Source organism: Streptomyces sp. NPDC050806, from assembly GCF_055586425.1.
Genome location: NZ_JBVJIF010000001.1, coordinates 868,919 through 924,543 on the forward strand (window position 1 = coordinate 868,919; position 55,625 = coordinate 924,543).

Genomic DNA, 55,625 nt, shown 5'->3' on the forward strand with positions numbered 1-55,625 from the left:
TCCGAGGTCTGAATCCCGCCGGATTCCCGTCGCGGGGGCGATCAGGATGAAGTCATGGACACAAACGAATTCGCAGGGAAGACAGCGCTCGTGACCGGCGGAAGCCGGGGTATCGGCGCGGCGGTGGCCGTACGGCTGGCGGCCGGTGGGGCGGATGTCGCCTTCACCTATCAGCAGGATGAAAAGAGCGCGGCTCTGGTGACGAAGCAGATCGTGGACCTGGGCCGTCGGGCACTCGCCATCCGCGCCGACAGCGCGGACGCGAAGGCCGCCGCCGGGGCTGTGGAACGGACCGTCGCCGAGTGGGGCCGGCTGGACATCGTCGTGAACAACGTGGGGGCCTTCCTCGTCGGTCCTCTGGAGGATTTGGGCGAGGAGGAGTTCGACCATGCGGTCGCGGTGAATGTCCGTGCGCCGTACCTCGCCGCCCGGGCGGCGGCCCGACACATGCGGGACGGCGGACGCATCGTCAGCATCGGCAGCAACATAGCCGAGCGAGCGGTCTTCCCCGGCTTCACCCTGTACGCGCTGACCAAGACGGCACTGACCGGCATGACCAAGGGGCTCGCCCGTGACCTGGGGCCCCGCGGCATCACGGTCAACCTCGTACACCCCGGACCGACCGACACCGCGGCCAACCCCGCGGACGGCCCCAATGCCGAGTCCATCCGGGGCTTCACCGCTCTCGGCCGCTATGCGGCACCTTCCGAGATCGCGGACGTGGTGGCACACCTCGCCGGCCCGGCTGCGGGCTTTGTCACGGGTGCCACGCTAGCCGCGGACGGCGGCTTCGCGGCCTGACAGGCCGAGGACATAATTGCGTTGTGGCGCCTGAAGGACGCCCATAAGGTCACCCGCATGTCTCTACGTCTCCGTATGCGTCAAGCACTGCCGGAAGCGATGCGTGCCCGCGACAAGGCAGCGGTGAGCGCCCTGCGCGCAACGCTCGCCGCGCTGGACAACGCTGAAGCGGTGCCGGTGGACGAAGCGGAGCTTCGCGGCGTGGCCCTGGAGCATTCGCCGGCGGGGGCCGGTGCCACGGAGGGAGTACGGCGCGAGTTGAGCGAGCGCGGCGTGGCGGATGTCGTACGCGCCGAGGCCACCGAACGCCTGGACGTCGCAGCACAGTTGACCGCCCCAGCGCACGCCGACCGAGCCCAGCGGCTCCGCGCGGAGGCCGCTGTGCTGCTCGGTTTCCTGGACGACCCCGGGACTCTGTAGGACAGAACGCCGTGGACAGAGGGAGGCGGACCGTGGGCGGTTCCCCGCGGTCCCGATCCGGGTGTCAGCGAGATCTCAGCCCTCCACCAGGGTGACTCGATCTCGCTGACACCTGCGCCCCGGTGCCGGGAACCGGCGCTCCGGCCTCCTGGGAACGTGGCACTCTTCGGTTCCCGAGGGTGTCACCGGCGCAGCCGTGAACGCCCGGTCCTCCTGCGCGGATCGTGGCTCGTGCCTTCGACGGCCCACTGGCCCGGCGCGCCTGCGGGCGTGCCCGCCCCGGCGTCGGCCGTCGCGGTCTCCATCTCCGGCTGCCGCGCGCGCACTCCCGTGGGCCGCGGCGGGGTGAACCTCACGGGCAGGGAGAGCAGGCGGCGGGAGACCCAAGCCGACTGCCACTGCAGCTCCTCCTCGGCGACGAGCAGCTCCAGGTCCTTCAGCCGTGTCAGCAGAATGTCGATGCCTGCCTCGGCGATGGCCCGTCCGATGTCCCGGCCGGGGCACTCGTGGGGGCCGGTGGAGAACGACAGGTGTCCCTCGTTGTGCGGGACAGGTCCGGACTGCCGGGCAGCGGGGTCGGCGTTGGCCGCTTCGATGCCCAGAATAATCATGTCGCCGGCCTTGATCTGCTGGCCTCCGATGACCATGTCTCCGGCAGCCCAGCGGGTGGGCAGCAGCCCGATCGGCGGGTCGTCCCAGAGTACGCGGTTCAGGGCCTCGGGCAGTGTCATCTGGCCGCTGGTCAGGTCCCGGCTGAACTGGCGCTGCGTCAGGATCCCCAGCAGCGTGTTGGCGATCAGGGCGACCGTCGGGGTGTAGCCGGCGACGAAGACCAGGCGCAGGTGCTCCACGACCTCCTGCTCGCTGAGGTGCGCCTCGTGGTCCAGGAGACGGGTGACGAAGTCGCGGCCGCCGACGGCGTTGGACACCGTCTCGCCGGCCTGCCGTCGCCGGACGAGTTCCTGCATGGCGCGGGTCACGAAGGCGTTTCCCTCCGCGGCACGCTCGCTGCCGCTGGTCAGGTCGCGCACGGCCGTCACCAGGGCAGGGCTCTCCTCCTCGGGCATGCCGTACATCCAGGCCAACACCAAGGCGGGCAGCTGCGCTGCGTACTCCGAGACCAGGTCGGCCGTGCCGCGGGAGGCGACGCAGTCGATGAGCCGGTTGGCGTACCGGCCGATGTAGCGGCGCAGACTGTGCCGGTTGAAATCCAGGCCTTCCACCACGGCGCTGCGCAGCCGCGCGTGGGGCACGCCGTCCTCGAACGCCACGACGGGCTGGTAGGCGGTCATCGGAGCCAGGGGGTGGTCTGCCGGGATCCGGCCCTCCTGGAAGACCCGGCCTCGGCGGGAGTCACAGACCACCCGCGAGTTGCTCTGCATCACATCGCGTGTGGCGTTGTAGCCCAGAATCAGGTAGGCGGGGATGTCGCCGGGGGCGAGCACGGGGGCTACATCGCCGTACTGCTGCCGCAGCCGTTCCAGTACCGGTCCCAGGGGCTCGGCGTCGGGGCCGTAGATGCGCTGCCAGGGGCCGGGAGCCCTTTGTGCGTGCGCGGGGCAGCCGGGAGGCGGGGCCGGTGCGGATGAGGCACGGGGGTCTGGATAGGTGGACATGCTGCCTCCCAGCGGCGTTGCGACAGATCCCCTGCTGTTCAGCCCGCCGGTTCGCGCCGTGACTTCGCGACCCCGGGTGGAGGGCTTGCATCACGCCCTGTGCGAGGATGCACAGGGCGTGATGATCAGCAGTGATCAGCAGCCTACCTGCTCAACTTCCCGTGGAGTGCCCGGGATCGAGGGGGACGGCCTCTCGGGCACGGCCCTCTCAACGGAGGGTGGCTGTGGCTACGGCTTACGCGGATGGACGGTCATGGGCACGCGGTCCGGTCGGGCCACGGCCGAGACCACCTGCTGAGGGGTGTGTCCGCTCTGCGGAACCATGCGCCACGAGCGCAGTACTTCCGCGAGGGCGATGGTCGCCTCGGCGAGGGCGAACTGGTCGCCGATGCATTTGCGGTTCCCACCCCCGAAAGGCATGAATGACCGCTTGATCTCGGGGTTGTCCACCCATCGGTCGGGATTGAAGGCGTCGGCGTCGTCCCCGAAGACGGCGGGATCCCGGTGGATGGCGTACATGCTGAATGCCACCTCCGTCTCCGCGGGCAGCGTTACTTCCCCGAGAGTCACCGGCTCGGTGCTGCGGCGCATCAGGAACGTGACGCCGTGCAGGCGGATCACCTCGTCCAGTACCCGCCGCAGCGCGGTCAGCCGGGGAACGTCGGCGATGGTCACCGGCCGGTCCGTACCGACGACCTCCAGAATTTCCTCCACCACCTGTTGGTCGGCCTCGGGATGGTGGGCCAGGTAGTGCCAGGCCCAAGCCAGGGTCGAGGCGGTGGTTTCCGCACCGGCGAACAACAAGGTGGCTACCTCGTCGCGGACCTGGACGTCGTCGAGGTCCTTCTCCTGGAGGAGCTGTGCGAGGAGATCGTCGTGCTCCTTGTCGTGACCGGCTGCCCGTGCGGTGGTGATGACCTGGTCGATGACCCCGCTCAGGTGCTGGGAAGCGCGGTCGAAGACGCGGTTGTAGCGCACCGGCAGCCGGTCCAGGAGCTTGGGGGAAGCGGCGCGCCTGAGGAGCATGTCCAGCAGAACGGGCAACTCGGTGCGGATCGTTTCCACGGCCGGCGCCCCGATGTCGCTGGAGAACAGACTCATCGCGATCGAGTCGATCGAGTAGGCGGCGGCCTCCTCGTAGATGTCCACTCTCTGCCCCGGCTGCCAGGACTCCGAGAGACGCCGGGCATTACGACTCATGATCTCGGAGTAGCCGTCGATGCGTTCCCTACTGAACATGGGCTGGATCAGGCGGCGGTTGCGGCGGTGCAGTTCCCCGTCCGCGGTGGAGAGTCCTTCGCCGGCCAGTCGCTTCAGCCGCTGGAAGAATCTTCCCTTCTGGAACTTGCGGCCTTCGCGGACCAGGACGTCATGCAGCCGCTCGTGCGTGGTGACCACGTATACGGGCATCCAGCCCAATTGGATGCGTACCAGGCCGCGGTCATCGGCGTGTTCCCGAAGGGACAGCAGGAACCCGAACGGGTCCCGGTAGAGCGCCAGAGCGTGCCCGAGAAGGGGCGTGGCACCTGGCGCCCGGGGTATCGGGCTGGTTCCGACAGACGGAGCGGCAAGTGCCACTGGTGTGTCCTTTGCTGTATGCGGCGCTGAGCACCGGAGCCTGGGCGAGCTTGTTGATCAAGTCTGCCCACCGCGTGCCACGATCACGCACATACGGAATGTGATGTTCTACGTGATCTCGCCGCATGAACGCCGAGCCTGGTCGGGCACGGCAGCAATGTGCCCGACCAGGCGCGTCTGCCCCCCCGGCTACAGGTACGGCCGGGTGATCAGCTCGATTGCGTGTCCTGCTGGGTCTTTGAAATAGACGCCGCGGCCGCCGTGTCCGTTGTTGATTTCGCCCGGGCGTCGCATCTGCGGGTCGGCCCAGTGCTCGACGCCGTGGTCACACAGCCGCTGGTATGCCCGGTCGAACAGGTCGTCATCGACCAGGAACGCGTAGTGCTGCATCTGGATCTCGACCGGCGGCTCGGCGAACTGGAGCAGTACGCCGTCGGTGAGCTGGATGTTGGTGAAGAGGCCCCAGGACGGCGCTTCCGGCACTTCCAGCAACTCGCGGAAGAAGCGGGCGGACTCGTTGCGGTCCCTGGCGGCGATGATGGTGTGGTTGAAAGTGGCTGTCACTCAGTTGTCCTCACTGTGGTTCGGCATTGACGCGGACTCGTCTGGTGCAGGAGCACTGGGAGGTCCGCGTGCCGAACTGAGGGGGTGCCTGTGCACCCGCTGTGCGATCAGCCGTCCACCGGGTGGCCGATCCGTGAGTGGCTTGACGCCGGTCCGGTGTTCACGTCGGTAACGGTAATTGTTCGGAGTTTCCGTGACAACGTCTTATTCACGGACCGAGGGAGCAGCTGCCGGCGTCGAGGGCGAGGGTTTCGCGCAAGGACCGGAGGGTGCGGTCGTGGCGGAGGCGGGCCGTGGCTGCTGTGTCGGGGGTGTGCCCGGAATCGTCGCTGAGGAGCGTCCAGGGCAGCTTCTTGGCGAGCGCGCGGGCGACCAGGGCCGCACTGTCCTGGTAGCTGGTGACTTCGTCGTTCTCTCCGTGCAGGATGGTGATGCGCTGCCGCGGTGTCGTCGTCGTGAGGTGCGCCGGGTCGAAGACACGCTCTGCGGGGGTCGCGGCCGTGAGGGAGTAACGCTCGGCGAACCATGCGGTGTAGTGCGGGGAGGCCTCGCCCGCACGTGCCGCTTGCCGGACGATGTCGGTCATGGGCGCGGCCGCGACGGCGCCGGCGAGCGATGGTTCGAGTACGCACCCCAGAAGGGCGAGCGATCCGCCGAAACTGCCACCGAGCAGGGCCGTGCGGTGTGGTGGGACACCGCGTTCTCGTGTCAGGGCGAGGCAGGAAGCCAGATCGGCTGCGAAGCTCTCGGACCAGCGAAGCCATGGTGCTCGCAGGTGCTCGGCGCCGTAGCCGGTGGAACCTGTGTAGTTGAGGGCGATGACGAGGGCGCCCTCGTGCAGGAGATGCCGGTAGAGGCCGTCCCAGCGCAGTTCGTCGCGCTCCAGGGACTCCGGTCCGCCGTGCAGGCTGATGACGGCTGAGGTGGGGCGTGCGGTGGGTCGTGCGGGCGGGCTGTGGATGAGCGCGGGGACGGTACCCGGCGAGGTGTGGGTGCCCAGCCAGGTATGGGTGATGGGTGGCAGGTCCGGATCGGGTGGGACGGCGCCGGGGGACTGTTGGGCGTCGCCGTCGGGGCCTATCCACCAGGTTCGGGTGCCACCCGTGGTCGACAGGCCGTGAAGGCCGATGCCGTGCGGCGCGGTGGTACGCATCTGCAGCCGGCCGGAGCCCGGAGTGGGGACTTCGGTGACGGCATTGCGGGTGAGGTCCAGGCGGTGGGCTCGATCGGTTCCCTGACGGGTGGTGATGAAGAGGGCGTGGTCGGGGTTGTCGAGGAAGAAGCGCGCGTCGGACACCGGTCCGTGGCCGAGGTCCCGGATGCTGCCCGAGATGAGGTCCCAGACGGCGAGGCCGGCTGTTTCGGGGACGTTGATGGCGATCAGGGCCTGGTGCGTGCAGCCGTCGAGCCAGGTGGCGCGGTGGGGGGTGCTGCCGGTTGCGGGGCTGGTTTCGGGGACCGTACCGCCTTCGGCAACGGTGGTGGCTTCGCATGCAGTGGTGGCCAACGGCTCGGCGTGGAGCAGTGGCGGCCACGGGCCCCGGTCCTCGCGCAGCACGACCACGTTGGCGGCATCGGCCCAGTGCACCGCCTCGCCGGGGTTCCGGGGGCGGTGGACGCGTACGGCTGCTCCGTCGGCTGCCCGGATCAGTAGTACGGTCTCGTCCGCATCCTGCACGGTGAGGAGGTAGCAGGTGGCGCCGGTCTCGGTTCGTGCGGCCAGGACATCGGTGAGCGTCCAGGAGGATGCGCTGTCCGGCAGGGCCACCTGCCAGTCGTTCTTCGTCCCGTCGAGGTGGTGTTCTGCCACGGTGAGGGAGGTCGGGTCGAGGTGGAAGCAGGCGAATACCTCGTCCGCTTGCGAGTAGAGCGCCGCGTCGCCGTCGAGAGCGATGCCTACCGTGCTTACTTCGAGGGCGGGGTGTCGATCGGGCGGCCCGTCCCTTGAGGGCCGCTTGACCTGGACCACTCCGTCGTCCTGTAGCAGGCCGAGGACCGGACCGTTGCGCCAGGTGAGGAGGGTGTGCGCGCGTTCGGTGAAGAGAAGCTCGGGCAGCGGCGTCGGGGGCGTCCCCGTCTCGGAGGAGGCGGTTGATGAGCCCGACAGGGGTGATGAGCCCCGCCGGGACGACGAAGACTCAGGCCGGGACATCGACGGCCGTCCCGGTGGCGACGTCAGAGGTGGAGTGCTTCTTCACCGAGCGGTAGAAGGCGGGCACCAGGACGGCGTTGGCGACGGTCAGTGCCGTGGCGATGAGAACGGTGTGCGAGCTGCCCAGCGAGTGGTAGAGCCAGCCGCCGAGGGCACCACCGAGGGAGTCGCCTGCGAGGAACGCGCTCTGCACGAGACCGAAGAACACTCCGGCGAGGGCGGTGGGGAAGGCGTTCAGCTGGAGCAGTTCCTGCGACACGGTGGCCCCGAGGAGAAACGCGCCGCGCAGCGCCAGTGCCAGGGCGGCGATCCACGGGCTGGTGGCCAGGGCGAGACACAGTGTGGTCAGGGCACAGCAGGCTTCGGCGCCGAGGAAGAGGGCCAGAGGGTTGCGCCGGCGGAGGTAGCGCCCGGCGAGCGAGGCGGCCAGCAGACGGACCAGGCTCGCGACGGCGAGGACCGTACCGACCCACGCGAGAGGGACGCCCCGGTCGGCCAGCAGCAGTGGAAGGTACGGAGTCAACAGGCTGACGTAGAAGCCCATGAGCAGCCCGAGGCCGGTGACGCCGATGGCCATGCCGCGGTGGTGGGTGAACAGGTCCGTGAGTCGTGGACGCGAGGCGCTCTTGCCGTCGGGACCTGCGGAACCGTCGGCCGCCGTGTGCGGGGAGGGTTTCGTAGGGGGGATGAAGAGCAGCGTTGCCAGTACGCAGCCGGCGGCGAGGAGCAGTACGGCGACGTAGCCGCGGTCGCCGGTGCCGATGAAGGCTGCGAGTGCTCCGGCCGACCCGGTCCCGATCGCCATGCCCGCCTGGTTCATGAATTCGCGGCGGGAGACGATGCCGGTCCGCTGGTCCTCGTCGGTGTTGTAGAGAATCCAGACACGCAGTGCGATGAAGACCGAGCAGGCGCCGAAGCCGGCAACGACTCCGGAGAGCACGGCCACGAGCGGGCTGGCGTGCACCACGCGCAGGGCCATGCCCGTCGCGTAGAGCACTCCGCCCGCTGCCATGAGCAGCCGCGGGCCCGAGCGGTCGGCCAGCCGGCCGATGGCGACCGACGTCGTACCCGCGATGGCCATGGCGGTGTAGGACAGTCCGAACTGGACGAGATCGTCGTGGCGTTCGAAGTACAGGGGGTGGACTGTCTTGGACAGCCACATTCCGGTGAAGAAGAGGAAGGTGAAGGCGGCGAGACGGCGGGCTCCCCGTACGCGCGTGGTGGGGAGCGCAGCTGAAGTCGGTTTCATCGTCAGGGGTATGCCTTGCTCACGCCATGGCTTCGACGACCAGGTCGAGGTTGGTGCGTGCGTCGGGATGGTCGGGAGTCAGCCGGAGGACGTGTTCGAGTGCGTCGCGTGCCTCGGCCCAGTTCCCCAGGAGGGTGTGCTGTTCCGCCACCAACGTCAAGAGGCCGCCGCGTTGTTCGGGAGTGAGATCGTGAGTGGGCCGGCCAGTGGCAACGGCCAGCACCTCCGCGCTGCGTCCGGCCTCGGCGAGGGCGTACACGTAGTCGTAGAAGGTGTCGTAGGACCGGGGCGCGCAGAGGTGAGCGCGGTGGTACGAGGCGACGGCCTCCTCCGTAAGGCCCAGCTGCAGGTGGGTGTAGCCGAGGAGGGAATGCACCTCGGTGATGGAGGGGCCCAGCTCACGTGCAGTGATCAGGGCATCGAGCGCTGATTCGAAGGACTCGGCGTCGAGGTGACAGTGTGCGAGTTCCATGTGGTACTCGGGCATGTTTCCGTCGACAGCCAGCAGCTTCTCGTACGTTTCGATGGCCATCGGGAGATTCCCGGAGCGGCGGTAGCACTGCGCCAGATTGTAGATCAGGACGGTTTGGTGCATGTGATGCTTGCCCGAGCCGGAACGCAGTTTCTCGATTCCCTCGGTCAGGTGCTGGATCGCTTCTTGGACGCGCCCTCGCCTGAATTCTACGAGGGCGTAACCATTCCGATTGAAAACCCGGTGAAATTCGAGGTCGGGGGTATCGGACGGCGCCTTCTGGAGAATCTCGTGCCCGAATTCGAGGTGCTGTGCCGTGCGGTCCAGCGACCGGAGGTGGGCGGGGTGGTGGCGGGCATAGAGCATGGCGAGCCCGTAGTGGGCGCCCGCCGCACTGACGGGATCGGGATCCTCGCACCAGCGCAAGTAGCAGAACTCCGCCTCCAGCGTGCGGCCGAGCATGGCGTGGGCCAGGCCGAGGCGCCCCCACACGGGCGGCGTGTTCCGGTGCCGCAGGAGCGCTTCGAGAATGCGTACGGCGCTCCAGCTGTCGCCCACGCCGAGCAGGTCCACCGCCTGCTCGTACAGGAAGTCCTGCTCCTTCGCGTCGAGCGCTGACGCCTGGGCGAGAGCATCGATACGGGTCTCCGTTGCCGTGGGGCGCCAGGCCAGGACCCCTTCATCGCCGGCTTCGTCACCGCTGTCCGCACCTGCATCTCCCGTGGCGCCCAGCCGGAGGGTGACGTGGACATCCGGCACGTTGCCCATGACCTCGAAAAAGGCCCGACTGCCCGCATCGAGGCGCTCGGCGTTCGTGACCTCGACCATGGGCGCGCCGCCTGAGTCGAGGTAGGCGCGTGCGACATCACGGAAGTTGCGGTTTAGCCGGTCCCTCAGGAAGAAGCGGATGCGCTCATGGGCTTGAGCGGCGTCGGTCAGACTCGCTTCGCTTCTGACTGCGTTGCCGGCGGGATCCTCGGGTGAGATGAGACGAAGACCGATCAGGGCCTCGCGGGGCCAAGCGGATGTATCCACCGTGCCGATCAGGGTTTTGACCGGGCCGAAACCCACAATAGAACGGTCGGCCGCAACTGTAATGCGCTCCATTGTCCCCGCCTCTCCGGAATCCATTCACACTCTTGCGGGGGGCGCATTCAGTGCGACCCCCGCAAGTGTTCGGCTTTGCCGAATCAGGATGCGTTGTACATCACGGAGAACTTGACCTTCTTGGGCTTCGGGGCGGCCTTGATGAGCTTCATTCAAACCTCCTCTTTTTGGCCGACAGTCATTGTCGGACGTCTGGAGATTAAGCGCGTTCCGTCAAGCCGAGCAACCGGAAGTTTACATTCCCGAGTGTGATGTGGATCACAGTGGAGGTATTGTTGAAGTGAGATCTAATTGCGATAGTAAAAAACGCGCGTTTGGTGAAGCGCTTCGCAGAAAAGCAAAGCGGTTATAAAGCCGCTGGTCACCTCCGGGCTGCGGGTGCACTCCGCCGCGGCGTCGCCGAGTCGGCGGCGGAGGAGAAGCCGCGTTGCAGGCGGTGCAATTCGCGTGGGCGGTGGGAGGGCGCGCCGGGGTGGCGAAGGCGGCGCCCGGGGGCGTGCACCCCGGGACCTCTGGAGCCTACGGAGTTGGTGGCGGCTCGTGTGGTTCGGCCCAGATGTCGGGTGGGACTATGCCGGTGGAGCGGCCGTACGGGTCGAGCAGCCGGCCGAGGAGCTTGTCGTGGCGCAGGGTGATGACGCGGTCCACGATCTCCAGGCCGGGGTGGGTGCCGGCGAGGTGGGACTCCAGGCGCATGGCGTCGTCCACGGAGTGCAGGCTTGCCTGGACGATGAGGTTGTGGGGGCCGCTGACGGCGGCGCAGTTACGGATTTCCGGCAGGCGAATCAGGGCATGGCCGACCGCGGGCAGGTCGGTGGGCGGGACCTTGGCCCAGAAGGTGATGGCGACGGGCCAGCCGCCTAGGGGGCGGGCGAAGTCACAGCGGAACCGCAGGACATCTAGCCGGGTCAGCTGCTCGATGCGGCGTTTGGCGGTGGACAGGCTGACGCCCAGAGCAGTGGAGAGGGCCTGGTAGGAGGCGCGCCCGTCGCGAGCCAAGTGAGTGAGGAGAGCGCGGTCGAAGACGGTGAGGTCGCTGGGGCCGCTACGGGGCGGCTGGGTGGTTGGTGGTGCGGTGAGCCGGGCGAGTTGGTCGGGGGCGAGGGCAGCGATGCGCCATTGGCCGCCCTCGGTGAACATATGGGTGACGATCCGCGTACGAACGGCGGTGATGCCGGGGACGTGAGGGAGCAGGTCGAGGACGTAGCGGGAGAGGGTGGGCAGATCGCGGGTGGCGACGGTCGCGAAGATGTCGTGGTCGCCGGCGGAGCGCTCGATCGTGAGCATGTGCGAGTGTCCGCCGAGGGCTTGAGCTACGGCGGCGGTGGCGCCGGGAGCGCAGTCGATCTGCGCGAACGAGAGGCACATCTGGTCGAACATGCGGGGGCCGGGGGAGAGCCCGACCCAGGCCGTACCGCGCTCACCAAGGCGGTTGAAGCGGCGGGCGACGGTGACCGGGTCCACCCCGAGGGCGCGGCCGAGTTCGGTCCATGAGGCTCTTGGCCGCAGTTGCAGAGCGTGGATCAGTGCAAGGTCGTCCTCGCTCAGCGGAGTCGCATCTTCCTGCATCAGTATCAAACTCCTGGCGAGAATCCTGCGTCTGACCTCTTCCTGGTGGCCAGTCTTGCACTGTGGGGGCCAGAGGTTCGCACGTGGCGGGCCAGGGGATCAGGAGGGCGGCCGGATCATGGCGTATGCCGACTACCAGAACGAGATCTACTTCCACGGGCTGCACGGGGTGGTGCCCCGGCTGCCGATGACCTACGCCGAGCTGGAGCCGCTGGCGCAGGCCGCGATGCCCCCGTCGGTGCGGTCCTATGTCGCCGGCGGTGCCGGGGACGAGCACACTCAGCGGGCCAACGCCACCGCCTTCGAGCAGTGGGGGCTGGTCCCGCGCATGCTGGTCGGCGCGAGTGAAAGAGACCTGTCCGTCGACCTGTTCGGGATGCACCTGCCCTCGCCGCTGTTCATGGCACCGGTGGGCGTGATCGGACTGTGCGCCCAGGACGGCCACGGCGACCTCGCCACCGCGCGTGCCGCCGCCCGAACCGGCGTACCGATGGTCGCCTCCACCCTGACCGTCGACCCGATGGAGCAGGTGGCCGCCGAGTTCGGCGACACCCCGGGCTTCTTCCAGCTCTACACCCCGACCGACCGGGAGCTGGCCGAGAGCCTGGTCCACCGGGCCGAGGCCGCCGGCTTCAAGGGCATCGTGGTCACCCTCGACACCTGGATCACCGGCTGGCGCCCCCGTGACCTGGCTGCCAGCAACTTCCCCCAGCTGCGGGGACACTGTCTGACCAACTACACCAGTGACCCGGTTTTCCGTTCGCGTCTGGCCAAGGCGCCCGAGGACGACCCGGCTGCCGCGGTGATGCACTGGGCGCAGATCTTCGGCAACCCTCTTACCTGGGACGACCTGCCCTGGCTGCGGTCGATCACCGACCTGCCACTGATCCTGAAGGGCATCTGCCACCCCGACGACGCCCGCCGTGCGAAGGACGCGGGCGTGGACGGAATCTACTGCTCCAATCACGGCGGTCGACAGGCCAACGGCGGACTGCCGGCGCTGCACTGCCTGCCCGGCGTGGCCGAGGCGGCCGGCGACCTGCCCGTACTCTTCGACTCCGGCATCCGCACCGGAGCCGACGTCATCAAGGCCCTCGCCCTGGGCGCGACTGCCGTGGGCATCGGCCGCCCCTACGCCTACGGCCTGGCCCTCGACGGTGCCGACGGCATCGTCCACGTACTGCGCGCCCTGCTCGCCGAGGCCGACCTCCTCATGGCTGTCGACGGATACCCGACCTTGGCGGACCTCACGGTGGAGGCCTTGCGTCGCATTGAGGGCTGAGATCGCCGCAGGTGGGGGCCTGGATGGCGGACGGGGTCCGGCGCCCTGCGTGGTCGTCGGATGCCGGGTGCCGGGTGCCGGATGCCGGTCACAGGCTCGAGAGGAGGTCGTCGAGTGGGGACGGTACCTGCCCGGGGCCGAGGGCCTCGACGAGAAGGCGGCCGTAGCGGATCTTGCGGCCCTTCTTCGTACCGAGGAAGCGGCGCAATTGTTGCTGCCGGGGACGGCCGTGCTGCGCGGGCTGGTGCAGGAACGTCTGCCAGGCGCGGTGGTCGTTCTCCGCCTGGACGATCTCCTCGACTCTTGCTGTGCCCAGCGCGCGGATGAGTTCGTCCTCCAGGTCCTTCACGCACACGAAGACGTGGCCGTTTGGTGCCGGCGCTGCCTGGACCCGCTCCAGAGCACGGTCGTAAAAGCGCTGCTCACCCTCGTCGCACAGTCCCACCAGGCGCAAGTGAAGGCCGGTTGGTCCGAGGAGGTCGGCATACCGGCCGACGCTCATCGCCCCACCCATCGGTACGACGCACACCCCCTCGGCGTCCAGGTCCCGGCCGCGCCGCTCGGCCAGCGCCTCGACGGCCGCGACGTCACTCGGACCTTCCAGCAGTACCGCCGTCCGCACGCTCAGTTGCACCGCCAGATCACTTGCCGGCCCACCGGGACCGCCGGCCGCCCAACCAGTAACCGCGTCCCGGAACGCTCGCATATCCGCCATGGCACGAGTCTGCACCTCGGCCGACGGCACGGCACCGGAATATCCGCGGCCCCCACGTGACGTACCCGACGCCCGCACCACCCGGCAGCCACCGTTGTCACGACCCGCGCAGCGTTGTCACGACCCGCTCATGGTCGACGGTACGCAACGGGTGTAGCGGGGCGGACTGCCTACGAGGCGTACGGCCGTGTGGACAGTGAACTGTCCACCGTCCGAGGGGAGTTCCTTCACCGGGCGGTGCGGAAATCGCACTGTCGATATCTGACGAAAACAGGCGTGAAGTGGAGTCACGTGGAGTGACGCGGGGCGTCCGGCGGGGGAGGGGGCCGGCCGCCCCGACGTCATCCGGTGCACGGCGTGCGGCCCCCGAGCGCGTGACGCATGGCCGACCCCGTGCAGGGCGCGAGTGCCCACTGCTGCCGGAATCAGATGCGCCCGACCGGGTGATTTGCCGCGACTGTCGCACTCCGCTCGCTGATTCAGTAGCACTACGTGCCAATTCGATGATCATGCTTGCCTGTCAGTGGGTAGGCGGCGCCACGACCCATGTCCTCAAGAAACGGAGTCCGCAGTGCCGACGCCCCACCCACCTGCCCAGTCAGCTCTGGACGCAGGTACGACTCTGGCCGCCCCATGGTCCGGCTGGATGGAAGAACACACCGCAGACCTGGTCGGAATACCGCTGCGCATCGCACTGATCATCGTGGTCCTCGCGCTGATTCGATGGGTGGCCAGGCGGGCCATTTCCCGGGTCGTGCAGCATGTGCTGGAGCCGGCCGCCGAAGAATCCAGTTCCAGGCCATCGCGGTCGTCGGGGCGTGGCCCCCTGGTTCTGCACCGTGACCGCTCCCGCGCCCCGCAACGGCGCGAGCAGCGAGCCCGCACCATCGGCGCGGTGCTCAGCAGTGCCGTCACCATCATTCTGGCTCTGCTCGGTGTCGCCATGGTCCTCGACCAGGTGGGTATCGCGCTCGGCCCGCTGCTCGCCAGTGCCGGCGTTGTCGGCCTGGCGATCGGCTTCGGTGCGCAGAGCCTGGTCGCCGACTACCTGTCGGGCCTCCTGATCATGATCGAAGACCAGTACGGCGTCGGCGACTCGGTCGACCTCGGTGAGGCCATCGGCGAGGTGGAACACATCGGCCTTCGGCTGACGCACGTACGGGACCTCAACGGCGGCCTCTGGCACATCCGCAACGGCGAGATCCTGCGCGTCCGGAACGACAGCCAGGACTGGGCACGTGCCGTGCTGGACGTCCCCGTGGCCTACGAAGCCAATCTTGACGTCGTCTACCGCGTCCTCGAGGACACCGGGCAGGCCATGCGCCAGGACGAGGCCTTCACCGACCTCCTGCTTGAGGACCCCTCCGTGTGGGGCGTCCAGTCGCTGGACGCTGACGGTGTCGTCGTACGGCTCGCTGTGAAGACGGTTCCCTTGCAGCAGTGGGCAGTCACCCGTGAGCTGCGCCGTCGAGTCAAGAAGGCCCTCGACGAGGCCGGTATCGACATCCACTTCCCGCAGCGCACCATCCGACTGCTCACGGACGATTCGGACAAGGACTCTCTGCCGTCGCAGCGTTGACCGTCCGGTCATCCTCGCCGCAGTTCCTCACAGCTGCGGCAGCGGCTGCTCGTCGGACCGGTCCTCGCATGGGCGAGAGGCCGGTCCTCCGGGCTGCCGTGTTGGGGCAGGCGGCCAGGCAACGAAACCGAGTTCGGTCGTGACGGTAGGTACTGAGGAAACCCGGCTCGTGTTCCTGCGGGGCAACACTCCATGAGACCGTCGTGTGCGGTCGACGTCAGTCAGTCTGTCGGTGCCGGGAGGGCGCAGGCGTCGGCGATCGTGCGGGTGTCCCAGTAGAACGGACGGACCTCGGTGATCTGTCCGTCCTTGACCTTGACGGTTTGAAGAATCGGGAAGCTGAGTTCACGGCCGGTGGCACGGGCGCGAGCGTGGACCTGTGTGAGTACGACCGCAGTCTCACCGGTGGCAAGAAACTCTTGTTCCACCATGTCGAACGACTCCCACACCGTTCCCATCGTGCGGAAGAACTGCCGCATGCCGCTGTGTCCACGCCACGTACCGCCATACGGCAGGCCATCCGCTTGGTGCAGCTCGACGCTGGGTGCGAAGTAGGGCGCGAGCAGGTCGAACGAGGCCTTGTCGGGGCCTCCGGCGGCCAGGTACTGCGCCTCGGCCGCGTACATGTGGGTGAGGACGGTTACTGATTCAGTGCTGGGGGAGGTCGTCATGCCGTCAGCCTGCTCGGCGAGAGGGGATCGCGCTGGCAGCAATCGGACCTCGTGGTAGAGGGGGCTGGGTGGTCACCGCCGACCCGGGCGGCTTCCCGCGAGAATCGCAGCAGTGGGGATCGGTACGGCGTAGCCGGATACGCGTACCCGGGCGTCGTCCCGGGCCACGTCGACAGTGAGGTCGCTGGGGCGTCCCATGTCCTCGCCCTGACGGATGGTGATCGCACCAGCTGTGGGCGCCAGGCCGAGCGTACGCAGGTAGCCGCCGAACGCGGCGGCCGCCGCCCCCGTGGCGGGGTCTTCGGGGACGCCGCCGACGGGGAACGGGTCACGCGCGTGGAAGTGGCTGTCGCTCTCACGCCAGACCAGGTGCACCGTGGTCCAGCCGTAGGCACGCATGACCTTTGCGAGCGCTTCGAAGTCGTAGTCGAGGTCGGCCAGTCGGGCTCGTGAGCCGGTGGCGAGGACGAGGTGCTCGTTACCGGCGAAGGCAACGTGCGGCGGCAGCGCCGGGTCGAGGTCGGCTGTGTCCCACCGCAGGGCCGACAGTGTGGCGTCCACCTCGGCGGCCTGCGCTGGACGGGATCGGGTGGGCACGCTGGTGAGCGTTGCCCGTACGGCACCGTTGCCGTCGGCCACGGTGGCGACGTTGATGCCGCCGGCCGGGGTGTCGAAGGACAGGTCACCGGGGCCGATACGTGCGGCGAGAGCCACCGCCGTGGCAACGGTGGCATGCCCGCAGAAGGCGACCTCGGCGAGGGGGCTGAAGTAGCGCAGCGTGAACCGGCGCCGCTGCTCGTCCCGGGAGGTGACGAATGCGGTCTCGGAGTACCCGACCTCGGCGGCGATCGCCAGCATCTGTTCCTCGCCGAGCGAGGCGGCGTCGAGGACAACGCCGGCCGGGTTCCCGCCGTCGGGGTGGGAGGTGAATGCCGCGTAGCGCAGGACAGCGACATCGGTTGCGGAGGTCGTGCCTTCAGGGCGAGTCATGGCTTCAGGAGCAGTCATGGCTTCATGCTCCCGCCCGGGTGGCATTATTACCAACGATAGTTATGGATGGAACCCATCGAAGTGTGTGATGGCTTGCTAGCCTTCGGGCATGGACACCCGACTGCTGCAGACCTTCACCGCGCTCGCCAGGTCGGGAAGTTTCACGGGTGCCGCCGGCGAGCTGCAGCTCGCGCAGTCCACGGTCACAGCGCAGATCAAGGCCCTTGAGAAAGCGTTGGGGACCCGGCTCTTCGACCGGCTTGCCAGAGGCGCGCTGCTCACCGACGCCGGCCGGCGGTTGCTCACCCTGGCCGAAGAGGTCCTGGAGGCCGAGTCGCGTCTGCTCGCGACCGCCGCTGAGGACGGGCCGGTCACTGGGGCGGTGGTGGTGGGCGCGGGTGAGACCCTGTGCTCGGCCCATCTGCCGACTGTGATTGCTGCGCTGCGCAGCCTCCATCCGGAGGTGGAAGTGCACCTGCAGCCGTGCAGCACGGCTTCCGCCGTGGAAGGACTGCGGGCAGGGCGGCTCGACTGCGCTCTCTTCCTGGAGGACCAGGTCGACCACCCGGATCTCCTGGCCGAGCGCATCGCCGGCCAGCCCCTGGTCCTGCTGTGCTCACCGAGCCATCCGCTCGCCGGCCGCGAACGGCCCGCTTCCTGGCGCGAATTGGCACAGGAGAGCTTCTTCCTCCACGAGCAGGGCTGTTCCTACAGCGACTGGCTTGCTCAACGTCTACTGGCGGTCGCCGGCACCCAGCCCCGTCTGACGCGATTCGGCAGCATCGAAGCTGCTCGCGCCTGCGTCGCAGCCGGGCTGGGGCTGACCGTTCTCCCGCACGCCAATGTGGCCGAGTCGCTACGCGACGGCCGCCTCACCGCGGTCCCCGGCCCCGCGCTCCCCGACGTTTCCGTCCACCTGGCGCGCCATCGCCGCCGTCATCCCTCCCGTGCGACGCGAGCCGTTGCAGCTCAGGTCGTACGTCATTTCAGTGTGTAGGGAGGAGGGGGTGGGACATGTCGGGGCATGCCTCGGGGGCGTCGAATCATGCCCAGGAGAGTGGGGGTGTGAGAGACGTATCCGTGTGGGGTGCTCGGGGCACGTGAGTTGCTTTGGACACTTAGTATGCGAGGCATGACAGAGCGACGTGCGATTCTCAGCGGCTCGACCTTTGAGGAACAGATCGGGTACGCCCGTGCCGTGGTCGACGGCGACTGGGTGCATGTGTCCGGGACGACCGGCTTCGACTACGCCACCATGACCATCTCCGACGATGTGGTGGAGCAGGCCGAGCAGTGCCTGCGCAATATCGAGTCCGCACTGACCGAGGCGGGGTGCGGTTTCGCCGACGTGGTGAGGGTGCGCTATCTGCTGCCCGACCGTGAGGAGTTCGAGCCTTGCTGGCCGGTGCTGCGCCGCTGCTTCGGTGATGTACGGCCGGCTGCCACGATGCTGGTGTGCGGGCTTGCCGATCCCCGCATGAAGATCGAGATCGAGGCGTACGCGCGGCGGGCCACCGCGTGACAGCACCGCCTGGTCTACGTCGCTGCCGAAGTGGCCAAGGCTGTGGCCCTGTTCATCCTCGGGATCAGTGCCCTCGCGGCGGCCTGAGGTTCCTGGAACGGCGACGCTCGGGCCGATCCGGGAAGGGATCGGCCCGAGCGGACGTCCTTGCGCGTCAGCGTCAGGCTCTTGCTGCTACGGCCGGACGAGGAGGATCGAGTTGATCGGTGTCAGGTCCTTGTCCACGTAGTACCCGGGCTGGATGAAGCCCTGGCAGTCCCCCGTTCCGTTGTAGCCAGTGCAGGTGCGGGCCGTCGCGCCGCCCGTCTGGTTGTTCAGGACGTAGTGCTGACCGACCTGGTTGCTGAGGTTGTGCGCCCCGTAGCTGTAGAAGACCAGCGACGGGCGGTCGTTGTTCCACCCGGCGTTCTGCGGATAGACGCAGACGGCCCCCGAGGGACAGCCGCGCAGGCTGCCCGCTGCCGGGGCGGCGTTGGCGGTGGACATCCCGACCGTGGCGAGAGCGCCCACGGCAAAGGTCAGCGCCGCGGCCCTGGCGATCTTTCGCATGTTTCCCCCTGTTTCTCCCCTGACGCGACGTGCCGCGCCGTCCCGTTGGGACGACGCGACAACTGCGTCCCTGTCGCAACAAGAATGCGGCATGACATACCGCGCCTACAACGCTTACTCGACCTTTAGTGAAAGTGGGGGTATAGCGGTGTGACTACTGGTATAAGCGGGATCGGTGGTAGGGCAGCAGCCGGTCGGGCGGGCCGCCCGACGCCGGTAGCCAGGCAGACGGCCAGTCAGGCAGTCAGGCGGAGGCGTGTCAGGCCGTGGTGTGTGTCAGGCGCGGCGGCGGAAGGCCTTGCGTACGAAGCGGACGAGCAGCCAGATCAGCAGCGCCACGACCACGATGAAGAGGATCAGCAGCACGATCAGGAGGATGCCGAGCTTCTTGAAGAAGCCGCGCTTCTTCTTCGTCGGCTTGTGCTTGCTCACCGACGCCTTGTGGACCGTCTTGGCCGTGGGGTGGTGGACTGTGGAGCCCGAGTGCTTGTGGACGTGCGAGCCGTAGGGCGAGGCGGCTTCGGCGGTGGTGTTCACGGTGCTCGCCGACTGCCTTTGAACGGTGGGCTGTTGGGCGGCTATCGCCGTTGTAGGTGCGGCCAGCAGCAGCGTCGTGCCGAGCAGTGCGCTCAGGATGGCGGTCAGCCAGCGGCTGGGTGTCATGTGGGCTCCCAAAGAGGTGCATCGGTGCGGTGGTGATCACCTCATTATCCCGATCCGCGGGAGTGGTTGACCCTGACGCAGGGGCAGCCTCGCAGGGTGGTCGGTATGAGGACCATGAAGGACGACGAGGCGACCGACGCTGCCGGTCGGCGCTTTACCGTACGCCACGATGGCGTCACGATCCCGGTCACCCGCGGCGGGCGGGGACGCCCGCTGGTGCTGTGTCCTGGGCTGAACTCGACGCAGGCTGACCTGCATGAGTTGGTTGCGCTCCTTCGGCGGGAGCACTACGTGGTGACCTTCGACCTCAGAGGGCATGGGCTTGCTTCGGCCGCCGACCGGTACTCGTTCGACGCGTTCCTGAGCGATCTCGTTGCTTGAGATCGATGTGGTGCGGTCCACCCTCCTGGATCAGTACCGGGGGATCGGCCACCCCATCAGCATGATCATGTCGACTGCCATCGCGGGCGACGGCAGTGAGGGCCGTGCGCCGCGCCACAACCGGCTCTGGCGGGCCGGTATCGAGCGGCTCCTCCGCGAGTGTCCGCGTACCTCGGCGTTCTGGCTCGACGCCGACCACCGGCTGGTCTTCACGCACGCCGCGGAGATCGCGCAACTGATCGCGCAACTGATCGGGGAACGGACCCCGCGCCAGGGCCTGGAGCGTGGAACTCATGCGGAGCACACACCGGAGCACACGCCGGAGCGCACACCGCCCAGCCGACGAGCCGGCCTCGTGAGCCGTCCCTGGGACACTGGGGTGATGCTGACGATCGGCGAGCTGGCGTCGTACGCCGGAGTGACGGTACGCGCGGTGCGGCACTACCACGCCAAGGGGCTGCTGCCGGAGCCGGAGCGGGACCACTCCGGCTATCGGAGGTACGACGGACGTGCGGTGGTCGAGCTGATCAAGATCAGGACCCTGGCAGAGGCCGGGGTCCCGTTGGCGCGCGTACGGGAGCTGCTGCAGGCGGGCGAGGGGGAGTTCGCCGCGGCGGTCGCGGACATCGACAGGCGGTTGAAGGAGGAGATCCGGGAGCGGCAGCGGCATCGCGAGCGGATCGCCCGCCTCGCGGCCGGAGACCATCTGGTGCTGCCTCCGGAGGTGGTCGAGTATCTCGACCTGCTGCGTGTGCTCGGGGTCGACGAGCGGATCGTCCAGGCCGAGCGCGACGGCTGGATCCCGCTGGCCGCGCACTCGCCGGAGCGAGTACCGGAGTGGGTGGCACGCAAGCGGGAGCAGATCGCCGATCCGCGGCTCGTCGGCTTCTATCGCATTCTGGGGCAGGCACTCGACCGTACTGACGATGACCCGCAGCTGGTCGGGCTGGCCGACAAACTGGCCGCCTACGTCACGGAGGTGGCCGACGAACGGGGTGAGGAGTACCTCGACGACACCGGCATCGAGGCTCCGCTCGTCGAGCTGATGGACACCCTGGCCTTCGACACCGTGCCGCCGGCCCGTCGGCTGATCGAGCTGCTGGAAGAACGCGGTTGGACCGGCTGGACCAGGCTTGGGCGTGTGGGACCGGAGCGAAGCCGGCAGGGGTAGGTGCGGTGGGCCGGGTTCATCGACGGCGTCATCGAAAGCGGTACGCGCACCGCCGCCACGTCCACACCGGCCGCCAAGCGACCGCCGGCCGACCGCTCCGGACGGCAGTGGGGCGCGGCCGGCTGCCACGCCCCACAGAGCCGTCCTGACCAGAGCTCTGGGTCAGGACGTGATGAAGCGGTGGGTACCGGACCCGGCCCGGAACACCGCGCAGTCCTCCGCCATACGGAGGAAGCGGGTGCCGTCGTGGGTCACGTCCTCGGCACGGGCCGCGGGGACCCACACCTCCGCGGTGGAGTTGGCCGGTACGGAGACGGTGAGCGTGAAGCGGTCCTTGCCGTCGAGCGTCCAGCGCGTCCGTACCGGACCGTACGGCCCGTCGAAGCGCGCACTGACGGTGCGTACGCCGCCGCCGGGGCGCGGGCGTACCACGACCGTGCGGAAACCCGGCTCACCCGCCGTGATGCCGGCGAGGTTCTGGTACATCCACTCGCCCACGCAGCCATAGGCGTAGTGGTTGAAGGAGTTCATTCCGACGTCCTGGAAGCTGCCGTCCGGCTTGATGGAGTCCCAGCGTTCCCACATGGTGGTGGCGCCCTTGTCGATCTGATAGCCCCAGGAGGGGAAGGTCCGCTGGTGCAGCAGCCGGTGGGCGACGTCCGCATGACCGGCCTCGGTGAGCGCGGGCAGCAGCCGCGGCGTACCGAGAAAGCCGGTGGACAGGTGGTCCTTCCGTGCCCCGACCAGCTCTACGAGCCGGTCGGCCGCGGCGCGCCTGGCGGCCGCCGACGGCAGCAGGCCCATGGACAACGCCAGGACATACGCCGTCTGGGTGTCGCCCTTGATTCTGGTGCCGTCCGACACATAGGCGTCGTTGAACGCCTGCCGGATGCGGGTCAGGAGTGTGTCGTACGGCCCGCTGTCCTTCCCCAGCACCTTCGCGATGCGTGCGACGAGGTCGGTGGCATGGGCGAAGTACGCGGTGCCGATGACGTCCTTCGGGGTCTCGTCGTCGACGTTCAGCCAGTCGCCGTAACCCTCGGCCGGGCGCAGCAGGCCGTCGCTGTGCGCCTCCAGGTAGGAGATCCACTTCTGCATCGCGGGCCAGTTCTCCGCCAGTACCCCCTCGTCGCCGTAGGCCTGGTACAGCGCCCACGGCACCGTGACCCCGGCGTCCCCCCAGCCCGCGACGCCCGAGCCGACCGGGCCGACGAGGGGCGCGACGTCGGGGAAGGCCCCGTCGTCGCTCTGCCCGTCACGCAGATCGCGCAGCCACTTGGTGAGGAAGCGGGCGGAGTCCATGGTGTAGGCGGCGGTGGGCGCGAAGACGTTGATGTCGCCGGACCAGCCGAGCCGCTCGTCCCGGGCCGGGGTGTCGGTCGGCACGGCGAGGAAGTTGCCGCGCTGACCCCAAGTGATGTTGCTGTGCAGCTGGTTGAGCATTGCGTCGTCGGTCGAGAAGTCCAGGGTGAAGGGCACCGCGGTGTGCAGCACCCGTCCGACGACGGCATCCTTCGGCGGTGTACCGGGGTACCCCGTCACCTCGACGTACCGGAAGCCGTGGAACGTGAAGCGCGGCTCGTAGCGCTCCTCCCCGGCGCCCTTGAGGGTGTAGGTGTCGACCGGGCGCGCCGTACGGAAGTTGGCGACGTAGAGCGCACCGTCCTGGTCGAGGACTTCGCCGTGCCGCACGGTGATCTTCTGACCCGCCTCGCCGCCGCGGACGGTGAGCCGTACGACGCCGACCATGTTCTGGCCGAGGTCGTAGAGGAAGACGCCGGGGCGCTGTTCGGTGACCTTCACCGGCTCGACCTCCCGCATCATGCGGGTCGGCGCTTCGGTGGTGGGTACGACGGTGGCGGTGATGTCCTGCTGTGCCGTGGCGGCCTGCCAGTCCGAGTCGTCAAAGCCGGGGGCGGTCCAGCCGGGCGTCGCGGCGCGCGCGTCGTACTGCTCGCCCATCATCAGGTCGGCTGTCACCAGTGGTCCGGCGGCGGCCCGCCACTGCTCGTCGGTGGTGATCCGGTCGGTGCTGCCGTCCGTGTACCGGACCTCCAACTGGGCCAGGAGCGCCGGGTGCGCGCCGTAGGTGTCCTGCCCGAACCAGCCGACATTGCCCGCGTACCAGCCCGTGGCGAGGGTGACGCCGAGTGCGTTGTCGCCGCGCCGCACCGCGTCGGTGACGTCGTACGCCTGGTACGGCACGCGCCGCTTGTAGTCCGTCCAGCCGGGGGCGAGGCGGTCCTCGCCGACGCGCTCGCCGTTGAGGTGCGCCTCGTACAGCCCGAGGGCGGTGAGATAGAGCCGGGCACTGGCCACCCGTTTGCGGGCGAGAGTGAAGGATCGGCGCAACTGGGCCGGTGACTGCTCGGCCCGCACCTTCCCCCACGGATCCGCGCCCCAGGCGGCGACGGTACGGGCGGGCTGCCAGCCGCTGTCGTCCGCTCCCGGCTCCTGCCAGCCGTCACCGGGCTTCCGGTCGGTGCTCAGCCAGCCGTCGCCCGTGGTGTGGCGGGTGGTACCGGTGTCCGTGGTGATCTCCAGCACGGCGATCAGTCCCGCCGGGCTTGCGCCGGCGTTCTCCGCGCTCACGGCGAGGGTGTTGGTGCCGGCGCGGAGGTCGTGGGTGAGGTCGAGGAGGGCGGGCCGGCTCCAGCTCTTCTGCACGTCGAGCGCGCCGCGGTGGGTGAGCTCGGTGCCGTTGACGTACGCGGTGAAACCATTGTCGGCGGCGATGACGAGCCGCGCCCGGCGCACCCCCGCGGGAATCTCGACGGAACGCCGGAACCAGCGGGTGCCGGCGGGGGCATTGCCGCCCGGCGCTTCCTCGGGGAACCAGATCCAGGAGGCACCCTCCAGGGACGGGGCCGCGACGAGCGTGGCGGGTGCCGCGATCCAGTCCCCGTGCCACTGCTCACTGTCCGTCAGCCCCATCTCCCACCAGGTGGGTTCGCTCCATGCCGAAGGCCGGTCCGCACCGTCCCACACCCGCACCGACCAGTGGTAGCGGGTGGCCTGCTGCGGCGTGGGCCCGTCGAACGGTACGAGCAGAGACTGCCGCGAGGCGCGCCGCCCGCTGTCCCACACATCGGGGTCGGCCAGCCGTGCCGGGCTGGTGGCGACCCGTATCTGATAGGCGTGCTGCACCTGGTCGGGAGCGGAGGAGCCGAGCTGCCAACTGAACCGCGGACGCGGTGTGTCCAGCCCGATCGGCCGGTCGGCGTACTCCGTCGTGGTGGACTCGACGCGCAACACACCTCCGCCGCCGCTGTGTTCGCCCTCCCCGCCACTGTCACCGACTGCAACGGCGGTGGGCGCGGAGAGCGAGAGCGCGGCGGTGGACGCACCGGTAGCGGCTGCGGTGGCGAGCAGATGACGGCGGCTGATCATGTGCACCTCCAGAGGGGGGATGGCGGCCGTGGACAGCCCGGAGAGTAAAACGATTCAAGTCGCGCGCCAGGAACGTAGGGCCGAGTGCTACTCGACGTCAAGGGATGTTTCCACTTGAGAGGGAGGGGGTCGCGTGCGAGCCCGCGCCTGAATTGAAAAGATTCAACTAAGTGCTCGCCCTGGCTGCCTACCTACCTACCTGACTGCCTGGCTGCCTGTCTGACGGCCGACCAGCGGCCGGGTTCGACCGGCCCGCTGGTTCGACCGGCCGCCTGGTTCAGCTCGTTCAGCCCCGAGCTTTCGCGCGCTCGGGTGCGGGTGCACCCCTCAGGGGCTCCGGTGCGTGTTCAGGCGCGCGGCCTGGCGGGTGAGGTGGTTGCGTTCGGCGAGGTTGGGGGCTTTGTGGGCCGCCTCGGCGTACAGGCGGGCCGCTGTCGCCAGGTCGCCATTGCGTTCATGGAGGTAGGCCGCTACCGCGGTCTGGCGGGGGAGCGTCTCGTCGCTCAGTGCCGCGAGGGCTGCCAGGCCGGCGCGGGGGCCGTCGGCCTCGCCCACGGCGACCGCGCGGTTGAGGCGGACGACGGGGCTGTCGGTCAGCCGCGTGAGCTCGTCGTACCACTCGACGATCTGCACCCAGTCGGTCTCCTCGGCGGTGGGCGCGTCGGCGTGCAGTGCCGCGATGGCGGCCTGGGCCTGGAACTCGCCCAGCCGGTCGCGGGCGAGCGCGGCCTGGAGGATGCCGATGCCCTCGGCGATCGACGTGGTGTCCCAGCGGCCGCGGTCCTGCTCGGCGAGCGGTACGAGGCTGCCGTCGGGTGCTGTCCGGGTGGCGCGCCGGGCGTGGTGGAGCAGCATGAGGGCGAGCAGTCCCGCCACCTCGGGGTGGTCGATCGCGGCCGCGAGCTGCCGGGTGAGGCGGATGGCCTCGGCGGCGAGGTCGACATCGCCGGAGTAACCCTCGTTGAAGACGAGGTAGAGGGTGCGGAGCACGGTGGCGACGTCGCCGGGGCGGTCGAAGCGGACACCGGAGACGGTGCGTTTGGCGCGGCTGATGCGCTGCGCCATGGTCGCTTCGGGCACCAGGTAGGCCTGGGCGATCTGGCGGGTGGTGAGCCCGCCGACGGCGCGGAGTGTGAGCGCGACGGCGGACGACGGTGTCAGCGACGGGTGGGCGCACAGGAAGTAGAGCTGGAGTGTGTCGTCCACCGAGACCGCCGGGCCTGGCAGCGGCTCCTCGTCGACGAGTTCCTCACGCCGGCGGCGGACGGTGTCCGCCCGAGTCGCGTCGAGGAACTTGCGCCAGGCCACGGTGATCAGCCAGCCCTTCGCGTCCCGCGGGGGGTCGGTGGGCCACACGCGAACTGCCTCGGCCAGCGCGTCCTGTACGGCGTCCTCGGCCGCCGCGAAGTGGGCTCCGCGGCGGCCGAGGACGGTGAGGACGCTCGGCGTGAGGCTCCTGATCAGGGCCTCGTCCATCCGAGTGCCCTGATGAGAATCCTGAGGAGACACCTGAGGGGTCACTCCGTGATGGTGGGCGGCGCGGTCAGGAACGGGCGCACCTCCAGCCACTCGTGGATCGGCTTGCCGCCCGCGCCGGGGGCGGCCGACAGCTCCCCGGCCAGTTCGACGGCGCGCTCGTAGCTGTCGACGTCGATGATCATCCAGCCGGCGATGAGGTCCTTGGTCTCCGCGAACGGTCCGTCGGTGACCGGCGGGCGCCCCGCACCGTCGTAGCGGACCCACGCGCCCTCGGGGGCGAGCGCCTGACCGTCGACGAACTCGCCCGTCTTCTCCAGCCGGGCCGCGAAGTCGTTCATGTACTGCATATGCGCCGAGATCTCCTCCGGGCTCCACTGATCCATCGGCACGTCATTGACCGCAGCCGGTGCGCCGCGGTAGTGCTTCAGCAGCAGGTACTTGGCCATGGTGGTTCTCCTCGATGCTGGGTGCGACCATTGTGGTCGCGTTCACCTCGGGGACGGAGCCGGTCACGCGTTCTCGACATCGTGTCGTCCGAATTTTTCAATTTCCGTGCGGGGCCCGGGCAGGGCCGGTCAGCGCGGGAAACCGGGGGCGTGATGTCTGGGGGAGTCGGTGCCCCTCGGTGCTTCGGCGACCGCCTTGAGGTCGCGAAGCCACGCTTCGAGGCCCTGACGCAGAATCTTGGTCGCGGTGGGAACATCCGATTCGACCTCGGCACCGGTGTGGGTCTCTTCGGTGCTCACACGGACGCCGCCCCTGACCTTGGTGAAGTTCCATACGTGGACGCCGTTGATGCGCAGTCCTTCGCCGACCGCGGGGCCGGTCCAGCGGATGCAGGAGTGGCGCTTCAGCTGCTCGACGGTCGAGGTGATCTCCAGGCCGGTGGCCGGCGTAGCGGGGTTCGGCGGCACCGGCGTCGTCCACCGGAACGCCGAACCCTTCCGGAACGGGCCGTGGTCGAGGCGCTCCATGGTCGTGATCGTGTCCTGCCAGGACGGCCAGCGCTCCACGTCGGTCTGCAGCTTCCAGATCATACGCAGCGGTGCGTGGATCACGGTCTCGGTCCGGTGGCGGACGAGAGCGTGGGGATCGACGCCTTGTCCGCGGCAGGTAAGGGACTTGGCGGGGTGTGCGGTGGCGGCGCCGGCCGGTGCGGCGGCCGTGCCGAGTAATCCGAGGGCCACGAACGGAACGGTGAACAGGGTGGTGCGCATGTGGGTGCGGCGGATGCCGAACCTGGTGTGGGACATGGCGTTCTCCTCGTTGGTCGAGACGCTTCGATACAGCCTAATGTGTTCGTTAGAAGGTATAACGGCATGCCGGTGAGGGGTCAATAGAGTAGTGATACCCTCTAACTAAATCTCGAAGCTGTAGCTACGTGAGCGGAGCGGTAGCTGCACTCAGCCGCACGAAGCGGTAGTTACATTCAGCCGCACGAAGGGGAGGGTGGCAGGCCGTGGCGGAGACGGACGCGGGCACCCCGCGGGAGCGCTATCGCAAGCAGGTGCGTGCGGAGGTCAAGCAGCACGCCTGGGACCAGATCGCCACGGCGGGGGCCTCCGCGCTCTCCCTCAACGCGATCGCGAAACAGATGGGTATGAGCGGGCCCGCGCTGTACCGCTACTTCGCCAGCCGCGACGAGCTGATCACCGAACTCATCCGGGAGGCCTACCGAAGCCTCGCCGAGACCCTCCGCGGGGCCGCCGCCAACGGCGCCGACCTGGCCGGACTGGCGTACGCCCTGCGCGACTGGGCCCTGGCGGACCCCCAGCGGTATCTCCTCATCTACGGCACCCCCGTACCCGGCTACCGCGCGCCCGACGACGTCACCGGCATCTCCGACGAGATCATGACCACGCTGCTCGACGCGTGCGCGACGGCCGGCTCGGACGGCCCCGCCTCGTCCTTCAGCGCCCACCTGGAAGACCACCGGGACTGGGCCGCCGGCCACCCGGCCCCGCCCGCGGCCCTCCACCGGGCCCTGGCCTTCTGGACCCGGCTGCACGGCGTACTGTCCCTGGAACTCGCCGGACACTTCACCAACATGGGCTTCGACCCCGCTCTGTTCTTCGCAGCCGAGCTGGATGACCTACTGGCTACCCCCGGCCAGGGAACTGCTCGCTGATCCGAGACGGCTGTGGGGCTGATCCGGGGGAGTGGCGGGGGCCCGGGTGCGGTCGTCAGCGGGGGAGGACGGAATTGATGGCCGCTGTGACCTCGGCGGCCTCGGGCTCCGTCTTGGGAGCGAAGCGTGCGGCGACGGTGCCGTCGGGGGCGATGAGGAACTTCTCGAAGTTCCAGCGGATGTCACCGCTGTGACCGTCGGCGTCGGCGGTGTCGACGAGCTCGGTGTAGAGCGGGTGCCGGTTGTCGCCGTTCACGTCGGTCTTCTGCGTCATCGGGAAGGTGGTGCCGTAGGTGGCGGAGCAGAACGTCGCGATCTCCTCGGGCGTACCCGGCTCCTGGCCCATGAACTGGTTGCACGGGACTCCCAGGACGGTGAAACCACGCGACGCGTAGTCCTGCTGAAGCCGTTCCAGGGCCGCGTACTGCGGGGTCAGACCGCATCGGGACGCGACGTTGACGATCAGTACGGCCGACCCCTTGTACTGGGCGAGGTCGGCGGAGCCGCCGGTGAGGGCGTCGATTTTGATGTCGAAGACGGTCATGTCACTCCTTGGAGCGTGGGTGTGCGGTGCGGGAAGATCCCGGCGGTCCACCCTAGTGCGCCGCCACCGCCGTGGACGGGGCGCATGTCCGGGGATACTGGGCCGGTGGGGATGCGGATGGCGGTGCTCGGGCCGGTTCGGGCTTTCGACGATGACGGGACGCCGGTCGGCATCGGGGGCCCGAGGCCACGCATGTTGCTCGGACGGCTGGCGCTGGCGGCGGGCGACAGCGTCTCGTCCGACGCGCTCATCGACGGTCTGTGGGGCACCTGCCCGCCCGCCGACGCGCTCAATTCGCTGCAAGTGCTGGTGTACCGGCTGCGCAAAGCCCTGCCCGGCAGCGAGCTGTTGGAGTCGGCAGGGACCGGCTACCGGCTCGCGGTGCCGAAGGAGTGCGTAGACGTCGCGCGGTTCGAAGCGCTGGCGACGCGGGGCGGGCGGGAGCTGGCCGTGGGGGCAGCCGAGGAAGCGTCTTCGCTGCTCGGCGAGGCGCTCGCGTTGTGGCGGGGGCCGGCGCTGGCCGACGTACGGCAGGCCCCGTTCGCCGGTCCGGCCGTTGCCCGGCTGGAGGACTTGCGTATCGCGGCGCTGGAGGACCGTTGTGACGCGCAGCTGCGGCTCGGCCACCACGCGCAGCCCCTCGCTGACCTGGAGGCGGCCTCGGCGGAACATCCCATGCGGAACGGCTGGCCGCGCTGCGGATGCGCGCCCTGCACGCGGCGGGCCGGCAATCCGATGCGCTGGCCGCGTTCGAGGACATACGCGGCAGACTCGCCGATGAGCTGGGTGTCGACCCGTCGGCCGAGCTCCGGGAGGCCCATCTCGCCGTACTGCGCGGCGAAGGGCGGTCGCCCGCCCCGCCGCCCGGTCCGGCACCTGGCCGGCTGCCCGCCCGACTCACCTCGTTCATCGGCCGGGACGGCGAGCTGGGGTTGCTCGACGGGCTGATGGCGGCCGCCCGGCTGGTCACGATCGTCGGCCCCGGCGGCGTGGGCAAGACCCGGCTGGCCGAGGAGGCAGCGGCCAGGCACCGCGCCTACCGGCAGGGCCGGCTCTGGCTCGTACCGCTTGCCGGGGGCACGACCCCGGCGGGGTGGTCGACGCGGTGCTGGGCGTGCTCAATACGCCGAACCTTCCGCGGCCTCCGGGCGACAGTCCCAAGGAGCCGCTGGAGCAGGTGATCGACCTGCTCGGGGGAGGCGAGGCGGTGCTCGTACTGGACAACTGCGAGCACGTCGTCGACGCCGTCGCCGAGTTCGCGCAGCGCGTGCTCGAACGACGCCCCCGCCTCACCATCCTGGCCACAGCAGGGGCCCGCTGGAGGTCATGGGCGAGACACTCTGCCGCCTCGGACCGCTGCCCCTCCCTCGGCAGGGCGTGGATCCGGCCGAGGCCGCCACGTCGGCCGCCGTACGTCTCTTCGTCGACCGGGCGACGGCCGTACGTCCCGACTTCACACCCGACGGGACCACCATGGAAGCGGTGGGCGAAGTGGTACGCAGGCTGGACGGGCTGCCGCTCGCCCTCGAACTGGCCGCGGCCCGGCTGCGGTCGATGAGCGCCGAGCAGATCGCCCGACGGCTCGACGACCGGTTCCGGCGGCTGTCCACGGGCAACCGGGCGGCGCAGCCGCGTCAGCGCACCCTGCACGCCGTGATCGAGTGGAGCTGGGAGCTGCTCACCGGCCAGGAGAAGACACTGGCGCGGCGGATTGCTGTCTTCCCCGCCCCGGCCGGGGCGGAGGCCGTCGAGTCGATCTGCGCGGACGTGTCGGACGGGGCGGACGAGACGCTGTCTGCCGAGGAAGTCCCGTGCGTACTCGGCTCGCTGGTCGACAAGTCCCTGGTGGAACGGGTCGGGGACGCTCATCGGACGCCCGGGGACGGTGTCCGGATGCCCGGAGACGGATACCGGATGCCCGGGGCCGGTTACCGAATGCTGGAAACCGTCCGTGCGTATGCGGCCGAACAACTCCTGCAGGCGGGCGAAGGGGAAGTGGTCCGAGGACGGCTCGTCCGTCATTTCGCCGACGTGGCCCAGGAACACGAACCGCTGCTGCGCTCCGCCCGGCAGCACGAGTCCTTCGCGCTCTTCGCGGCCGAGTACGACAACATGGTGTTCGCGCTGCGGACGGCCCTCGACGGACGCGAAGCGGACGCCGTGGCCCGGCTCCTCGGCCCCCTGTACTGGTACTGGAACTCGCTGCGCTACGACGCACGGGCCGAGGCCCTGGTGGCCGGCGCGTGCGAGCTGGGCGACACGCTGCCGGCGGACGCACGCGCCGTCTTCACCGCGATCCACCTCCTGACCGGTACCGGGGGCCCCACCCTCGATGCCGAGCGGGTGCCTGCCCTGATCGAGGACTGTGCCCGCACCGGGGCGCTGGAGAGTCATCCGACGGTGCTGCCGGTGATCCTTCCGGCGGGCCGGCTGCTCGGCTTGGACGAGCTGGTCTAGCGCCTGATACGGGAGATACGCGGGCGCCGGGACCGGTGGGCCATCGCGTGCACGTACCTTGTGGAAGCCTTCATGCACCACGACCGGGGTGCGTGGGAGGGCCTCGCCAGTGCGGTGGCCGACGCCCTCCGCGAGTTCGAGGCGGTGGGCGACGATCTGTGCACGGCGATGGCGCTGGCAGGCGTGGCGCAGGTGCACTCCGTCCAGGGGGAGCACGACGAGGCCATCGCCGCCTACCGGCGCGCGCTCGCACTCGTGCCCCAGGACGAGGTCCAGTACCGGTTAGGCCTCGCCTCCGAACGGATGCGCGGTGGCGACCTGGCGGGCGCGCGGCAGGACATCGACACGGCCGAGCAGACCGCCCGGGACCGTGGCGACGACCTCCTGCGGATCGCGGCCCTGGTCTGCCGGGCCGACCTGCACCGTCGCGCGGGAGACCCGGCCCGGGCCGACCGGCAACTGCGCCGGACAGCTGCGCTCGGCCGCGAGACCGCCCTGCCCGACGAGGCGGTGGAGGACTGGATCGCGCCGGCGCGGATGGCGAACCTGTTGGCGGCAGGCGATGCCGTACGGGCGCGTGAGCTGCTGCCCGGAGTCGTTCGCGCGGCCTTCGCACACCGCAACGTCGCACCGGCGGCCCAGCACCTGGCCCGGCTGCTGCTGGCGGAGGGAGACCCGCCCGGCGCGGCCACCGCGCTCGGCATGAGCCAGGCCATCCGTGGCGCCTTCGACGACGGCGAACCGGATCTCCGCGCACTCGCCGACGAAATCGCGCGAGCGCTCGGCCGGACGGAGCCGGAGGCTGTCCTCACCGCCTCGGTGAGGGTGGGAGCCAGAGCGGCCAGGATGTCGACGGCCTCGGCGATGTACCGGTAGGCGGTGGTGGTGCCCACGCCGAATCCGGCGGCGAGCTGGGCGTAGGTATGGCCGCATCGTAGATGAGCCAGCACGAGCAGCGCCTGCCGTCCGGCGGCCGGCCGGCGCCATCGTGTCCCTTGCGCAAGACGACGTGCGGTCAGCTCACGGGCGAGGAAGCGCAGAGCGGAGGTGGACAGATCGACCCCGGCTGGGTAGACGAGCATGCGGAAGCTCCTGGCAGGATGGCTTGGACTCGACACGCACCCGTCTACCAGGAGCTTCTCTGCGCCCGGACCCCGCCCTCACCCCAGCGGCCCCGCTCCGCACGCAGGTTGAGGAAACCTCAGTGGGGGGTGGCGTGAGGGAGCGCGCGGAAGTGCTCGGCGCCGATCACGAGCGCGGGACGGTGGTCGAAGTGACACCGATCCCCTTCGTGCCCGCGTCGTGCCCGGCTACCTGCGAGCCGGGCGCGAGCTGGATTCGGTCGAGCTCGCGGCTCAGGGCCGCATCGGACTCCCCTCCGGTGTGCTCAGCTGCGCTCAGCGAGGAGCGGTATCGGCCCGGGGCCCTGCTCCCAGGAGCGCGAGGAGCCCGGGGAATCTCTTCTCGATGTCCGCGCGTCGTAGTCGGATGCCCTTGCGGTTGCCGTAGTCGATCTCGTCAATGAGACCTGCCTCGCGCAGGACCCGGAAATGGTGGGTCTGGGTCTGCTTGGAGATCGGAAGATCGAACGAGTTGCAGCCCCGCTCGCTGTCGCTGCGGTCGGTGGCCAACTCCGTCATCACCGAGCGACGGTGCTCGTCGGCAAGGGCACGGAACACCGCACCCAGATCGAGCGCATCGGCCTCCGGGCCGTCCAGGTTCCTCCCGGCCACGCGGCACCTCCTTCAAGTACGACTTGCATCGTACCTGAAGGGCGTGCTTCCCTGAGGTACGAAATTGATCGTACCTTGGTCCGGTTGCGCCGCCCCCTGCCGCCGCTCCCTCAGACCCGGCCCGGCACTCGCCGGGGACCTGGTCATCGACACTCCGAGAGGTCATCGTCATGAAGAAGCCCGAGGTGCTGATAGTCGGTGCCGGAATCGCAGGGCCCGCACTCGCGTACTGGCTCTCCCGGAATGGATACCGGCCGACGGTCGTCGAACACGCCCGGCAGCTGCGCTCCGGTGGTAGCGCGATCGTCGTGAAGGGGCCCGCGGTCCCGGTCGCCGAGCGCATGGGCGTCCTCCCGCAGCTCCGCGAGCTCGCCACCCGCAATCGGTCGCTGACCCTGCTCGACCCCGGCGGCAGGCGAATCCTGCAACTCCCGCTCACCTCGGACAAGGCGCCGACGGTCGAGGTGACCCGAGCCGACCTGTCCGAGGTGCTCCACCGGTCGGCGCAGACCGAGGCCGAGTTCTTGTTCGACGACACGGTCACCGCTCTCGACCAGGACGAAGGCGGGGTGGACGTCACCTTCCGGCGGTCCGCGCCACGGCGCTTCGACTTGGTAGTCGGTGCCGACGGGATGCACTCCACCGTACGGCGCCTGGTATTCGGGCCCGAGCGGCAGTTCGCGAGCGACCTGGGCCTGTACGGCGCGACCGTCCCGCTGGAACCCGACGCCATCGAGGACCCGACCGAGATGACGATGCTGACCGTGCCGAACCGGATGCTGGTCCTCCACCCCTCGCGGACCACCCCGCTCGCGATCTTCACTTTCCGGGCCAAACAGGCGGCGCCCCACGACCGCAAGAACATCGCCCTTCACAAGCAGACCGTGGCCGACGCCTACGCCGACGTGCGGTGGCGGGCACCGGAACTCGTAGCGGCGTTCCTCGACCACCCGGCTCCGTTCTTCGACCCCCTGACCACCGTCCGGGTGCCCTCGTGGTCCCGCGGACGGGTCGTACTGCTCGGGGACGCGGCGGCGGCGACGGCCCTGCTGGGTGACGGGTCCAGCATGGCGATGGCGGGCGCGTACGCCCTCGCAGAAGAGCTCGCCGCCCATCCCGGTGATTACGCCCGCGCCTTCGCCGCCTACGAGTCGCGGCTCCGCCGTGAGGTAGGCCCGCGGCAGCGACGCGTCGGTCTGCTCTCCAGGCTCATGGTGCCCCGCACCCGGCCGGGCCTCGCGGTGCGCAACGCGGTGGGCCGCGCGGTCGGTCGCACGAACCGGATCGCCACTCGCGAAGCCGCGAACCGGTAGACCGGGTCCGCACCGACCGGTCACCGGTCGGTGCGCAGCTCCGCGGTAGCTCTCAGCCGGGTCGGCGCCGCCATGTCCGACGAGCCCGGCTCGGAGTGGCAGGTCATCGCCGATGCGGCAGGTCGACTGCTGTGGGCCTCACCCACCGTTCCCGGCGCTCGCCACGCCATGGGGACTGCCGGTGACTACGCCCCCGCGACGCGGAGGTGAAGTGCGGGGCGGACAAGGCGTATCAAGGCGGCGACGGCATCATCCCGGTGCCCTTCCGCAGCCTCCGTCTCAAGTTGCGGCAACGTCGGCATAACAGCACCCACGCCAGGATCCGCTGCCTCGGCGAGCAAGCCATGGCCGCCCTGAAGGGCTGATGCCTCCCGCGGAAACTCCGCTGTAGCACCAACCGGGTCACCGCTGCAGGAATACCAGACGACGGCCGTGAGCTGCCTGAAGGGCGTCTCCGCGAAGGAGACGGGGCGCGGCGAGTACAGCGCCGTCGACGGAGCGGTCCGCACCGTCCGGCCGACCGGGTCGCTGCACGTCACCGGGTCGGCGGGGGCCCGAAAACTGCGGCGGATCGCGGAACTCCCAGCAGCATGCCGGCACCCCTCGCCCAAGGATTCGGTAACGACGTTCGACGTCTTCTGGCAGTCGTTCGAGGAGAATTACCCCTTCTTCGCCGCCAAGGGAATCGACTGGCATGCCGTTCGGAACGCATACCGCCCCAAGGTGCACTCCGACACGACCAGACGCGAACTCTTCTCCCTCTTCAGCAAGATGGTGAAGCCGCTGTACGACGCGCATGTCGTCGTCTTCGACGGTGACCGGCACTTCGCCCGGGTCCGCCCGGGCACCAGCATGCCCAGCGAAGAACTGGACGTGCAGACCAAAACTCATATCGTGCAGCGCGACCTCAAGGGCGAGAAGCCGCAAGAATTCGCGAACGGCCGGATCAGCAAGCGCACTCAGTACACGCGCCCGCAGCCCATCCCGGTACGGCCCGCTCGGGGAACCCACCGCTACAGCGGCCCGATCGCCCTGCTGACCGGAGGGTCGACGGTCAGTGCGGGAGAGACCTTCACCCAGGCCCTCATCGACCGGCCCGGCCGGACCCTTCGCATCGGCGAGCCCACACAGGGTGTCTTCTCCGACACCCTGGACCGCCGGCTTCCCAACGGGATGGCGGTCTGGCTGCCGAACGAGGAGTTCCTGACGAGCCGCGGGAAGACCTTCGAGGGTACCGGCATTCCGTCGCACATTCGTACCCCGGTCTTCACCAAGGAGGAGTTCACGAAAAACCGCGACTCAGCCTTCGACGCGACCGTCGCGGCACTCCGGAACCAGGAGCTGCCGCTGAGGTAGCCGCGAGCGCAGTGGCCATATTTTGTAGAGGTCGGGGCTCAAAGTCGCTGTATGGTGTTGCGTCCACCGTTGGTAACGTTGAAACGTGGAGAATTCCTATGCAGGGATTGCGGGTTACTACGACCTCATCATGACCTCTGGGTATTACGACTACGACGCTTACGTCGAAGAGTTACTTCCCCACTTCGGCGAGCGCCAGAACGTGCTGGAGCTCGGTGTGGGCACGGGGCTGGTGTGCGAGAAGCTGCTGGCGACGGGCCCCGGGGAGCTGCGGCTCACCGGCATCGATCACACCGAAAGCATGCTGGCGCAGGCACGGGCCAGGCTCGGCGACCGGGTGCGCCTCCTGCGGCAGGACATCCTGAACATGGACGCGCCGGCCGGCTTTGATGTCGCCTTTTCGGTGGGCGGTGTCTGGCTCTGCGTGCGGGATCAGGACGGAATCGGCCTGAGCAGCCATCTCGTGGAGGACGAGGACAACATCAGGGCGCTGGAGAACCTCGCGGCCGTGCTCCGGCCGGGCGGCAGCCTGCTGCTGGCCGTCCAAGCGGCGCACCGCCCGTACAGGCGGCCGCTGTCCGGCGATTTGGTGTACGCCCAGGACCTCCACGACGAGGGCAACGGACGGTTCACCAAGGACTACTTCGTCCTGCGCGAGGACACCGTCGTCGCGCACCAACGCTCCCGGTACCGGGTGTTTCCGATGGAACAGGCCGACCGGATGCTGGACCGGTGCGGTTTCGGTCTCACCTCCGACGGCGGCGCCGACGGGCTGTTTCGCCACTACACCCGCCGGTAGCCGGGCGCGGGGAGGCGACCCTGACGGCCGAGGACGGCGATGCGGCGTCGGCGTCGGGGACGGTATCGGGGACGGAGGCCGGTACGGGAATGCGGTCGGGCCGAGATGCGCCCTGTCGCCGTGCGCCGGTGGCCGGTCTCGTCGTGACCGTACGGCGCTTCGGAGTGGCGCGGGTCGGTGTGGTGAGTACGGCGAGACACCCGACGACCAGGGCGATGCCGGCCGACCCCAGCAGCGGCAGGCGTTCGCCGACGACCAGGACGGCCAGTACGGCGGCGACGGCGGGTTCCAGCAGCGAGAGTGTGGTCGCGGTGCTCGCCGGGACGTGCGCCAGGCCCCAGCCGAACAGTACGTAACCGAGGAACATGGGCACCAGGGCCATATAGGCGCCGACGGCCGCGTTGGACCACGAGTCGAGCAGCGGGGCACCGGTGACCAGGAGCACCGGCAGGAGCAGCAGTCCGCCCAGCCCGAAGACGGCACCCATCGCCGCGCCGGAGGTGACACCACGGCGGATCAGACGGTGCGCCGCCCAGGAGTACAGGGCGTAGGTGAGCCCGGCCACCAGACCCAGCCCCACCCCGAGCACGGTCGCACCGGCAGATCCGGCCCCGGGGCCGGAGTGCGCGTCGGCCGCTTCCGCCGCTTCCGCCACGCACAGCAGCGCCGTCCCGGACAGGCCCAGTGCGGCGCCCACCATCCAACGGCGGGTGAGACGGCGCCCGTCCACGACACGCTCGATGAGGGCGGAGGCGAGCGGGGCCGAGCCGATCGACACCACGGTGCCGGCGGCGACCCCGGCAAGATGCATGGAGCTGTAGAACGCCAGTGGGTAGGCCGCGACCGCCAGCGCCCCGAGCACCACCACACCACCATGTGCGCGCAGGCCAGGCGCTTGCCGGGCGATGCGGGGAGCGGCCACCAGGGCCTGGAGCAGTCCGCCCACTCCCATGGCGACGGCCCCGATCGCCAGCGGGCCGACTCCCGGGGCGAAGGTTGCCGCGGTGCCCGTGGTGCCCCACAGCACCGACGCCACGAGCACGCACAACGACCCCACGCCCACCGAGCCGGACGCATGTCCTGCGGGCCGCGTCACAGCCGGTCCAACAGGTTCGCCGCCATCGTCCGCGCATGCTCCAGGCGCGTACCAGCGCCTTCCAGGCCGGCGCGCGCCATCGCGCCTTCCAGCAGGAACGCCAGATGCTCCGCCACCGCGCGCGCCTCCTCCGGCCGTCCGGGAAGCAACTCCTCGACATGCCCGGCGAGCAGGGACTCGACCTCCTCCTTGTGCCGGCGCACCACGGCCCGTCCCTCGTCCCCGGCGGGCAGCTCGGCCGCCGCATTCAGCAGACCGCACCCCCGGAACCCGTGCTCATAGGCGGACGCCGCGTGATCGACGTACGCGTCGAAGACGGCCAGCACACCGCCGCGACCGTCCCCAGTGGCTGTAAGCCGCTGCCGGTACAGGCCCAGCCACTCCTCATGCCGCGCGTCGAGGTAGGCCCGCACCAGTTCCGCCTTGGAGGCGAAGTTGTTGTACAGACTCATCTTCGCCACGCCCGCCTCGGCGGTGATCGCGTCGATCCCCGTCGCCGTCACACCGTCCGCGTAGAAGCGGCGCGCCGCGGCGGCGAGCAGCCGCTCGCGCGCGGGCCCCCGGGGCTTCCGGGGTGGTGTCGTAGCAGTGCCGGCGTCGTCGCTCATCGGACCCCTCCAGGTTCTAGGTAGGTCAGTCTACCTAGAACCTGGAGGAGATATCTGGAGGAGCCCGCGTTTCTCAGGTGCTCAGCTGGAGCCGTCGCAGCACGTCGGCGACGCGTGCGCGGTCTTCTGCGGGCAGGCCGCGTAGCGGCAGGGGGAGGTTGTGGGGCGCGGTGAGGCCCAGCTGGGCGGCCACGGCGGCGATGACGCGCAGGGAACCGTGTTGCGCGAAGAGATCCCAGAGCGGCTGCAGCCGTTGGGATTCCGCCCGGGCCCGGTCGTGCTCGCCGGCCTGGGCGGCCCGGGTGATGGCCAGGGCCGGCTCGGGAAGGGTGCCTGCGATCACCGAGTACCAGGCGTCGCAGCCGGCGTTCAGTCCGGTCGCCGCGAAAGCGTCGCCGCTCACCCCGACGGCCACCGTCTCCGGCAGAATCTGCCGCAGCTGCCGGACGCGGGCGAGGGCGGCCTCGGGGTCTGCCGGCACACCGGGGATCTTGATGGACGCGACGTGCGGCAGCTCTGCCACCCGTGCGTACAGCTCGTCGGTGAAGGTGAAGTGGGTCGTGCGGGGGTTGTCGTAGACCACCACCGGCACGGAGAGATTGGCCGTCACCTCCTTGAACAGTCCGAACACGTCGTCCTCGGTGAGGGGTTGGTACGACATCGGTGCCAGCAGCAGGCCTGCCGCCCCCGCGTTCTGTGCGTCCTCGGCCGCTTCGAGCACGTGCCGGGTACGGAGTGCGCCGATCCCCACGATGACCGGGGTCCGCTCGGCATGTTCGACGGCGAGGCGGGCGGCGCGGGCCCTTTCCTGGCGGGTGAGGTAGGCGTACGACCCGGTGGAGCCCAGCGCCCCGATCGAGTCGACCCCGGCAGCGGCAAGCCGGCCGACCAGCGCGGCGAACGCCTTCTCGTCGATGCCGTCCTCGATGATCGGGGTGAGCGGAAAGGCACTCAGGCCGGTGAACATGGATTCTCCCTGGTGGTGTGGGAAGAGGGCAGGTGCAGGCCGTCTCGGGACGGGGGCGTACCGCAGCCGGATCGGAATCCCGGCGAGGTCAGGACCCCAGCCAGGTCAGAACCTGGTCGGCGTGCTCGTTCGGCGGGAAGACCGGATAGAAGACGTGCTCGATCGTGCCGTCGCGGATGATCAGTGTCAGCCGCTTGTGGAGGGTCAGTCCGCCGGCCTCGAAGACGGGCAGGTCCAGCGCCTCGGCCAGGCTGCGCGTGGGGTCGGACAGCATCTCGAAGGGAAGGCGGAGCCGTTCGACGACTTCGCGCTGGTAAGCGGGCTCCTGGCTGGACAGGCCGAGCACACCGGTCGCGCCGGCGGCCAGCAGGTCCTGATAGTGATCACGGAAGCCGCACGCCTCGGGGGTGCAGCCACGGGCGCCGGGGATCGCATCCCACCCCTCGGGCAGGTCGACGCCCGGACGGCCGGTGAGCGGGTAGAGGTACAGCACCGTCCGGCCCGCGCCCAGCGCGTCGAGGCGGACCGTCGACCCGCCGGTGCTGTGCAGTTCCAGCGGCGGCACCGCCATCCCGGGCAGGTGGGCGGCTGCGCCGTCGTCCTGCGGTACGGGCAGGCCGGCGGGCAGGTTCGTGAAATCGGTCACCAGGTCCTCTCCTTCGTCGGCCGGTGCGATGCGGCTGTTGCGGTGGGCGGCCTGCCGCAGGTGCGTGAGCAGTGCCGTCCGGCGCGCGGTGAGCCCCTCGATGCGCGCGGTGAGTTCGTCGATCGCCTCGCGGTACTCGGCCAGCGAGGCCGGGCAGTCGTCGGCATGCTGATGTCCGACCGCGAGGCAGTCGAGGAACGGCCGGGTGCGCTCCACAGGCAGGCCGAGATCGCTGAGCGCCCGGATCTCCTGAACGAGCCGTACGTCGTGCTCGTCGTAGTCCCGGTAGCCGTTGGGCAGGCGTACGGGTCGCAGCAGCCCCAGCGATTCGTAGTAGCGCACTGCCTTCGTCGTCACGCCCGCCCGGTGGGCCAAGTCACCGATCCGCATCTCTCTCACCTCGAAGAACGCTAAACCCTGCCCCTGAGGGCAAGGTCAAGGCGGCGCGTGGGCGGGTCCGGCTTCAAGGAAGGGGATCAGACGGTAGCCGCGGGGTGTGCCGGGCTGAGGTAATGCACGGCGGTCTGCTCGGTGTGCGGGGTGAGCAGGCTCTGCAGCTCGTCGGCTGCGGCCTTGAGGTGGTGGCCGTCGCGGGTCGCCTGCAGCGTTTCGAGGGCGAAGACGACGTGGGTGGAGTCCTCGGTGACGCGGGTGCGGTGGGCGTCGCGGTGATTCCAGTGGCGGGTCAGGACGCCGGTGGTGTCCGCGTAGATGATCTCGCCGGACCTGGGGTGCTCGACGGTGTCGGGTTCGCCGAGCGGGGTGAAGGATTCGGTGCCGTCCGCGTACCGGATGTCGACGTCGCCCGTGACGTGGTCCAGGTCGAAGGCGCCGGCGGGCAGGCCGTGGCGGACGGAGACGGCGTTGTAGGAATCGACGGCCGCATTGATGCGCGGCAGTGTGCCCTTCTTGGCCAGGCGGCGGCCGAGTGCGTCGACGCTGGGGCGGACGCGGCGGGGGTTGGTGCCGAAGGAGCGGTACGCGGTGTGCCAGGCCTCGATGCGCGGATCGGTCTCGTCGGCGGGCCGCCAGGTGCCGTCGGCGAGCTGCCGCTCCAGCTCTTCCAGCGCGGTGGCGGTGTGCGGCCAGGGTTCGTGACCGCGCAGGCCGGCGGCGGTGACCAGGGCGATGAGGGTGTCGGGGAAGGCATCGGTGACGCCGGAGGAGAGGCGGAAGGCGGGCATGGGCGACTTTCCGTTTTCTGCGTGGGGGCGGGTTTCTGCATGTGGGCGGGGGCTTGCGATGGGGCGTGCGGGTGCGCTGCGGAGGCATCGGCTCAGGTCAGGGCCAGGAGGCTGACGGCGACGGCGGCGGTGCCCAGGCCGACGAGCTGGCCGCGGTGGATGCGTTCGGCGAGGACGCCGCGGGCGAGCAGGACCGTGCCGGCCGGGTAGAGGGCGGTGATCACGGCGACGACGGCGAGGTCACCGCTGCGGGAGGCGAGCAGGAACAGGAGGTTCGCCACCGAGTCCAGCACACCCGCGGCCGCCGACATCGCGTACGCGGGCCGTTCGGAGCCCAGCCTGCGGTACATCACGCCGGCCGCGGCCAGGGTGACCGCCGAGGAGACCGACCTCCCGATGATCAGCGGGGCCACCCCGCTGTCGGACGGCGCCTGGTGCAGGCAGACCAGCTGCAGGGCGATGGCGGCACCCGCGCCGAAGGCCAGCAGCAGCGCCGTGCGGGAGGGCCGCACCGCGCCCGCACCGTGCCCGGCGCTGACCAGTACGACGGCGACAAGAGCGAGCGGGAGGCCTATCAGCCCGGCGGTGGCGAGATGCTCGCCCTGGAGCAGACCCACCCCAACGGGCAGTGCGGCGGAGACCAGGGCGGTCACGGGCGAGAGCACGTTCATCGGGCCGATCGCCAGGGTGCGGTAGAGCAGGACGAACGCGGTGGCCGAGGCGACTCCGGACGCGGCGCCCCAGCCGAGGGCGCCGGGGCTGAAGGAGGCGCCGAGTACCGGCCACAGCAGCAGCTCGACCACCAGGCTCGCCGGGGCGGCGATCAACACGGTCCGCAGCACATGTGCTTTTCGGGCGCCGAGGCCGCCGAAGAAGTCGGCGCATCCGTAGGCGAGGGAGCTGCCCAGGGCCAGCAGCAGAGCGATCACGGTACATCCCTTACTATGACAGTGGAACGACCAGACCGTACAACGGAACGACCGGTCAATGTCAATCAACCGACCGGAAGGTCCATTGCACTGACCCATGCGTCGAACGATGGTGCACTTGACCCACGTATTGACTCACGCACTGACCCACTCGCGAGGATGGTGATCGGATGGCCGAGGCAGAGGCCGCCCTGCGGACGCTGGCGCACAACGTCAGAGCGGCCCGCACCCGCGCCGGCCTGTCCCTGGATGAACTCGGCCGCCGCGCCAAGGTCAGCAAGGGGGCTCTGGTGGCGCTGGAGAAAGCCCAGGGCAACCCGAACTTCGCCACCCTGGTCCGGCTGGCCGACACCCTCGGCGTCTCGGTCTCGGCCCTGATGGAGGGGCCCGCCGAAGGCCGCGTACGCGTCGTGGCTGCCGATGCGGTCATGCCGTTGTGGGCCGGGGCGCAGGGCAGCGAGGCCCGGCTCATGCTGACGACGTCCGGCCCGGCGCCGGTCGAGGTCTGGCGCTGGCAACTGGCGCCTGGGGAGGAATACCCCAGCCACCCCCACCAGGCCGGTGTGGTGGAAACCGTCAGCGTCACCGCGGGCCGGATGACCCTGATCGTCGACGGCACCGAGCACGCCGTCGAAGCCGGCCAGACCGCCACCTTCGACGGCGACGCCCCGCACGCCTACCGCGGCGCGGGCACCGGGACCTGCCACTTGATCATGACGGTCCACCTGCCGCCGGGCCCCGCTTCAACGGCCTGACCCGTGTGCCCGACCGGCCGTCGCACCGTGTCCCCGACCCGGACGACCCCCTCGGTGATCCGGCCCTCGGTCAACGGGATCTTCCGCTCGTGCTCCAACTCCTGCTCCGACGCCGGTTTCTGCTCCGATGCCGGCCCGCCCTGCTCCCCTTCCATGCGCGTCAGCAGAGGCGGCGGGGCGGCGGGGCAGCGGGACGACCCGCCGACCGTGAGGTCGATTGCCTATGTGGGGCTGCGATCCGGACGGAGGAGTGGTGGGCTGGAGGTGCCAGCAGTGCTGCTGGGCGACGACAGCCGCGGGCACAGGACATGCCGTGAGCTGAGCCGCGGCCGTCAGCAGATCGACGGCTCGCCGTACGAGCGTGAAGGGCACGGCAAGGGCGGTACGTGCGTGCACAGTGCTCCTATTCAAGGGGCGGGTGAACGACGGGGCAGGGGAGTACCCCGGAGCCGGAGTGATGCGGCTGCTGGGGAGGTCCCGGCAGCCACTGCTCCGGCAACGCCGGTAACACCGGGGGCACTCGCCACTGGTCCTGGCGCACTACAGCGAAGCCGTGAGCATTTGCGCCGCACAACGGGCCGACGGCCGCCCGGGCAGGGAACTGGCCACACCAAAAGGACCACCTTCCGCAACACCGGCATCAGGCCCCTGGTCAATCCTTTCGCCGCCCAACAGAGCACGAGCCGCCAAGCGACCGGTCATGCATCACTCCAACCGGTGAACCGGCACCTTCAAACACCAGCCCGATCAATGGCTGATTCCCTCGGCCACCGTCTGGCGCAGCGTCAAGAACGACCGTCCGTGCTTCTACGACCTCCGGCCCCACGGCCCGGATGCCGGGGGACGGCGTACCGCGGAAGGGCGTATCAGGTAGCGCGATGGTCGAGGATGGACCCATGCCAGGGGAGACAAGTGAGATTGCGCTGAGCAAGCAGGACCTTCGTGCGGTCACCGCGTTCGCCGCGGCGTGCGCGGAGGTGGTGCTCGACATCTTTGAGGCCGATCAGCCGGACGACTCTCGGCCGCGGGAAGCGATCGATGCCGCGTGGGACTTCGCTCGAGGCTGTGAGCGCGGGAAAGCTCTGCGCGACACCGCATGGGCGGCACTGAAGGCAGCCAAGTGCGTGGACACCGCGGCCGCACGTGAGGCGGCCTGGGCAGCGATGTCGGCGGCAGGCGCCGCCTACTTGCACCCACTGGCCAAGGCCACCCAGGTCAAGCACATTCTCGGAGCGGCAGCTCACGCGGCCAGAGCGGCCGAACTCGCCGCCGGCGACGACCGGGCCGTTGGTGCAGCGCACGTTGAGCAGGCGATGCATCGCGCGACACCGGCCGTTGTGGACGTACTCGCACGCTTCCCGGCGGCACCGGGTGGCGGTGGCCGAGTCGGCGAGCTGATCCGCACGCTGGACGCTGACCTTCGCGCCCACCTGACCGAGCTGACCGAGCTGACCGAGCTGACCGAGCTGACCGATCTGGCCTGAAGCCTCGCTGATTGAATGCGTTGAACGGGCCTGACAGAGCAGAGCAATTCGAGAGGTGGCGGAGCACATGGTGTCCACGGAGAGCATTCTCGCGTTCGCGGCGATGTCGCTACTGGTGATCGCGATCCCGGGGCCGAGTGTGTTGTTCGTCGTTGGCAGGGCCCTCGCGCACGGCCGCCGGACGGCGCTGGAGACCGTCCTCGGCAACCTGCTCGGCTCCTACCTTCTGGTGATCGCGGTGGCCTGGGGCCTCGGCGCGCTGGTGGCGACCTCGGTGGCGGTGTTCACGGGCGTGAAACTGGCAGGAGCGGCGTACCTCGTCCATCTCGGCGTACAGGCGATCCGGCACCGCAAGGAGATGCGCGCGGCCGGCATGGCGGCGCCGGCCGGTGAACGGCACGGCGATCTCCGCACGATCCTGGACGGCGTTCTCGTAGGTGTCACGAATCCGAAGGGTGTCGTCTTCTTCGCCGCGGTGCTGCCGCAGTTCGTCGACCACTCGGCGGGCAACGTTCCGCTCCAGATGATGGTGTTGGGCCTGGTGCCGATCACCATCGGGCTGATCACCGACACCCTGTGGGGGCTCGGCGCCTCGGCGGCCCGCGCCTGGTTCGCCCGCTCGGACCGCCGCCTGTCGATGGTCGGTGGGGCAGGCGGACTCGCGATGATCGGTCTGGGAGTGACGGTGGCGACAACGGGGCGCACCGACTGACCGCAGTCCAAGGTGCCCAATTCGGCGAGCCGTTGAGCACTGCCTGCGTATATCTTCAAGCGCATGGCTGACGAGGAATACGGACACCCGCGGCTGGCCGCGGTCTATGACTCGCTCTACCCCGACCGCAGCGATCTCGATACGTACCTCGGTGTGGCGGAGGACTGCCACGCCCGCCGGGTCCTCGACATCGGCTGCGGTACGGGGTCGTTCGCTCTCCTGCTGGCTGAGCGCGGCATCGAAGTCATCGGGCTCGATCCGGCCCAGGCCTCCGTGGACGTGGCCAAGGCCAAGCCGGGGAGCGAACGCGTTCAGTGGATCTGCGGTGATGTGACCGCGCTCCCGCCACTGCAGGTCGACCTCGTGACCATGACGGCGAACGTCGCTCCCGCCATCGACGACCCGCAGGGGTGGCTGAAGACCCTGCGCGGCGCATACGACGCCCTCCGACCGGGCGGACACCTTGCATTCGAGATCCGGAACCCGGCGAAGCGCGTTTGGGAGACCTGGAATCGCGCGGCGTCGCACCGCGTGACGGAGGTTCCGGGGGTCGGGCCGGTCGAGACCTGGATCGACCTGATCGACGTCAGCGGGCCCCTGGTGACCGTCCGATGGACCTATGTGTTCCTACCGGGCGTCGTCCCAAACGATGACCCGGGCGACGACCTGGGCAATGAACTGGGTGATGACCCGGGCGATGACGTGCTGACCTCTACTTCGACGATGCGTTTTGCCGAGCGGGAGGAAGTGGAGGCAGAACTCGCGGCCCAGGGGTACATCGTCGAGGAGGTCAGGGACGCTCCGGATCGGCCAGGACGAGAGTTCGTCTTCCTCGCCCGGCGGCCTGCGTGAGTCCGGACGGACACGTGGTGCGCGCGGTGGCCTTGTGTGAGGGGGCCCCGTGAGCACGCAACGGCGCGTGACCATTCGCGATGTCGCCTCCCGTGCGGGTGTGTCCCGCGCGGCGGTCTCCCTCGCCTTCAACGACAAGCCCGGTGTCTCCGACGCCACCCGTGCCCGCATCCTCGAAGTCGCCCAATCCATGGGGTGGGAGCCCAACCGCTCCGCGCGGGCCCTCAACCGGCACGGCACAGGGGCCGTGGGACTCGCGATCTGCCGTCCGGCCCGCCAGCTCGGCCTGGAGCCCTTCTACATGGATTTCATCTCGGGCATCGAAAGCGTCCTCAGCGAGCACTCCAGCGCGTTGCTGCTGCGTCTCGTACGGGACATGGACGAGGAGATCGAGCTGCAGCGCCACTGGTGGCAGTCGGGCCAGATCATCGGTTCCGTCCTGGTCGACTTCCAGGAGCGTGACCCGCGGGTGCCCGCACTGTCCCGGCTCGGCCTGCCCGCGGTGGCAGTGGCCCACCCGTCGCTCGCCGGGCCGTTCCCCGCGTTGTGGACCGACGACGGCGGCGCCGTCACCGAGGCCGTGCGCTACCTGCACACCCTCGGGCACACCGCCATCGCCCGGGTCGGTGGCAGAGCTGACCTGGGGCACAGCGCCCTTCGCGGCGCCGCGTTCGCGCGCACCATGGCGGACCTCGGCCTGCCGCCCGGACAACAGATCGATACGGATTTCTCCGGCGAGGACGGGGCACGCGCCACCCGTTCCCTGCTGACCGGCGCCGCTCGCCCCACGGCGATCATGTACGACAACGACCTCATGGCGGTCGCCGGGATCGCGGTGGCCAGTGAGCTGGGGCTTCGCGTACCGCACGACATCTCGCTGCTCGCGTGGGACGACTCGCAGCTGTGCAGGCTGACCCATCCGACGTTGTCGGCGATGGGGCATGACGTCCACAGTTTTGGCGCGGACGTCGCGCGCACCCTCCTCGCGCTGCTCACGAAGGAGACGCAGCCTTCACACGCGGTACGGACGCCGGTGCTGACGCCGCGCGCGTCCACAGGGCCTGCGCCGCGTCGGGCCGGCTGAGGTCGGGGGAGTACACGAGGTGCGCGGGGCGCCGAAGTCAGGGAGGCGCCCCGCGACCCCTTGCTGTACTGGACCTTGCTGTACTGGACGGGAGAAACTGCCGTGCGTCTGTCAAGTGAGGTGACAGTAGGGCGAGTTGAAAGTGGCGTCAACGAGCCGGGATGGAAGTGGTACATCGTTTTCCCGATCCCGATGAGTTAAGTAAAAGTTCAGTTGTGGCAAGTATCTGTGTCAGTACGTCCGAGCCCGTATCTCTGGACCGGTCTATGGACGTCCCGTGGCTGGCGCACTACCGTGGGGCCGCGGTCGACCGGCGGTGTCAGGGCTGACGGACGTCCGTACGGGAGACGCATGCCGTGCCCACCACGATGGGAAGAGGCACCCGTGCGCACACCACGACGCGGCAGGCTGCTCGCCTGCTTCACCGCCGCAGCGGCAACAACGACCGTGCTGGCCCTGACCGTGGCCTCCGAAGCCGCGGCCGGCCCGGCACATACGGGCAACGACACGAACGCCACGTCCGGCAGAACCACCGGCGATGGCAAGAGCAAGAGCACCAAGAGCACCAAGGGCGCCAGGAGCGCCAAGAGCACCAAGCAGGATGTGCTCGGCTATCTGAACTCCCTCAAGGGTTCGTACGTCGTCTCCGGCCAGCACAACAAGGAGCCCGCGAACCAGCCCTCCCAGTACACGCAACAGGTCAAGGACATCACCGGGCAGTACCCGGGGCTGTGGGGCGGCGACCTGATGTTCCGCGCGGAGGACGTGGCCAACCGGCAGCGGGTCGTCGATCAGGCCAAGACCGAGTGGGCCAACGGCTCGCTGGTCGCGCTGACATGGCATGTGTGCACGCCCACCGGCGGCAGTACCTGCGAGTTCGACGGGGGCGTCAAAACGCAGATCTCCGACCAGCAGTTCCAGCAGATCGTCACCGACGGCACCGCACTCAACAGTGCCTGGAAGCGCCGCCTCGACGAGGCCGTGCCGTATCTCCAGCAACTCAAGAACGCGGGTGTGCCGGTGTTGTTCCGGCCGCTGCACGAGATGAACGAGACATGGAACTGGTGGGGCCACCGGCCCGGCTCCGAGGGCGGCGCCAAGCTCTACCGGATGACCCATGACTACCTCGCCGGCAAGGGCCTGGACAACCTGATCTGGGTGTGGAACGTCCAGGACAACCCGGAAGGCGGCTGGTCCCGCTACTACCCGGGTGACAACTACGTGGACGTCGTCTCGCTGGACGCCTGGTACAAGAACTACCCGGGCCAGTCGGACTACCAGCAGCTCAAAGGCATCGCGAAGAGCAAGCCGATCGCGCTGGCGGAGACGGGGAAGGTGCCTGACAACACGCTGCTGACGAGCCAGCCGGACTGGACGTACTTCATGATGTGGTCCGAGCAGCTGCGCGGCAACAACACCAACGCCGAGATCCAGAACACGTACTTCCATCCGCGGGTGCTCAACCAGGGTGAGGTGAAGGTGCCAGGCGCGAAGGCGGCGTCCGCCGGCCGGTAGCCCCTCTGCTGTTGTGCTGCGCGCACGTGTGAGCCGGGCCGGGCGTGTGCCCGGCCCGGCTCATGCGGCATTCCCAACGCGGCATTACACGTGCGGCCTTACGCGTCGCGCTGTGCCACCACCACCCCGTACGGGCCAAGGGTGATCTCGGTCAGGGCGGTGCCGTCGTCCAGGCTGGTGAGTGCTCCCTTGCCGACCCGGGGCACAACGGTCAGCTCCTCGGGATGCTGGCTGAGGAACCACACGAACCGGCGGCCGTCCTCGTGCGCCATCTCGCCGGTGACGACCCGGCCGTCGTCGACCGTGACCGGAGGAGTGGCGCCGGCCTCGGCGGCGAGGGCCGCGTACAGGCGCCAGGTGGGTTCCGGGTTGACGGCCGGGGTGCGGGCGGCCATGTGCTCCAAGGGGTACGTGGCCAGGATCAGCTGGCCGGCGCCGGTGCGGTGCCGTACGAGGGCGGGGCGGCCGTGGGCATCGGTGGCGATGACCTCCGCACCGTTGGGGACGACGGGCAGGTAGCTGCGGGAATGGGCATTGCCCGCGACGGGGAACACCAGCTCCGTGCCGGCCGCCAGGGTGCCGAGGTCGCGCTGGAAGACCATGCGCAGCTCGCTGTCCTCGACCGTGTCGACCAAGCCGTAGCGCAGTTGTTTCGTCACGCCGAAGGTCTCGTCCAGCTTCGGCCACCAGGCGCCGCGTTGTGTGGAGTGGGAACCGGCGAAGTACGAGGCGTACACGGTGGCCCCGCGCTCGGCGTGCGCGCGCAGGGCACGCCAGGTGGGAGCGGTGAGCTGCTTGGTGCTGGGCAGCAGGTACAGGGCGCTGTCGGCGGGCAGCCCGTCCGCCTCGCGGGCCACGCCGACGGGCAGGTCGGCCTCGCGGGCGGCGACGTACGCCTGGCGGGTTGCGGCGAGGACGTCGGTGGCGTCCTCGCGCTGGGTGAAGGGGTACTGCTTCTCCAGGTAGGAGGAGACGATCAGGGTGATGTCCGTGTCGGGGCGGGAGAGCCGGGTGAACTCCGTACGGTCCAGGATGTCGGTGAAGGCGCGGACCTCGCGGAGCTGCGCCTTGGGCCGGCCCTGGTCATCGGTGAGCCCGAAGTGCATCTCGAACGGGTGGTGGGAGTACGGCTCCTGGTCGGCGAGCGCGTCGTAGTCGGTGTTGTTCCACGGGATCCAGCCTGTCGCGCCGGCCAGCAGGGAGTGGTGAAGCGTCTGGCGGTAGTAGTGCGCCGCGTTCTCCTCGGAGGTGTAGTCGGAGGAGACACCGAACTCCTCCATGATGACCGGCTTGCCGCCGATGTCGAGGAGTTCGCAGACGAACGCGGTACCGAGGTTCTGGCGGACGGGGTCGTCCTCCATGCGGTAGACGTGCGGGCCGTGGAAGTCGACCAGCGGCTCCAGGTCGCGGACCCGGAAGCCGTTGTCCTCGCCGCTCATCTCCAGGCCCCAGGCGCCGTCGCCGAGGGAGACGGGCTGGCGGGCCCCGGCCTGGCGCAGTGCGGTGGTGAGCGTGCGGGCCCAGGCGGTGACGTCCCGGTGGTCCACGGTGCCGATGCCGCGGGACTGCCAGTCGGCGTAGATGGGGACCTCGTTGGTCAGCAGCCATCCGGCGACGGCCGCATGGTCCTTCCAGCGGGCCGCACACTCGCGTACGTACCAGGCCTGCCGCTCGACGAACCACGCGTCCGCGAACACATCGCGGTCCTCGCGCCAGGCCGGGTCCCAGTTCTGGCCGGACATGTGGCCGACGAGGAAGGTCGGGATCGTCGTCATACCGAGGGCGCGGTGACGGTCGAGGAAGTCGTCGAAGCGCTCCAGCATCGCCTCGTCGAGACGCTCGGGTTCCGGCATGAAGTCCGGCCAGTACAGAAAGCTCCTGGTGACGGCGATGCCGTGGTCGCGCAGGGTGCGCAGCTCCTCGTCGATGACGGCGCCGTCGTAGTGACGCCACATCAGCGGCCCACCGGTCCGCGACCAGAAGTTGACGCCGATCCAGGCGGTGGGCCGGTCTGCCGGGCCGAGCTTGGCTGCGGTGCGGTGCATGGGGCTCCTGTCGGTGAAGTGGAGTGAAGTGGGGTGGAGCGGAGGGCGGTCGGTGAGCTGTCAGCACATGCGGAGTCAGCCCGTACGGAGTCAGCACACGCCGAGTCGGCGCACGGGAATCCCGAAGCGTCGGCAGCGGGCAGTGCCGTCAGTAGGTATATCGATTGACTCGGTAACTGTCGAGGGATTGCGAGGAGTTGACGGCGCTGTTAATGTCCGGCTCCATCACAGGTAAATCGTTTTCTCGCTCGCGGCGGATGACGTGGACGCTCATGACGTGGCCGCTCGAAGCGGATGACCTGGACAGGAGCGCCGATGAATCGATGGCTGACCGTGGCGGCAGGGGGCGTGGTGACCGTCCTGGCGGCCGCGTGCACGGGATGCGGCGGGCCACTGGATCCCGGAACCGATGACCCGCACACCCTCGTCGTGCACAGCCGGTTCGCCCCCGGCACCTACGGCGCTGACACCTACTCCTCCGTCGTTGAGCAGTTCGAGCGCGAGAACCCCGGCGTGCACATCAAGAACCTCTACAACGGCGATGACATCTTCAACTCGTTCGAGACCGCGCGGCTCGCCCACAAGGAGGCCGACGTCCTGCTGATCAACCTCTACGACAAGGCCTACTCCTGGACCGAGCTGGGAGCCACGCCGCCGGTCAACCGCTACCTGAAGCAATGGGGCCTGAAGGACCGGGTCGAGCCCAGCGCGTTGAAGGCGTGGACGGACGACAAGAACCGGGTGCGGGCCTTCCCCTGGACCGGCTTCACCTGGCCCGTCCTGGTCAACAGCAAGCTGCTGCACCGGGCCGGCATCGAGGAACCCCCGCGCACCATGCCGGAACTGCGTGCCGCCCTCAAAGCGCTCCAGACCAAGAACATCCCGCCCATGACCATCGGCGGTAACGACTGGTCGGGCCAGAAGTTCCTGATGCAGGTCATGCAGGGGTACATGGAGCCGGCGGTCGCCAAACGCGTCTTCAGCAAGGGCGGTTACTGCGCCGAACCGCAGGTGAAGAAGGGGCTGCGGCTCTTCGCGGAGCTGCGGGACGCCGGACTGTTCGTCAAGGGCGCCCAGGGGCTGAACGCCGACCAGATGAACGCCGACTACCTGGAGGAACGCGCCGCGATGATGCCGGCCATCTCCTCCACCATCGCCGCCGTCCCGGCCCCGCTGGCCCGGCGTACGAAGGTCACCGGCTTCCCCGTTCCGTCCGACGGTACCCATGACAAGCCCACCGTCTACAACGGCGCGACCTCGACGGGCATCTGGCTCACCCCGAACGGGACCGAGAAGCCGGACCTGACCGAGAAGTTCGTGAAGTTCCTCTACCGCAAGGACGTGGTGCAGCGGTTCATCGACAAGTCCGGCTACGTGATGACCATGCGCGGCCAGCAGCCCTCCAAGGGGCGGCCGCTGGTGAGTGAGTCGTCGCGGGTCACGCACGGCGGCACCGTGAGCGAGGCCGTCATGCCGGACGACTACGTGCCCGCCGCGGTCTCCACCCCGCTCAACCGCGCCACCTCCCTCGCCTACACCCGGGGCACCGGTGTGCAGGCGATGTGCAAGGCCCTCGACACCGCCTACCGCAGCTGACCGGAGTGCGCCACGATGACTCTGACAACGATGTCTACGCCTTCCGCGCCCGCGACCCGCTCCGGACCGCGCCCCGCCCTGCGCTCCCGCGGAGGCCCGCGCACCACCGTGATGGCCGTACCCGCGCTGCTCTGGTACGCCGTCTTCATGATCGGGCCGATCGGGGCCATCTTCGTCATCTCGGTACTCCGCTGGCCCGGCATGCTCGCCGAGGTCCACTTCGCCGGGCTCGGCAACTACCGCACCGTGCTGGCCGACAGCCTCTTCTGGCAGGCCGCCCGCAACAGCGCCGTCCAGCTCGTCATCGCCGTACCCATCATGATCGTCGGCGCGTTCATGCTGGGCTACTTCATCTCCACCAGGCCCCGCGGCTACCGCGTCCTGAAGGTCATCATCTTCACCCCGGCCCTCATCTCCGCCTCCGCCAAGGCCATGATCTTCTGGGGCATGTTCGCGCCCCAGGGCGTGATCAACAAGCTGCTGGGCAGCGTCGGCCTCGCCTCCCTCCAGCACGCCTGGATCGCCGACACCGCCACCGCGTTCGGCTGCATCATCGCCATCGACATCTGGGCCGGCATCGGCTACACCGCCACTCTGTACGCGGCCCGCCTGGACGCGCTGCCCGCCTCCGTCTACGAAGCCGCCGAACTCGACGGCGCCGGACACTGGCGGCGCATGTGGGGCATCGCCTACCCGATGGTGCGCGACTACGTGGGCGTCACGGTGATGCTGCAGTTCCTGTGGACGCTGTTCACCTCGGCCCAGAACGTCCTGCTGCTCACCCAGGGCGGCCCGGGCAACAGCTCGACCAACCTGTCCTTCCTCGTCTACCAGAAGGCGTTCGTCCAGTCCGACCTCGGCTACAGCCAGGCCGCCGGCGTCCTGCTGTTCGTCATCGGCCTGGTGGGAATGCTGACCATCCGCCGCGTCTTCCGACAGCCGTACTGACCCCTCCCGGCAGCCGTTCCGACCTCTTCTGCCGACCGCATCGGCTTCTCCCGCCCGCCGTATCGGCCTCTTCCGGCAGCCGTACTGACCCAGGGAATCCGTCATGACAACGCTCCCCGCAGCCGCCCGCCCCGTACGCCGCATACGCGGCAGACGCCCACGACGCAGGATCGGCGTCGGCCGTACCGCCTCCTACCTGGGGGCCTGGGCGTACGCCCTCATGCTGCTCCTGCCGCTGTACTACCTGCTGGTCTCCTCGTTCAAGGACAACGGCGACATCTTCGCCTCGCCCCTGGCCCCGCCCGACTCGCTGTCGCTGCGGAAGTTCACCACGTCCCTCCACGACGCCCGCCTCGACCTGGCCATCGCCAACTCGGTGATCGTCACCGTGCTGTCCCTCGCCGTGATCCTGCTGCTCGCGGTGCCCGCCGCGTACGCGCTGGCCCGTGCGACCGGCAAGGTCGCCGCCGTCATCGAACGCGCCTTCTCGCTCGGCTTCCTCATCCCCACCTTCGCCGCGCTGGTCCCCACCTTCCTCCTCGCCGCGCAGCTGGGGCTCTTCCACACCCGTACGTTCCTCGTCCTCTTCCTGCCCGCGACCTCGCTGCCGCTGGCCGTGGTGCTGCTCACGCAGTTCATGCGGACGGTGCCCAACGAGGTCGAGGAAGCCGCCCGGATGGACGGCGCCGGAAACTGGACGGTGCTGGTGCGCATCTACCTGCCCATGGTGGTGCCGGGCATCGTCACCGTCCTCATCCTCAGCTTCCTGGCCTTCTGGAACGAGTACCTGTACTCGCTGGTGATCATCGGCCCGGACGAGGCGCAGCGCACCATCCAGGTCGCCGTACCCACCCTGCGCTCCTCCCTGTCCACCGATTTCGGGGTCCTCTCGGCTGGTACCGTGGTCACCCTCATCCCCGTGTACGTCGTGTACGCCGTCCTCCAACGGCGCATGGAAGGCGCCCTCATGGGCGGCGCGGTGAAGGTCTAGTGGCGGAGGAACAGGCGCCCTCCGCGGCGAGAAGGACGGACGTGGCCCAGCGTAGAACCAACCGGACGACGATCAGCGATGTGGCGGCGCTCGCAGGGGTCTCCGTCTCCGCCGTCTCCAAGATCGTCAACGGGAAGGGAAGCTTCCCCGAGGTCACCCGGGAACGGGTCATGTGGGCCGCCGACCGGCTTCGCTGGTCCCCCTCCGCCGCCGCTGTGGCCCTGCGTGGCGCCAAGACGCGAGCCATCGGCATGGTCGTCAACCGCGCCCCCGACCTCCTCAACGCCGACCCCCATTTCGCCCTCCTCATCGCCGGCATGGAGAGCGAACTCGCCCCGCGTGACTACGGGTTGCTGCTCCACATCGTCGGCGAACACCCCGAGGCGGAGGAACGGGCCTACCGTCGGCTCGCCGACGAACGCCGCGTCGACGCCGTCGTCCTGACCGAGAGCCGCGTCAACGATCCGCGCGCCGCCCTGCTGCACGACCTGCGCCTGCCCGCGGTCCTGATCGGCACCCCCTGGCCGACCCACCCGATACCGGCCGTCGAAGCGACGGACCGGGACCAGGGCATGAAGGACGCCGTCGACCACTTGGTGGGCCTCGGACACCGGCGCATCGCCTACGTGTCAGGGCCCGAGGACCGCGTACACACCGGACACCGCCGCGGCACGTTCACCGACCGGCTGCACCACCACGGCCTGCTGCCCAGCCACACGGCGGCCTCCGACTTCGCGGCCCGTACCACCGGCGCGGCGGTGACCCAGCTGCTCCTTGACGACAGTCCCCCCACGGCCATCGTCTTCGCCAACGACATGATGGCGCTGGCCGGTATCTCCGCCGCCCGCCGCCTGGGGCGCGACGTCCCGGGCGATGTCTCCGTGGTCGGCCATGACGACCTGCCCGTCGGCCAGCTGCTCCACCCGCAGCTGACGACGATCCGCCAGGACCTGGATCACATGGGCCGCGCTGCCGCCCTCAGCCTCCTCCGCCACCTCGGCGAGGAGGACACACCAGCACCGCCGGCCGTGACCCCGCCCCAGCTCGTCGTCCGCGAATCCACCGCGAAGGCGCGCTGACGCTCTCAGCTCGGGGAGAGCTGTTCGCGGACCCACGCCGGATCGGGGTTGGTGTGCGGCTGGCCGTTCACGACGACGGTCGGCACGGTCTCATTGCCGTCGTTGGCTTCCCTGACCGCCGCCGCTCCGGCCGGGTCACGCCAGATGTTGACCCAGTGCAACTGGCGGGCTCCACGGCCCAACCGGATACGCAGCCGCAGGCAGTACGCGCAGCCCGGCCGCCAGAAGACGACCGGCCGGCCGTCGACCGCGCTGCGCTGTTGTGCTTCCAGCGCACCGATCGATCTCGGGAAGACCAGGGGAGAGGTGGCGCCTGCGAGCAGCACGAACACCAACAGGAGTGCCGCGGCTGAGCCCGGGCTTCCCCCGAAGGCCCGCTCGATCGCGGCGACTGAGCCGCAGAGCACAAGCACCACCGGCAGGATCCAAGCGCGCATCATGGTGACACAGGCTACCGATGGATGAATTGGCCCTCGAACCAGGCTTCCTCAATGGGGTTGGGCGGGCGCCTATGCGCGGTCTGCGCGTGGTTCGGCGGTGCCGTCCGAGCTGCCTGGGGGTGTTTCGGGTTTGGTGTGGAGGATCTCGCGGGCCTGCTCCGCGGCGCGGGCGATGCTCTCGGAGACGAAGTCGTTGAACCGGGCGATGTTCTCCAGGCGGGCGGCGGCCGGTGTGTCGGCACCGAGGACGCCGACACCCTGCCGAGCGATATCGACGAGGTGGGCGGTCGCGCGGGCGCTGGCCATCATCGACTGGTACCAGACGTCGTCGTCGACGACATAGCGCTCGCGGCGGGACGCGTCGCGCTCCCGGCGGATCAGGCCCTGACTGTCGAGATACGCGATGGCCTTGGAGACGGACGCCGGACTGACCTGCAGGCGCTG

Annotated in this window: 51 protein-coding genes and 2 pseudogenes (1 of these 53 cut by a window edge); 25 read left to right on the forward strand and 28 right to left on the reverse strand. The window is 69.4% G+C overall.

Features of this window, described 5'->3' with window-relative positions; all coding sequences use genetic code 11:
- The first annotated feature begins 54 nt into the window (after positions 1 to 54).
- Positions 55 to 801, forward strand: coding sequence for an SDR family NAD(P)-dependent oxidoreductase (locus ACZ6WH_RS03920; protein ID WP_469725759.1), 747 nt, complete (start codon positions 55 to 57; stop codon positions 799 to 801).
- A 99-nt stretch (positions 802 to 900) separates the two neighbouring features.
- The gene (locus tag ACZ6WH_RS03925; RefSeq protein ID WP_469726261.1) at positions 901 to 1,221 is read left to right on the forward strand and encodes a GatB/YqeY domain-containing protein; all 321 of its coding nucleotides are present in this window, start codon (positions 901 to 903) and stop codon (positions 1,219 to 1,221) included.
- Positions 1,222 to 1,403: 182 nt separating this feature from the next.
- Here ACZ6WH_RS03925 and ACZ6WH_RS03930 read toward each other — a convergent pair whose 3' ends face one another.
- From ACZ6WH_RS03930 to ACZ6WH_RS03960, 7 genes are all read right to left on the reverse strand, one after another.
- A complete protein-coding gene (locus ACZ6WH_RS03930; RefSeq protein ID WP_469725761.1) occupies positions 1,404 to 2,837 on the reverse strand; it encodes a cytochrome P450 family protein in 1,434 nt (477 codons plus the stop codon).
- Between the two features lie 228 nt (positions 2,838 to 3,065).
- Positions 3,066 to 4,415 (reverse strand): cytochrome P450, encoded by a 1,350-nt coding sequence (locus ACZ6WH_RS03935; protein WP_469725763.1) that lies wholly within the window; start codon positions 4,413 to 4,415, stop codon positions 3,066 to 3,068.
- 189 nt (positions 4,416 to 4,604) lie between these two features.
- On the reverse strand, positions 4,605 to 4,979 hold the full coding sequence (locus tag ACZ6WH_RS03940; protein ID WP_469725764.1) for a VOC family protein: 375 nt from the start codon (positions 4,977 to 4,979) through the stop codon (positions 4,605 to 4,607).
- A 208-nt stretch (positions 4,980 to 5,187) separates the two neighbouring features.
- A complete protein-coding gene (locus ACZ6WH_RS03945) occupies positions 5,188 to 6,948 on the reverse strand; it encodes an alpha/beta hydrolase family protein (protein ID WP_469725765.1) in 1,761 nt (586 codons plus the stop codon).
- Between the two features lie 169 nt (positions 6,949 to 7,117).
- Complete coding sequence (locus tag ACZ6WH_RS03950; RefSeq protein ID WP_469725767.1) at positions 7,118 to 8,380, reverse strand: MFS transporter; 1,263 nt, start codon at positions 8,378 to 8,380, stop codon at positions 7,118 to 7,120.
- Positions 8,381 to 8,399: 19 nt separating this feature from the next.
- Positions 8,400 to 9,983 carry a tetratricopeptide repeat protein gene (locus ACZ6WH_RS03955; RefSeq protein WP_469725768.1) on the reverse strand — a complete coding sequence of 528 codons (1,584 nt, stop codon included), beginning with the start codon at positions 9,981 to 9,983 and terminating at the stop codon, positions 8,400 to 8,402.
- Between the two features lie 495 nt (positions 9,984 to 10,478).
- Positions 10,479 to 11,528, reverse strand: coding sequence for an Lrp/AsnC family transcriptional regulator (locus tag ACZ6WH_RS03960; RefSeq protein ID WP_469725769.1), 1,050 nt, complete (start codon positions 11,526 to 11,528; stop codon positions 10,479 to 10,481).
- Positions 11,529 to 11,646: 118 nt separating this feature from the next.
- On the opposite strand from ACZ6WH_RS03960, the gene ACZ6WH_RS03965 reads away from it, so the two are divergent.
- Positions 11,647 to 12,810 carry a lactate 2-monooxygenase gene (locus tag ACZ6WH_RS03965; protein WP_469725770.1) on the forward strand — a complete coding sequence of 388 codons (1,164 nt, stop codon included), beginning with the start codon at positions 11,647 to 11,649 and terminating at the stop codon, positions 12,808 to 12,810.
- Between the two features lie 88 nt (positions 12,811 to 12,898).
- On the opposite strand, the gene ACZ6WH_RS03970 is transcribed toward ACZ6WH_RS03965, so the two are convergent.
- Complete coding sequence (locus ACZ6WH_RS03970) at positions 12,899 to 13,525, reverse strand: TOPRIM nucleotidyl transferase/hydrolase domain-containing protein (RefSeq protein WP_469725771.1); 627 nt, start codon at positions 13,523 to 13,525, stop codon at positions 12,899 to 12,901.
- A 646-nt stretch (positions 13,526 to 14,171) separates the two neighbouring features.
- Here ACZ6WH_RS03970 and ACZ6WH_RS03975 point away from each other — a divergent pair.
- A complete protein-coding gene (locus ACZ6WH_RS03975; RefSeq protein WP_469725773.1) occupies positions 14,172 to 15,104 on the forward strand; it encodes a mechanosensitive ion channel family protein in 933 nt (310 codons plus the stop codon).
- Between the two features lie 221 nt (positions 15,105 to 15,325).
- Here ACZ6WH_RS03975 and ACZ6WH_RS03980 read toward each other — a convergent pair whose 3' ends face one another.
- Entirely contained in the window at positions 15,326 to 15,775 is a 450-nt protein-coding gene (locus ACZ6WH_RS03980; RefSeq protein WP_469725774.1) for a nuclear transport factor 2 family protein, read from the reverse strand.
- Positions 15,776 to 15,847: 72 nt separating this feature from the next.
- Positions 15,848 to 16,783: a PhzF family phenazine biosynthesis isomerase gene (locus ACZ6WH_RS03985; protein ID WP_469725775.1), complete on the reverse strand. Its 936-nt coding sequence runs from the start codon at positions 16,781 to 16,783 to the stop codon at positions 15,848 to 15,850.
- A 91-nt stretch (positions 16,784 to 16,874) separates the two neighbouring features.
- On the opposite strand from ACZ6WH_RS03985, the gene ACZ6WH_RS03990 reads away from it, so the two are divergent.
- Positions 16,875 to 17,762, forward strand: a complete 888-nt coding sequence (locus tag ACZ6WH_RS03990) for a LysR family transcriptional regulator (protein ID WP_469725777.1) — start codon at positions 16,875 to 16,877, stop codon at positions 17,760 to 17,762.
- A gap of 135 nt (positions 17,763 to 17,897) precedes the next feature.
- Positions 17,898 to 18,287 (forward strand): RidA family protein, encoded by a 390-nt coding sequence (locus tag ACZ6WH_RS03995; protein WP_469725779.1) that lies wholly within the window; start codon positions 17,898 to 17,900, stop codon positions 18,285 to 18,287.
- A 174-nt stretch (positions 18,288 to 18,461) separates the two neighbouring features.
- Here the strand turns inward: ACZ6WH_RS03995 and ACZ6WH_RS04000 are convergent, their stop codons facing one another.
- Complete coding sequence (locus ACZ6WH_RS04000; protein WP_469725780.1) at positions 18,462 to 18,836, reverse strand: hypothetical protein; 375 nt, start codon at positions 18,834 to 18,836, stop codon at positions 18,462 to 18,464.
- Positions 18,837 to 19,112: 276 nt separating this feature from the next.
- Positions 19,113 to 19,499: a hypothetical protein gene (locus tag ACZ6WH_RS04005; protein ID WP_469725781.1), complete on the reverse strand. Its 387-nt coding sequence runs from the start codon at positions 19,497 to 19,499 to the stop codon at positions 19,113 to 19,115.
- Between the two features lie 114 nt (positions 19,500 to 19,613).
- On the opposite strand from ACZ6WH_RS04005, the gene ACZ6WH_RS04010 reads away from it, so the two are divergent.
- Both ACZ6WH_RS04010 and ACZ6WH_RS04015 read left to right on the forward strand, forming a co-directional pair.
- Entirely contained in the window at positions 19,614 to 19,880 is a 267-nt protein-coding gene (locus ACZ6WH_RS04010) for an alpha/beta fold hydrolase (protein ID WP_469725782.1), read from the forward strand.
- 382 nt (positions 19,881 to 20,262) lie between these two features.
- Positions 20,263 to 21,051: a MerR family transcriptional regulator gene (locus ACZ6WH_RS04015; protein WP_469726263.1), complete on the forward strand. Its 789-nt coding sequence runs from the start codon at positions 20,263 to 20,265 to the stop codon at positions 21,049 to 21,051.
- A gap of 162 nt (positions 21,052 to 21,213) precedes the next feature.
- Here ACZ6WH_RS04015 and ACZ6WH_RS04020 read toward each other — a convergent pair whose 3' ends face one another.
- The 4 genes from ACZ6WH_RS04020 to ACZ6WH_RS04035 form a co-directional block, all read right to left on the reverse strand.
- A complete protein-coding gene (locus ACZ6WH_RS04020) occupies positions 21,214 to 24,441 on the reverse strand; it encodes an alpha-L-rhamnosidase (RefSeq protein ID WP_469725783.1) in 3,228 nt (1,075 codons plus the stop codon).
- A 327-nt stretch (positions 24,442 to 24,768) separates the two neighbouring features.
- Entirely contained in the window at positions 24,769 to 25,917 is a 1,149-nt protein-coding gene (locus ACZ6WH_RS04025) for an RNA polymerase sigma factor (RefSeq protein WP_469725784.1), read from the reverse strand.
- 41 nt (positions 25,918 to 25,958) lie between these two features.
- Positions 25,959 to 26,366: a YciI family protein gene (locus tag ACZ6WH_RS04030; RefSeq protein ID WP_469725785.1), complete on the reverse strand. Its 408-nt coding sequence runs from the start codon at positions 26,364 to 26,366 to the stop codon at positions 25,959 to 25,961.
- A gap of 129 nt (positions 26,367 to 26,495) precedes the next feature.
- The gene (locus tag ACZ6WH_RS04035) at positions 26,496 to 27,173 is read right to left on the reverse strand and encodes an SRPBCC family protein (RefSeq protein WP_469725787.1); all 678 of its coding nucleotides are present in this window, start codon (positions 27,171 to 27,173) and stop codon (positions 26,496 to 26,498) included.
- Positions 27,174 to 27,379: 206 nt separating this feature from the next.
- Between ACZ6WH_RS04035 and ACZ6WH_RS04040 the strand changes: the two genes are divergently transcribed.
- Positions 27,380 to 28,048, forward strand: a complete 669-nt coding sequence (locus tag ACZ6WH_RS04040) for a TetR/AcrR family transcriptional regulator (RefSeq protein ID WP_469725788.1) — start codon at positions 27,380 to 27,382, stop codon at positions 28,046 to 28,048.
- 55 nt (positions 28,049 to 28,103) lie between these two features.
- Here the strand turns inward: ACZ6WH_RS04040 and ACZ6WH_RS04045 are convergent, their stop codons facing one another.
- Positions 28,104 to 28,592 (reverse strand): glutathione peroxidase, encoded by a 489-nt coding sequence (locus tag ACZ6WH_RS04045; protein WP_469725790.1) that lies wholly within the window; start codon positions 28,590 to 28,592, stop codon positions 28,104 to 28,106.
- Positions 28,593 to 28,784: 192 nt separating this feature from the next.
- Here ACZ6WH_RS04045 and ACZ6WH_RS04050 point away from each other — a divergent pair.
- The 3 genes and pseudogenes from ACZ6WH_RS04050 to ACZ6WH_RS04060 all read left to right on the forward strand — a co-directional run bounded on the left by ACZ6WH_RS04050 (position 28,785) and on the right by ACZ6WH_RS04060 (position 31,925).
- Positions 28,785 to 29,773, forward strand: a pseudogene (locus ACZ6WH_RS04050) (AfsR/SARP family transcriptional regulator).
- Positions 29,774 to 29,918: 145 nt separating this feature from the next.
- Positions 29,919 to 31,049: an ATP-binding protein gene (locus ACZ6WH_RS04055; protein WP_469725791.1), complete on the forward strand. Its 1,131-nt coding sequence runs from the start codon at positions 29,919 to 29,921 to the stop codon at positions 31,047 to 31,049.
- A 168-nt stretch (positions 31,050 to 31,217) separates the two neighbouring features.
- On the forward strand, positions 31,218 to 31,925 hold the full coding sequence (locus tag ACZ6WH_RS04060; protein ID WP_469726265.1) for a tetratricopeptide repeat protein: 708 nt from the start codon (positions 31,218 to 31,220) through the stop codon (positions 31,923 to 31,925).
- On the opposite strand, the pseudogene ACZ6WH_RS04065 reads toward ACZ6WH_RS04060, so the two are convergent.
- Both ACZ6WH_RS04065 and ACZ6WH_RS04070 read right to left on the reverse strand, forming a co-directional pair.
- Positions 31,847 to 32,131 (reverse strand): annotated as a pseudogene (locus ACZ6WH_RS04065) (helix-turn-helix domain-containing protein); the annotation flags it as partial. The gene ACZ6WH_RS04060 and the pseudogene ACZ6WH_RS04065 sit on opposite strands and share 79 nt — an antisense overlap.
- 315 nt (positions 32,132 to 32,446) lie before the next feature.
- Positions 32,447 to 32,782, reverse strand: coding sequence for an ArsR/SmtB family transcription factor (locus tag ACZ6WH_RS04070; protein ID WP_469725793.1), 336 nt, complete (start codon positions 32,780 to 32,782; stop codon positions 32,447 to 32,449).
- Positions 32,783 to 32,952: 170 nt separating this feature from the next.
- Here ACZ6WH_RS04070 and ACZ6WH_RS04075 point away from each other — a divergent pair, with 170 nt between their 5' ends.
- The 3 genes from ACZ6WH_RS04075 to ACZ6WH_RS04085 all read left to right on the forward strand — a co-directional run bounded on the left by ACZ6WH_RS04075 (position 32,953) and on the right by ACZ6WH_RS04085 (position 36,250).
- Complete coding sequence (locus tag ACZ6WH_RS04075; protein ID WP_469725794.1) at positions 32,953 to 34,095, forward strand: FAD-dependent monooxygenase; 1,143 nt, start codon at positions 32,953 to 32,955, stop codon at positions 34,093 to 34,095.
- Positions 34,096 to 34,527: 432 nt separating this feature from the next.
- Positions 34,528 to 35,451, forward strand: a complete 924-nt coding sequence (locus ACZ6WH_RS04080; protein ID WP_469725796.1) for a S41 family peptidase — start codon at positions 34,528 to 34,530, stop codon at positions 35,449 to 35,451.
- Between the two features lie 130 nt (positions 35,452 to 35,581).
- Positions 35,582 to 36,250, forward strand: a complete 669-nt coding sequence (locus ACZ6WH_RS04085) for a class I SAM-dependent methyltransferase (RefSeq protein ID WP_469725798.1) — start codon at positions 35,582 to 35,584, stop codon at positions 36,248 to 36,250.
- On the opposite strand, the gene ACZ6WH_RS04090 is transcribed toward ACZ6WH_RS04085, so the two are convergent.
- The 6 genes from ACZ6WH_RS04090 to ACZ6WH_RS04115 form a co-directional block, all read right to left on the reverse strand.
- The gene (locus ACZ6WH_RS04090) at positions 36,198 to 37,346 is read right to left on the reverse strand and encodes a DMT family transporter (RefSeq protein WP_469725800.1); all 1,149 of its coding nucleotides are present in this window, start codon (positions 37,344 to 37,346) and stop codon (positions 36,198 to 36,200) included. The two genes, ACZ6WH_RS04085 and ACZ6WH_RS04090, sit on opposite strands and share 53 nt — an antisense overlap.
- Positions 37,343 to 37,954, reverse strand: coding sequence for a TetR/AcrR family transcriptional regulator (locus ACZ6WH_RS04095; protein WP_469725802.1), 612 nt, complete (start codon positions 37,952 to 37,954; stop codon positions 37,343 to 37,345). The genes ACZ6WH_RS04090 and ACZ6WH_RS04095 overlap by 4 nt, the downstream gene beginning before the upstream one ends.
- Positions 37,955 to 38,027: 73 nt before the next feature.
- Complete coding sequence (locus tag ACZ6WH_RS04100) at positions 38,028 to 38,921, reverse strand: dihydrodipicolinate synthase family protein (RefSeq protein ID WP_469725804.1); 894 nt, start codon at positions 38,919 to 38,921, stop codon at positions 38,028 to 38,030.
- Between the two features lie 88 nt (positions 38,922 to 39,009).
- On the reverse strand, positions 39,010 to 39,957 hold the full coding sequence (locus ACZ6WH_RS04105; RefSeq protein ID WP_469725806.1) for a MerR family transcriptional regulator: 948 nt from the start codon (positions 39,955 to 39,957) through the stop codon (positions 39,010 to 39,012).
- Positions 39,958 to 40,043: 86 nt separating this feature from the next.
- Complete coding sequence (locus ACZ6WH_RS04110) at positions 40,044 to 40,751, reverse strand: B3/B4 domain-containing protein (protein WP_469725808.1); 708 nt, start codon at positions 40,749 to 40,751, stop codon at positions 40,044 to 40,046.
- Between the two features lie 92 nt (positions 40,752 to 40,843).
- Complete coding sequence (locus tag ACZ6WH_RS04115; RefSeq protein WP_432849680.1) at positions 40,844 to 41,680, reverse strand: EamA family transporter; 837 nt, start codon at positions 41,678 to 41,680, stop codon at positions 40,844 to 40,846.
- A 170-nt stretch (positions 41,681 to 41,850) separates the two neighbouring features.
- Between ACZ6WH_RS04115 and ACZ6WH_RS04120 the strand changes: the two genes are divergently transcribed.
- The 6 genes from ACZ6WH_RS04120 (at position 41,851) to ACZ6WH_RS04145 (ending at position 48,082) form a co-directional block, all read left to right on the forward strand.
- A complete protein-coding gene (locus ACZ6WH_RS04120; protein WP_469725811.1) occupies positions 41,851 to 42,435 on the forward strand; it encodes a helix-turn-helix domain-containing protein in 585 nt (194 codons plus the stop codon).
- Positions 42,436 to 43,331: 896 nt separating this feature from the next.
- Positions 43,332 to 43,919 (forward strand): putative immunity protein, encoded by a 588-nt coding sequence (locus tag ACZ6WH_RS04125; RefSeq protein WP_469725813.1) that lies wholly within the window; start codon positions 43,332 to 43,334, stop codon positions 43,917 to 43,919.
- A 67-nt stretch (positions 43,920 to 43,986) separates the two neighbouring features.
- Complete coding sequence (locus ACZ6WH_RS04130) at positions 43,987 to 44,631, forward strand: LysE family translocator (protein WP_469725815.1); 645 nt, start codon at positions 43,987 to 43,989, stop codon at positions 44,629 to 44,631.
- A 63-nt stretch (positions 44,632 to 44,694) separates the two neighbouring features.
- A complete protein-coding gene (locus tag ACZ6WH_RS04135; RefSeq protein WP_469725817.1) occupies positions 44,695 to 45,483 on the forward strand; it encodes a class I SAM-dependent methyltransferase in 789 nt (262 codons plus the stop codon).
- A 67-nt stretch (positions 45,484 to 45,550) separates the two neighbouring features.
- Complete coding sequence (locus ACZ6WH_RS04140) at positions 45,551 to 46,567, forward strand: LacI family DNA-binding transcriptional regulator (RefSeq protein WP_469725819.1); 1,017 nt, start codon at positions 45,551 to 45,553, stop codon at positions 46,565 to 46,567.
- Between the two features lie 384 nt (positions 46,568 to 46,951).
- The gene (locus tag ACZ6WH_RS04145) at positions 46,952 to 48,082 is read left to right on the forward strand and encodes a glycoside hydrolase family 26 protein (RefSeq protein ID WP_469725821.1); all 1,131 of its coding nucleotides are present in this window, start codon (positions 46,952 to 46,954) and stop codon (positions 48,080 to 48,082) included.
- Positions 48,083 to 48,180: 98 nt separating this feature from the next.
- On the opposite strand, the gene ACZ6WH_RS04150 is transcribed toward ACZ6WH_RS04145, so the two are convergent.
- A complete protein-coding gene (locus ACZ6WH_RS04150) occupies positions 48,181 to 50,127 on the reverse strand; it encodes a glycoside hydrolase 5 family protein (protein ID WP_469725823.1) in 1,947 nt (648 codons plus the stop codon).
- Positions 50,128 to 50,442: 315 nt separating this feature from the next.
- Here ACZ6WH_RS04150 and ACZ6WH_RS04155 point away from each other — a divergent pair, with 315 nt between their 5' ends.
- The 4 genes from ACZ6WH_RS04155 to ACZ6WH_RS04170 all read left to right on the forward strand — a co-directional run bounded on the left by ACZ6WH_RS04155 (position 50,443) and on the right by ACZ6WH_RS04170 (position 54,741).
- Positions 50,443 to 51,723: an ABC transporter substrate-binding protein gene (locus ACZ6WH_RS04155; RefSeq protein WP_469725825.1), complete on the forward strand. Its 1,281-nt coding sequence runs from the start codon at positions 50,443 to 50,445 to the stop codon at positions 51,721 to 51,723.
- 15 nt (positions 51,724 to 51,738) lie between these two features.
- A complete protein-coding gene (locus ACZ6WH_RS04160; RefSeq protein WP_469725827.1) occupies positions 51,739 to 52,671 on the forward strand; it encodes a carbohydrate ABC transporter permease in 933 nt (310 codons plus the stop codon).
- A 220-nt stretch (positions 52,672 to 52,891) separates the two neighbouring features.
- Positions 52,892 to 53,662, forward strand: a complete 771-nt coding sequence (locus tag ACZ6WH_RS04165; protein WP_432863929.1) for a carbohydrate ABC transporter permease — start codon at positions 52,892 to 52,894, stop codon at positions 53,660 to 53,662.
- Between the two features lie 41 nt (positions 53,663 to 53,703).
- The gene (locus ACZ6WH_RS04170) at positions 53,704 to 54,741 is read left to right on the forward strand and encodes a LacI family DNA-binding transcriptional regulator (RefSeq protein ID WP_469725828.1); all 1,038 of its coding nucleotides are present in this window, start codon (positions 53,704 to 53,706) and stop codon (positions 54,739 to 54,741) included.
- 5 nt (positions 54,742 to 54,746) lie between these two features.
- Here the strand turns inward: ACZ6WH_RS04170 and ACZ6WH_RS04175 are convergent, their stop codons facing one another.
- Both ACZ6WH_RS04175 and ACZ6WH_RS04180 read right to left on the reverse strand, forming a co-directional pair.
- The gene (locus ACZ6WH_RS04175) at positions 54,747 to 55,181 is read right to left on the reverse strand and encodes a glutaredoxin domain-containing protein (RefSeq protein ID WP_469725829.1); all 435 of its coding nucleotides are present in this window, start codon (positions 55,179 to 55,181) and stop codon (positions 54,747 to 54,749) included.
- 69 nt (positions 55,182 to 55,250) lie between these two features.
- Positions 55,251 to 55,625, reverse strand: the end of a protein-coding gene (locus ACZ6WH_RS04180) for a GbsR/MarR family transcriptional regulator (RefSeq protein WP_469725831.1). It continues 390 nt past the right edge of the window; 375 of the gene's 765 nt are visible here — the last part of the coding sequence; its start codon lies beyond the right edge, outside the window; the stop codon is at positions 55,251 to 55,253.

Coding starts and splice junctions, on each gene's coding strand:
- ACZ6WH_RS03920 (WP_469725759.1), top strand. CDS start 55: ATGGACACAAACGAATTCGCAGGGAAGACAGCGCTCGTGACCGGCGGA.
- ACZ6WH_RS03925 (WP_469726261.1), top strand. CDS start 901: ATGCGTGCCCGCGACAAGGCAGCGGTGAGCGCCCTGCGCGCAACGCTC.
- ACZ6WH_RS03930 (WP_469725761.1), bottom strand. CDS start 2,837: ATGTCCACCTATCCAGACCCCCGTGCCTCATCCGCACCGGCCCCGCCT.
- ACZ6WH_RS03950 (WP_469725767.1), bottom strand. CDS start 8,380: ATGAAACCGACTTCAGCTGCGCTCCCCACCACGCGCGTACGGGGAGCC.
- ACZ6WH_RS03955 (WP_469725768.1), bottom strand. CDS start 9,983: ATGGATTCCGGAGAGGCGGGGACAATGGAGCGCATTACAGTTGCGGCC.
- ACZ6WH_RS03960 (WP_469725769.1), bottom strand. CDS start 11,528: ATGCAGGAAGATGCGACTCCGCTGAGCGAGGACGACCTTGCACTGATC.
- ACZ6WH_RS03965 (WP_469725770.1), top strand. CDS start 11,647: ATGGCGTATGCCGACTACCAGAACGAGATCTACTTCCACGGGCTGCAC.
- ACZ6WH_RS03970 (WP_469725771.1), bottom strand. CDS start 13,525: ATGGCGGATATGCGAGCGTTCCGGGACGCGGTTACTGGTTGGGCGGCC.
- ACZ6WH_RS03975 (WP_469725773.1), top strand. CDS start 14,172: ATGGAAGAACACACCGCAGACCTGGTCGGAATACCGCTGCGCATCGCA.
- ACZ6WH_RS03980 (WP_469725774.1), bottom strand. CDS start 15,775: ATGACGACCTCCCCCAGCACTGAATCAGTAACCGTCCTCACCCACATG.
- ACZ6WH_RS03985 (WP_469725775.1), bottom strand. CDS start 16,783: ATGACTGCTCCTGAAGCCATGACTCGCCCTGAAGGCACGACCTCCGCA.
- ACZ6WH_RS03990 (WP_469725777.1), top strand. CDS start 16,875: ATGGACACCCGACTGCTGCAGACCTTCACCGCGCTCGCCAGGTCGGGA.
- ACZ6WH_RS03995 (WP_469725779.1), top strand. CDS start 17,898: ATGACAGAGCGACGTGCGATTCTCAGCGGCTCGACCTTTGAGGAACAG.
- ACZ6WH_RS04000 (WP_469725780.1), bottom strand. CDS start 18,836: ATGCGAAAGATCGCCAGGGCCGCGGCGCTGACCTTTGCCGTGGGCGCT.
- ACZ6WH_RS04005 (WP_469725781.1), bottom strand. CDS start 19,499: ATGACACCCAGCCGCTGGCTGACCGCCATCCTGAGCGCACTGCTCGGC.
- ACZ6WH_RS04010 (WP_469725782.1), top strand. CDS start 19,614: ATGAAGGACGACGAGGCGACCGACGCTGCCGGTCGGCGCTTTACCGTA.
- ACZ6WH_RS04015 (WP_469726263.1), top strand. CDS start 20,263: ATGCTGACGATCGGCGAGCTGGCGTCGTACGCCGGAGTGACGGTACGC.
- ACZ6WH_RS04020 (WP_469725783.1), bottom strand. CDS start 24,441: ATGATCAGCCGCCGTCATCTGCTCGCCACCGCAGCCGCTACCGGTGCG.
- ACZ6WH_RS04025 (WP_469725784.1), bottom strand. CDS start 25,917: ATGGACGAGGCCCTGATCAGGAGCCTCACGCCGAGCGTCCTCACCGTC.
- ACZ6WH_RS04030 (WP_469725785.1), bottom strand. CDS start 26,366: ATGGCCAAGTACCTGCTGCTGAAGCACTACCGCGGCGCACCGGCTGCG.
- ACZ6WH_RS04035 (WP_469725787.1), bottom strand. CDS start 27,173: ATGTCCCACACCAGGTTCGGCATCCGCCGCACCCACATGCGCACCACC.
- ACZ6WH_RS04045 (WP_469725790.1), bottom strand. CDS start 28,592: ATGACCGTCTTCGACATCAAAATCGACGCCCTCACCGGCGGCTCCGCC.
- ACZ6WH_RS04055 (WP_469725791.1), top strand. CDS start 29,919: ATGGGCGAGACACTCTGCCGCCTCGGACCGCTGCCCCTCCCTCGGCAG.
- ACZ6WH_RS04060 (WP_469726265.1), top strand. CDS start 31,218: ATGGCGCTGGCAGGCGTGGCGCAGGTGCACTCCGTCCAGGGGGAGCAC.
- ACZ6WH_RS04075 (WP_469725794.1), top strand. CDS start 32,953: ATGAAGAAGCCCGAGGTGCTGATAGTCGGTGCCGGAATCGCAGGGCCC.
- ACZ6WH_RS04085 (WP_469725798.1), top strand. CDS start 35,582: ATGACCTCTGGGTATTACGACTACGACGCTTACGTCGAAGAGTTACTT.
- ACZ6WH_RS04095 (WP_469725802.1), bottom strand. CDS start 37,954: ATGAGCGACGACGCCGGCACTGCTACGACACCACCCCGGAAGCCCCGG.
- ACZ6WH_RS04100 (WP_469725804.1), bottom strand. CDS start 38,921: ATGTTCACCGGCCTGAGTGCCTTTCCGCTCACCCCGATCATCGAGGAC.
- ACZ6WH_RS04105 (WP_469725806.1), bottom strand. CDS start 39,957: ATGCGGATCGGTGACTTGGCCCACCGGGCGGGCGTGACGACGAAGGCA.
- ACZ6WH_RS04110 (WP_469725808.1), bottom strand. CDS start 40,751: ATGCCCGCCTTCCGCCTCTCCTCCGGCGTCACCGATGCCTTCCCCGAC.
- ACZ6WH_RS04120 (WP_469725811.1), top strand. CDS start 41,851: ATGGCCGAGGCAGAGGCCGCCCTGCGGACGCTGGCGCACAACGTCAGA.
- ACZ6WH_RS04125 (WP_469725813.1), top strand. CDS start 43,332: ATGCCAGGGGAGACAAGTGAGATTGCGCTGAGCAAGCAGGACCTTCGT.
- ACZ6WH_RS04130 (WP_469725815.1), top strand. CDS start 43,987: ATGGTGTCCACGGAGAGCATTCTCGCGTTCGCGGCGATGTCGCTACTG.
- ACZ6WH_RS04135 (WP_469725817.1), top strand. CDS start 44,695: ATGGCTGACGAGGAATACGGACACCCGCGGCTGGCCGCGGTCTATGAC.
- ACZ6WH_RS04150 (WP_469725823.1), bottom strand. CDS start 50,127: ATGCACCGCACCGCAGCCAAGCTCGGCCCGGCAGACCGGCCCACCGCC.
- ACZ6WH_RS04155 (WP_469725825.1), top strand. CDS start 50,443: ATGAATCGATGGCTGACCGTGGCGGCAGGGGGCGTGGTGACCGTCCTG.
- ACZ6WH_RS04160 (WP_469725827.1), top strand. CDS start 51,739: ATGACTCTGACAACGATGTCTACGCCTTCCGCGCCCGCGACCCGCTCC.
- ACZ6WH_RS04165 (WP_432863929.1), top strand. CDS start 52,892: ATGCTGCTCCTGCCGCTGTACTACCTGCTGGTCTCCTCGTTCAAGGAC.
- ACZ6WH_RS04175 (WP_469725829.1), bottom strand. CDS start 55,181: ATGATGCGCGCTTGGATCCTGCCGGTGGTGCTTGTGCTCTGCGGCTCA.